The organism is Mesoplasma tabanidae (assembly GCF_002804025.1).
Classification (GTDB): Bacteria; Bacillota_I; Bacilli_A; order Mycoplasmatales; family Mycoplasmataceae; genus Mesoplasma; species Mesoplasma tabanidae.
Genome location: NZ_CP024969.1, coordinates 288,358 through 346,028, shown reverse-complemented (window position 1 = coordinate 346,028; position 57,671 = coordinate 288,358). Strand labels below are relative to the sequence as shown.

The window sequence follows — 57,671 nt, the reverse complement described above, 5'->3', positions numbered from 1 at the left end:
TTTGTAAAAGAATGGTGCTAATTTCTCACGCATTTCTCCTCGATTAATTACTAGTAATCTTTGTCCTAAAATACCATATGAAGATGGTGACATTCTCATTGCTTGAATAATATCATTAAAATCAGCTTCAGGTATTTCATAATTAACATCAAAATCACGAGCACTTCTTCTTTGTGTCATTAATTCTGCTAAATTTTTCATATTGTTCTCTCAGTCTATCTTTTAATTAAAAAAGTCAAATTCTAATTGTTCATCTTGTGCTAATGTATCTAAAACATTTAATTGCTCAAATATTTTCATTTGTGTTTGAGTAATAGTTGTTCTTGATGTTAGATCTTTAACACTAGTTAAAGGTCTTTCACTTCTAGCTTTAATAATTGAATCAGCCACAGCATCTCCAAGTGAATCAATTACTAAGAATGGAGGATATAATGTAGCTTCACCAGTTGTTTCATCTTTTTCAATAATATATTTATCTGCTAAAGATTTTTCAAAGTTTAAATTAGCCATTTTAATTCCACGACTAAACATTTCTAATCCAATTTCTAGAACTGGCATTAATGCTAATTCCTTTGTAGTCATTTTATCTTTTTTATTTTTTCTTGATTCTAATTCTATTAGTTTTTCTCTAACACCATTATAACCACCTAAGAATGTTTTTAAATCAAAAGCATCAGCTCTATTAGTTAAGAATGTTGCATAGTATTCTGCTGGATAATAGATTTTGTATCAAGCAATTCGATAAGCCATTAATACATACGCTGTAGCATGGGCTTTAGGGAACATATATTTAATTTTTAAACAAGATTCAATATATCATTCAGGAACATTATGCGCTAGCATAATTTCTTTTCATTCTTTTCTTAAACCTTGTCCTTTACGTACTGATTCCATTATTTTAAATGAAGTAGTAGCATCAATACCTTGTCCCATTAAATAAACCATAATATCATCACGACAACCAATAACAGTTGAAATGTTTGCTGTATTATTTTTAATTAAGTCTCTAGCATTTCCTAATCAAACATCAGTTCCATGTGATAGTCCTGAAATTTGTACTAGATCAGCAAATGATTTAGGTTTTGTTTCTCTTAACATTGATCTAACAAAACTTGTTCCAAATTCAGGTAAACCAATAGCTCCAGTTGTTTCTCCATTAATCTGTTCTGCTTTAATGTTTAAAGCAGAAAGATTGCTAAATAATGAATATACTTTTGGATCATTTGTTGGAATATTAATTGGATTAACCCCAGTTAAATCACCAAGCATTCTTAATGCAGTTGGATCAACGTGTCCTAAAATATCCATTTTTAATAAATTATCGTGAATTGAGTGGAAATCAAAGTGAGTTGTTTTTCATGAACTAGATGCATCATCAGCTGGAAAGTTAACTGGGGAGAAATCTTCTATTTCAAACTCTTTAGGTAAAATAATAATTCCACCAGGGTGTTGACCTGTTGTTCTTTTTACCCCTTCAACTAATTTTGCTTGTCTTTCAATTTCAATTTTTCTTGGCATGTCTTCTTCTAATACACCAGTTTCTTCATAAAATGCTTTTACATATCCAAAGGCAGTTTTTTCAGCAACTGTTGAGATTGTTCCGGCTCTAAATACATTGTTTTCACCAAACATCTCTTTAGTAAAGTTATGCGCAATTGGTTGATATTCTCCAGAAAAGTTTAAATCAATATCTGGAACTTTATCACCATCAAATCCTAAGAAAGTTTCAAATGGAATATCGTGTCCATCACCAATTAATTTTTCATTACATTTTGGACAATTTTGTTCTGGCAAATCATATCCACATTTAATTTCGATTGGAGTATTAAAATCAGAGTATTTACAATTTAAACATCTATAGTGTGCTTTTAATGGGTTAACCTCAGTAATCTTTGAAGCTGTTGCTACAAATGAAGAACCAACACTTCCTCTTGAACCAACAAGATAACCATCATTATTAGATCTTTCAACTAGTAAATGTGAAATTCAATAAACAACAGCAAATCCATGTTTAATAATTGATGTTAATTCTTTTTCTAAACGTGCTTCAACAATTTCAGGTAAAACTTCTCCATACATTGCATGTGCAGTTTCATAACATTTATCTTTTAATAATGTATCTACGTTTTCAATGTTTGGTGTAAATAAACCATCTTTAATAACTACAATATTTGGATCAATCATATCAGCTATTTTATTTGTATTTGTAACTACCATTTCTTGAATTAATGCTGCATCATTTAATCATGCAAATTCTTTTAACATTTCATTTGTTGTTCTTAAATATTGATCAGGATAATCAATTAATTTATTTTTATTTCTAAAACTAAATAATGGATGTCTACTTCCTCCAAGTCCTTTAGCATTAATATAAACGTCACGAATTTTTTTTAATTCAGGTCTTGTATAGTGAGCATCACTTGTTGCAACTAACATAACATTATGTTTTTTAGCTAATCTAATAATTTTATTAATTACGTTTATTAATTCATCTTGTTGTAATTGGTTATCATTAATTAAATTCTTATAAACGCTTAGAGGTTGTATTTCAATATAGTCATAAAAAGAAATAATTTCTTCTAGTTTTTCATCAGTTCCAATTCTAGCAATTTCCATTACTTCTGAGTTAACACACCCTGCACCAATTAAAATATTACTTTTTTCTTTAAATTCTTTTAATTTTTCCTTAAATACTTTAGGAGAGTTAAAAAAGTTATCAGTATGAGAAATTGAAACTAGTTTAAAGATATCTTTTAGCCCTTGTTGATTTTTAGCTAATACATTAACATGAACTCCGCGAGATCTTAATAAGTTAACGTTGTCTTTATCATTTTTTGGTTCTAATTTCATTAAGTCATTATCATAAATAATTGGAGTTGTCAGTTTTAATTCAGCAATTATTTTAAAGAATAAATCATTTAAAACATCAGCATCATAATCTCCACGGTGAGCTACATGCTCATCATATAAAATTCCAAATTTCTTACATACAGCACCAAGTCTGTGAGATTTTAAAGCTGGTCTAACTAATCTAGAAAGAGTAAGTGTATCAATAACAGTATTATCTAATTCACCATAACCTAAACGCTTAGATAAACTATTTAAAAAATTAAAGTCAAAGTTTGCATTATGGGCAATTAAAATACTATCTTTAATTAAGTCATAAATTTTAGCAAAATCATCATCAATATTTTTCTTATCTTCTAACATTTCTGGTGTTATGTTTGTTAAATCAATGGTAAATTGTTTTAAAGGTTCTTTTGGTTTGAATAAATAATCATGTTTAACTGTCTTTCCAGTAGTTGGATCAAATACAACAGCACCAAATTCAATAATTTCATTAAATTCAGGCGATAAACCTGTTGTTTCTAAGTCAAATACAACCATTTTTCTTTCTCTTATTTTTAGACCTTTGGGATTTTTAACAATTCAATAATCTCCTTTTTCAATCATATTCATTTCAAGACCATAAATTAGTTTTAATTTATCTTCATCTGCTTTATTTTTATTAATTTTTCTTAACTCATTATACGCATCAGGAAATGTTTGAACATTGATATGATCAGTTACAGCAATAGCTTTTCAATTTCATTTATCAACCATTTGTAAATAGTCTTGAATTGATGAAACTCCGTCCATTGCACTCATTTTTGTATGTACGTGAAGTTCAACACGTTTTTGATTAGCTTCATCTTTAACTGATGATTCTGAACGTGAAATTTTACCTATTTTATCAATAATAAAGTTTTGTTCCCTATCAAATTGAGAATATGATGTTTTACCTTTAACTGCAATTCAATCACCCTTTGCAATTCTTTTTAATCGAATTTCATCAATTCTATCTGATGCCAATTCCTCTTCAGTTAAGGGGTCCATTATTGTTCTTTCTTCTTCTTTGCCAAAATATATGCACTTAATTGATGAATTATTGTCAGTTAAACCTATTGAATAGATCTTACGATTATTAGCTTTTGAATCTCTAATTTCAATGCTCATAACTTTACCATGTAAAACTATATTTTGAGCATCTTCTTCAATGTCTTCAAATGTTTCATAACTTGGCTTATCTAATGACTGATTTCATTTTTGTGAATTTTGTCTAGAAATAATAATATTTTGTGATTTTTCAGTTTGTTCTGGTGCAAACTGCTTATATTGTTCTTTTGTTTCTTGCTCAATTTTTAATGATTGTTTTATGTACTCTTCTGTTTTATCTTCAACTTGAATATCATAACTTAAATTTTTAAATCCAAATTGAGATAGTTTAGCTAAACAATATTCCATTTCAATTGTTAACTGATTTTTTAATTCATTAGAATCAACAACAAATTTAATTTGATTTTCTTCATCATCATACTCAAATCCTTCTGATTCAATAAAATTTCAAATAATTGTTTTGTTTTGAGATTTTACGTTTTTAATAAATTCAATATATTCACAAATTATTTCTTTGTCTATTCTTTGATGCTGAACATTTAAAATTAATTTAATTTTAATATCTTCTGCTCCTATACATTTTTCGTGAATTTCACTTAATACTCTTATTGGTAAAAAGTTTTTTATCTTCAATGACAACTTAAGTTTTGATTTAACTGAACTTATAGCAGTTTTTTCAATTTCAGAATGTTCAAAATATGAAAGCTCACCTTCATTTAAGTTAATTTTCAATTTTTGAAATAATTCTAATACTTTATTGTCTGACATATATTCTCCTTTTTAAAAAATAAAATCTTTAATTGTTATTACAACAATAAAACTTAATAATAAAATAGCTCCAGCTGCATAAATTATTGTTTTTGTTTTTTGACTAACCTCTTTTTTAGTAACTCATTCAACAAGTGTTTCTCAAAATTTATATCCATCTAATGGTGGAAAAGGAAGCATGTTTAACATAAATAAGTTAGCAGATATTGATGAAACATAAAAAATTCGACTAGCTGTTATTGATGTTGTTACTGCACTAGTTGTTCCTATTGATGATTTTGCAATACCTACAGGACCTGAAATTGCACTAAAGTCACCAGTAAAGAATTTACCAATTCCTATTACAAGGGAAAATGCTTGATTTCAAGTTTCAACAAATGTATAACCAAATTTTTGTCCGCCATTTTTAAAATGTCTATCTGGTGGAGCAATTGCAATACCTGTAATTTGACCTGTTCTCTTTCATTCAGAAATTGTTTTATCATTACTTATAGTTATAAATTTTGTTTCTTTTGTTTCTTGTATATCACCAGAGTAATCATTAGCTAATTTTACATACTTAAATTGATATTCAACAGAACCAGAATTAATTTCACTTTTATGTAATTCATTTAAAATATTATTTTTTCCGTCATTAAACATTTTTGAAATTTGTAAATATGTAGGTGCTAAATTTGATTTATTTTGTGTTTTAAAACTAAATATCTCTGGAACAGATTCAATTTTTACATTTCATTCAGTTATAGCAATTTGTAAATCATTGTAAATATATTTGTTTTCTGTTTCAGGTGGTAATGTGCCTTTATTTTCATTTGCATATATAATTTTATAAGCTATAGAACTTGTTGCAAAGTTTTGACCATAAAAATTTGGATCACTTGGTTTATAACCAACACCAAACATCACTGAGAATATTAGGATATAAGCTATAAACAAGTTAACTAACGGTCCAAATAAAATAAACAGTGTTTTTTTTCATTTAATAGCATAATCAATTTTGCGAGCATCAGGAATTTTTTCAAACTCTTCTTCTCGACCTTTTGGTGGTTCTGCAAAATCACTTGCAATAGATACATATCCTCCTAAGGGTATCAATCTAACAGAATATCAAGTTTCTTTTCTTTTTATTACAAATAATTTAGGACCAAACCCAATAGCAAATTCAAAGACATATGCCTTTGATAATTTTGCAACAATAAAATGTCCAAGTTCATGAAGTGTAATCAACACTAATACAACAATAATTGAAATTAATATAGATAAAATTACTATAAGTACACTTCCCATATGAACTCCTTTAATTAGTTAATTAATGTAAATAAATACATAAATAAGAATACAAGCATGAATGAATCAAGTCTGTCTAAAACTCCACCATGTCCTGGTATTAAATTTGAAAAATCTTTTATATTATTTTTTCGCTTAATCAGTGAAAAGAATAAGTCCCCTAATTGTCCTATAAATGATATTAAAGCTGCAAGTAATATGTATAAGAATATAACTATTCCTTTCCCTAAGTTTTCTTCTATGTTACTCATATAGTCTTTAAAAACTGCATGAGAATTCATAAAGAAGAAAAATAATATTGCCATTATAACTGCAACAACAAATGCAGTCACAAAACCACCTATTGCTCCTTCTCAACTTTTTTTAGGACTTATTACTGGAGCCATTTTGTGCTTACCAAATGCTACTCCAAATATATAAGCAAACGTATCTGTTAAAATAACAATTAATCAAATTCAGATCGCAGTAATATATCCAAACTTTATACTTGAATATTCTTGAGAAATATAATCATTAGATAATGAAATATATGTAAAACCTTTTAAACCAAAAATTATTATTAATGAAGTTCCAACTATCATCATAAGTTTTCTCATTTCAATGCCTGATAAATAACCAGATGTAAATGAAATAACTAAAAATAATATTAAATATATAATCTGCATATATCATGCTGAAAAAATTGATTTTAAAGCTCATCCTTGATATATAAACAGCTGTTCTAAATTCATTTTAGAAGTTATCGGAGCTAAAAATATTGCTAAAGCTAATATTTCCATTATTGTTATAAATCACTTATTTTTTATTTTTAAAGATGTTGCTAATTCGTAAATACAAAAAATTAATATTGATATTGAAATACATAGCATTACAACTCCAAGGGACTGACTTACAATTTTTGCTGTATGAACATTTTTCAAATTAACTCATAATTCTTCACTTAATATTGCTGTTGAAATAAACAAAATTATCAATGCTACAATAATAATACTTGATGCAAACCTTATAAAAAAACTATTGTTTTTTAAATTTAGAAATCTACTTTGATTTGTTTCAATTTTACTACTCATAAGATTCCTTTCTCTGAAAATATAATTACATTAATTTTAACAAATTTTATTATGCTTTTTAATACATAAACTTAGTTATTTTTTATTAGATTTTTTATTACGTTTTTTATTTTCTCTTTGATCCAATTTTTCAATCTTTTTATTTTTTAATTCAATTGCAATTTTTTCATCAAGTTCCTTTTTAAATCTATTAAGTTCTTGTAAATCTTGTTCTTTTCTAATTCTGTATTTTTCAGCTCTTTGTAATCTTATTTTTTTAATACTTGGGATTTCTTCACCATTTTTATGTGCTTCCAACAATATTTGATCTTCTTCTTCAATTTTAAATCTAAAATTTCTTATTAGCATTGTTATAAGGGTTCCTATAAAAATACCAATTAAAGCGAATACAACTAAGAATATTAATTTCAAAAATATTGCAAATCCACCAATTGATAAATTATCAATTCAAATGCTATTAATTATTAAACCCGCTAAGCATAATGCAATAGATATTGTAAAAGTAAAACTATCCTCTCTTTGTCACTTTAAAAAATAGGTTATTAAGTTAAATGTTAAGGCTATTAATACATATCCAATACATATTAAAGAAAGTAAAAATTCTTTTAATGGTAAAAAATTGTAATAATTATGATATTTCGTTGTGTTTCATGAACTACCTATTAATATTCAAATTACAACGTATGGTAAAACAACAACCAAAATTTCAAAAGCAAAACTTATTCAAATATTTGTTCTTTCAAGATTAAATTCTCTTGTCTTATTTCAGTCTAAGCCTTTAATATCACTCATCTGATTCACCTTTTTTCTATTCTTAATTATATCAAAAAATAAAAAAACAACCTTACGGTTGTTTTACTTTTTAAATGGAGCAGGTGAAGGGAATCGAACCCTCACAGTCAGCTTGGAAGGCTGAAGTTCTACCATTAAACTACACCTGCGTCTTAGACACATAAATATAATATAAAAATTAAATCTACGTGTCAATAATTTTTAATGTTTTTTTGAAATTATTTTCTTAAACCTAATTTAGCAATAATTTCTTTATATCTGTTAACATCTTTTTTAATTAAGAAGTCTAATAAGTGTCTTCTTTGAGCAACTTTTTTTAATAAAGTTCTTCTTGTAGGAACATCTTTTTTATGTTCTTTTAAATGTTCAGTCATGTTAGCGATATCTTCTGTTAATAAAGCAATTTGAACTTCAGCTAATCCAGTATTAGCATCACTTCCACCAAATTCTTTAATAATTTCAGCTTTTCTTGTTTTTGAAATCATGATCTGTCTCCCTTTCATTTTGATTTTTAGTGTTTCATCAAAGGTGTATTCATGGGAGCGAATAGCATCTCTGGTGAACAATCACTTTTTATATTATAGACTTTTAAAATTATTATTTCAATAAATTAGTATCAACTTCTAGTTGATCTTCTATTTGATCAATTTTATTCTCTCTTACCAGTTCTTTAATTTTTGAAGTTGATATGTTTTCATCTCTTTCAAAAATGAAAACATTTTCAGTACCAAAGTTTTCTTTTAAGAATTGCACATCTCCAGCTTTTTCAAAACCAAATCTAAAATCACTGCCTTCAACTAATTTAATTACATTAAGCTTAGTTTTTAAAATTTCAACAAATTTTTCCTTTGATGTTTTGATTAAATTATCATCAACGTTCAAAATAATTAACTTGTCTATTTTAAAATTCTCTTCTATAAAATTAATTTTTTTTTCTTCATTTAGCAAAGTATATTTTTCTTTATTTGGTTTATGACTAAAAGTTATGATAATAGATTCTAAATTATTTTCTTTAGCTATTACTTGAGCTTTATTTATAATGATTTTGTGATATTTATGCATAGCATCAAACATTCCTATAGTAACACAGGATTTTTTTTGACTTTGAATTATGTTATTTATATCAGTTCTGAAAACCTTCATTAAATATTCAAACCTCCACGTTTACATTTAAATAAATTATCTTTTTCTCTTTCATAGCAAGCAATTAATTGATTTAAATTATTAGAAATAAAAACAATATCTTTTTCAATTTGTAACTCAATTTTTTTGCCATGTTCAATATTCAATGTATCTTCTAATTTAATAATTTCATAATCTGCCATTTTAACTGCATCAGCCATTTCAATTAAGTTTGATTCTTGGCATTCGTCTAAAGAAACTGAATCACCAATTTTAAAGTTTCCAGACTCAATTCTATTTAAGCGTGTAACATGTGCTATTGTTTTAAGTTCTTTTGCTATATCAACAATAAGACTTCTTATATATGTTCCCTTTGAACAATAAACAGTTAATGATATTTCATCATTTTCAAAATTATCAAAAATTAAAGAATTAATTTTTACAGTTCTTTTATTAACTTTTACAACTTGATTTTCACGAGCATACTCATAAAGTTTTTTACCTTCTATCTTTATTGCTGAATACATTGGTGGTTCTTGTTCGTAAGTAAGTCCATTAAACCTTGAGATAACCTTTTCTATTTCCTGCTTTCCAATTTCAAAGCGTTCTTGTTCTTCAACTGTTGCTCCATCACTATCATAAGTATCTGTTGCCTTAAATAATTTCATTGTTACTTCATAGGCCTTATTTTCATTTAAAAAATAATCACTCAATTTTGTACCACTGTTAATTAAACAAATGACTAAACCCGTAGCTAAAGGATCTAATGTTCCGGCATGTCCTATTTTCTTAACATTTAATTTTCTTTTAAGTCTTTGAATTAAATGATTTGTTGTTAAACCTTGAGGTTTATTTAAAATTATTATTCCTGATTTATTCATACTATTTATTTTATCTTAATTAAATGAAATTATTGGATATAAAAAAATAAGATCATCATATCTTATTTAAAAATTTTCTTATGCAGTTGCTTATATGTTATATTTTTTGTTCATATATCATTACTTATTATTACTTCATCATTTATTTTATATTTATTAATTCTTTGTTTTTGTTGCTTATAAATTCTATATGTTTCTTTAAAAGATTTTTTATCTCTTTTTTTAACTCTTAAAAGTGTTGTAATTAAATTTGATTTAACTCTAATATATTTATCAATTTCAAGATCTAATTCTGGCAATAATGCTGCGTCTATAACAATATTTCCAGGATTTGTTTTAATGATTAATGAAATTTGATTTTTGATTTCAGGTCAAACTATAGAGTTTAATTTATTTAAGCTTTTTTCATCTTCTGAAATAATTTTTCTCAATTTACTTCTATCTAATTCATCAACAACAAAAGCATTAGGGAATAAATTTTTTATTTGTTTTTGAATATCCCTAGAATTTAAAATATCTCTTGCAATTTTATCAGCATTAACAACCTTAAATTTAAGTTTTTTAATTTTGTTTGAAATAGTTGTTTTACCAGCACCAATAGTACCATATACTCCAATTATCATGTTATCAACCACCCATCAATCTTAATTGCTTTTCAGCTGATACAAGTGTTACAGTTACAAGTGTATTACTACTTTCATTGATAACAAAAAATATGTTTGTGTTTGATGCTGATAAATATAACATTCCATTAATTTTAAAGGTTTTAGTAGAATTAAAAATATGATTTTTAATTGCTTCTTTTACTTCTCAATCTTGCTTATTTTGCAATTTAAGTCTTTCTTTAGCTCTTTGTAGAGCGTGAACTGAATAACCCATACTTGGTTTGTAGTAATAACTCATTCAATCACGCCCCTTTACAATATATTTTAATCTAAAAATACTTGATTGGAAACTACTTCTAATTATTTTAGTTAAGACTTCATAAAAAGAGTATTTCTATTTATAGTAACTCATGCTTTAAATTCATCAGCAAGTTTAATTAAGAACATGGGATAAAATAGAGTTTAAAAATTCTTTTTTAATAATATAACAGTTTCCTTATTAAATATTGTTTAATATGATTGGATTCTCATCGAAATAATAAATTTTATAAAATACAATGAAATTTAAAAGTTAAGCTTCATTTTTATAATATTTACTTCTTAAAAATATTTTTCACAAATTATGAACCAAAAACATTTTATGATACATAAAATATAAATTAAAATTGGAAGTGCAACACTTCTAACCGAATGTCTCATAAAATTCCTGAGCTGATTTATAGTTCAGAATTTTACGAGGCATTTTATTTATTTCATTTAATATTTCTATTATATTATCATCTTTTAAATTTGTAAAATTAGTTTTCTTAGGTAAATATCTTCTAATCAAACCATTAAAATTTTCATTAGTTCCTTTTTCACAAGAAGCGTAGGTATTACATGTATAAAGTGGTACGTTTAATTCTTGTGTGACTTCATGTAAAAGATTAAATTCCATACCATTATCTTTAGTAATAGATTTAATATTTAAATTTTCTTTTCCAATTAATTCTTTTAATTTTTCATTTGTATGTTTCATAGTTTTATTTTCTAATTTAATTGCAAAACCTTTTCTGGTAACTCTTTCAACTAGTGTCATTATGGCTTTTGAACTATTGCCAGAACTAACAATTAAATCAATTTCAAAATGACCAATGTCTTTTCTTTGATTAATATTTTTAGGTCTATAAGTAATTGGAATGGAATTCATTTTTGATATTTCTCATAGATAATGCTTATATTTACTAGACTTTTTTCATCAAAACCTAGGTCTCAATAAATCTTTTGATTTAATTTTTATTTGCTTATTCTTAATTCAATTGTAAACAGTTTGGGTTGTTGGTGTTTTAATCCCAAGTTCTTTGGCTTTAAAAACACAAACATCAATGCTAAAACTTTTTGGATTAAAATTAACATAAAGAAATCTCAAGAATTCATTATATTTACTTATTTTATTTTGATGAGATAAGGTATTATTAATATCTCTAGTAAATTGTGAATCCTTGGTTTTATAAATTATAGCTGCTTTATTTCTTTTAATTTCTCTGTAAATAGTTGATCTATTTCTATTTAATTCTTTAGCTATAAAAGAAACAGATTTATTTTGAATATTTAATAGATATTCAATTAATGTTCTTTCTTTTAAAGATATTTGTTTATAATTATTCATGGTAACTCCTTTGGGCTTTGATCGGTCAGGAGTTGCTTTTTTGTATCAAAAAAAACTGCAATTCCTATGAGATTATTTTCTCATAAGTGTTGCAGTTCCAATTTTAATTCGTATTTTATGATACATAAAATGTTTTTATTATTCATTATGCCCTTTTACTCTAAAAAGATTGATTCGATATTAAAATTACCATCATTATTTCTTAACTCATACTTGTTATTGCCTTTTTTATATACCATACCAAAAATAATATTGTAATTTTCATTTATTATAAAATCTTTGTAAATGCTGAATGCTTGTTTTTTTTCTTCTATTTCATCATCGTAAAATTCATCTTTTGTATCACATATTATATATTTATTATTCTGTTTTATTATAAAGTCTGGATAAAATTTTCTTATCTTTCCTGAAGAGGATACATAATTAAAAAAATACGAATTTTGATCAGTAGAATTTCTAAAAATTAAATTCAATTTATATTTATCTTTTATTTCGGTTAAAAAGTTATAAAAATTTTGTTCTAAATCAGAATCAAAGTCTTTTTTCCTCTCTTCTATTGAATATAGCGCTAAATCTTTATATGGTGTTAAATTGTAATCTTCTCGTTGTCCCAAAGAAAATGCATCATACTGCATAATTTTTGGAAGCAAAAATTTTTCTTTTTCAATAATTAAACTATTCTTTATTATTGAAAAAATTATTTCTTCTATTTCTTTTCTAAATGTAGGAACCTTTATCATTGTATAAAATAAATCTTTTATTTTTATATTAAATTTAACTGACAATTCTTTGGATAAAATATTAATAATTTCAAAATATGAATTATTTTTATATTTAAATAAAGCTAAATTTTTAATTTCTAATAGTGTTAAATTGTTTGAGTTTAATTGTAATTGTCTACCTTTTAATCACTCATTTTTCATTTTTTTATTTTCCGCTAAGTTTTCAATGCTTTCATTATAAGAAACAACGTAACTGAAATTATTTTTAGAGTTATCATCTATTGTTTTTTTTATATTCGCAATAATTTGTTCGCTACTCACAAATTTTTGCACAACTTCTGAAGTATTAATTCTATCAAATTTTAAATTATATTTTAATCTAACAATATTTATAGGATTTTCAAATTGCTCTTTAAAATTCTCTTTGACAAAAAAATCTCTTTTATTTATTTGTTCACTAAAATTAATTACCATTTCTTGTATCAATTCATCGGAGTCTGTATAAACGAAGCAATTATCAATTAATTCATTATTATAATATTTTAATAAAGGGTTCCTCAATACTCTACCGATAGATTGAATTTTAAAATTTTCTTCTTTTATTGACCTTAATCTAACATACATATTAGCTCTAGGTATATCTCAACCAGTAGCTATTGCTTGTTTGAAAATAAGAATGTCTATTTCTGAATTATAAGTATTGATTTCTTCCTTTGTATGAGTTTTTACCTTATCTAAATAAATAGCAATTTTATGATTTGGTATTTTTAAATAATTTACAAGGTAATCAAAAATAATGTTCTCATCAATTATTGTGTTAGATTTCATATCAGGTATTTGAATTAATATTAAAGGGTTCTGAAAAATTTTGTTAATTCTATATGCATTTTTAATTTCCTTTTGTTTGCTAATAGCAGAGCTTATATATTCTCTTCATGATGGATTTGAAATTTTTAAATCAGAATTAATGCTAAAATTTTTTTTAACTATTTTTTCTTCTATTGCCATGGAATAAGAAACTTTATAATCAATTTTTTCATTTTTTGATATTGTGGCAGACATTTTTATTACTTTGTCAGGTTCAATTTTAGAAATAAAGTCTTTACCTATTTTTGTATTATTTAAATGTGCTTCATCGATTATTAAAACAACTTTTCTCTTTTGATTCTTTGTTCTGTCTAAAGTTTTTCAAAATGTATTGTTTTCAGAAATTTCAGTTGTTATCTTATTATCTTTTTTTGCTAAAGAAGATCAACCAAAAAAATAAACGCTATCTTTTTCAAAGATTCTATAAGGCATTATTAATGAATTAGTTGAAGTAGACTTATTATTAATAATATTAAAACTTTTTATATTTTTTTTATCCATTCATAGTGCCATTTTTTCATAGCTTTGTGAATATAATTCTCCGGCAGAAGGAGCTATAAAAATAAAAGTGAACTCTTCATTTGGATATAAAACATTATAGTTTAATATCATTTCAGATATTAAATTAGCTATAACAAAAGTTTTTCCTGTACCTGTTGGTGCCTGAAATGTAAATGAATTTTCAAGTTGTAATGTTTTGATTGCTTTACTTATTATATTTTTTTGAAAATTTAATAATTCCATATTATTTATTTCCCTTAGATACTAAATCTATATTCAATTCTGAATTTAACTCTTCCATGTACATTTCTTCTGATTCAAATAATTCTTCAAATTGTCCGTCCAATTTATTTAAGCTTGCTAATTCTAAAAATTTAAAATTTTCAGAATATTTTTTATGAAATTTAGGATCTATTTGCTCTATACCTAAATTTTTAATTATTTGATCATCAGCGTTACTTATTAGACTATATATTCTTGGCAAAGTAACTTCTTTGCAAATGTTATTGTCATTGTTAGTGACTAGAATAAATCTTCTTTCCCCACCGTCTTTTTTATTTAAGTTCATAACAGCTTCAGCAGTTGTTCCTGAACCACCAAAAAAATCTAAAACTGTAATTTGATCATCTTGAACTAAGTTTATTAAATACTCCATAAAACCAAGTGATTTTGGATAACCAAATTTTGGATTATTTTCCTCGTTTTTTCCTATTATATCATTTAACAATCTGGCTCCATTAGAAAAAGCAAAGTCCTTTTCATCCATAATTGTTGTAGGATTTTTAATTTCTAAAGGCTTAGAACATATTTTGTTGGTTTTTAAATCAAATATGATTTTACCTTCTTTAATTTCTTTTGAAACTCTTTCAAATGTTCGCTGTCAAACTCTTCTGACATTTTTAGAATCTTTTGGTCAAATTACTTCAAAGCCAAGATTTTTATATTTTTCATCTAAACTATTTATTAAATTTTCATTAAATAATGAATTTTCAATTCTTTCTTCATCCTTATTGTTTCTCATTTGAAGGTACTCTTCATTTGTTATCATTGAAAGTTTTCCATTAGAAACTAATATAGGATAAAACCTATTTGGTCTTTCAGTTGACAAAGAATTGTTTCCTCCCCTTTGCAAAGGAGTTAATGTTTCATTGTTACTATTAACAATACCTATTTTAATATCTTCATACGCATTGTTCGTATAATTTTTTGTATAACATAAAACATACTCATGTTGTCTTGCAAATCCTTTTTTAATAACTCTGCCATTGGGAAGTGATTTAACAACTATTGTTGCCAAAAAGTTTTCTTCACCATAAATCTCATCCATCAAAACTTTTAAGTATGCGTATTCCTTGTCGTCTATGCTTATAAAGATTAGTCCATTATCTGAAATTAGTTCTCTAGACAGTGACAATCTTTTCTTCATAAACGATAATCACTTTGAATGTTTCAAATTATCATTTGAAACAATGTATTCATTGTTATAGCGAATAGAAGAATCCTTATTCCCTGTGTTATAAGGCGGATCTATATAAATTAAATCTATTTTTGTATTGGCATCTTTTAAACATTCTAATGCCAAAAAATTATCAGCATTTATAAGAATATTTGAATTTGAATTTTTGTTATTCTTTAAATTATATTTTTTATTTTCTTTTAAGTATAAATAATTATCATTTCTAAAATTAATTATATTTTTTCCTTCATAATTTTCGACTACATCTGTGTAATATAATTTAAGCCCTAAAGTTGTTTCTAACATATTTTCTTCAACTAAATTAAGCTCTTCTTCACTAAGTTTTTTTTGATTTTTTATTCTTAAAATTAAGTCATTCAATTCTTGCTTGTTCATTTTTTTACTCCATTCATTTAATAATATTATAAATTAAAAAAGTTTATTCAGTTTAAACTACTCGTTAATTTCCAATGAATCATAATGATTATATCTAAACGTCAAAATTAATTTATTTTTTGCTCTTTTTGTGTTTTATTTTCTTCTAATATAAAAAACAAAAAATTGAACTAACAGTTCTCGTTTAAAAATATTATTTATTATTATATGCTTGATTTAACAAAAAAAGTATTTTAATTAATGCTTACTTATGCTCTTAGGAAAACCTATTTAATACTTTTAACTGATCTTTCACAATCAATGATATTTGCGATTGATTTAATTGTTAAAATAATCTGATTTAATTGAGCAGAACTTTTAACTTTAATTGTTAATTCTCCATTAACAAGTAATGATTTATCATCAACACCAAGTTTGACATTAATTGTTGTTGCTTTTAAGTTAGATAAGGCTCTTGATATGTCATATAAAAGATTTGGTCTATCAGTTGCAAAATATTTTAGCTTAGTTGTATATAAACTATTTTCAGCTACTGCAGAGTTTCATTGTACTTGAACTAAACGTTTTGTTTCTTCACTAGCATATAAGTTATAGCACTCTTTTAAGTGAACTTTAATACCATTACCTGATTTAGTAACATAACCTATTACATCTTCATAAGGTATTGGTAAACAACAACTTGCAATTGATGTTTTAATGTTTGTAATCCCATCAATTACAATATCATTTTTTAAACTTCTATCATTTATTGTTTTTGATTGAATGCTTCTTAATGCTTCTTCATCTTTTGAGAAGTTATGGTTAATAAAGAATTTGTCAGTTGCTTCAACAATTGACAATTCACCTTTACCAACACTTATTAAAAATTCTTCTAAATTAGTATAACCAGCTTTTTTAACAGCTTCTAGAATCTCACTTGATGATTTTCTTTTTCATTTAATTTCTTTTTGATTAATATAAGAGTTAATTAAGTTTTCTGTTTTTCTAGCTAGTTCTTTTCTATCTTCATCAAATGAATTATCTTCTTTAAGTTTATTACCTAAATATTTTCTAATTCTATTTTTAGCATTTGAAGTTGTAGCTATTTTTAATCACTCATGTGTTGGTTGTTGTTTTGATGAAGTTTTAATTTCAACTACTTGACCAGACTCTAAAACAGTGTTGATAGGTGAAAATATTCCATCAATTTTAGCTCCAGTTGTTTTCTCACCAATTTCAGTGTGAATTCTATACGCAAAGTCTAATACAGTTGCTCCATATGGTAAAGTGATAACATTCTGAGATGGAGTTAGTACATAAATCATAGAACCAAAAACATCTTTTTGTAATTGATTTTCTAGTTCTCTTTCTTTTGAATTTTCTTCTTCGTTAATTTGATCTGTTAAATCTAAAATTCTACTAAATATATCAATTTGTTCGTCAATTTGTTTTTGACGTTTAGCAATATCAACTACTTCACCTTCTTTATATCTTCAGTGAGCAGCAGCACCAGCTTCAGCAACATCATCCATTTGTTGAGTTCTAATCTGAACCTCAAAAAACATTCCCTTGCTATTACTTAAAGTTGTATGCAATGATTGATAAACGTTATTTTTGGGTGTTGCAATATAATCTTTAAATCTACCTGATAAAGGTAAATATTTTTGGTGTAAATAACCTAAAATTTTATAACAGTCATCAGTTGACTTGGCAATGATTCTAATTGCAACTAAATCATGTAATTCTTCAAACTGTTTTCCATTCACATTCATTTTTCGATAAATTGAGTAAATTGTTTTTTCTCTTCCAAAAATATCAATAATTTTTATATGTTTTTCTTTTCTTAAGAAAAACGATATATCTTCAATTGTTTTTGCTATATTTACTTCCCTTGATTCACGACCTTTTTCAATTAGATTCTCAATATCATCAAAATCTTTTAGGTTTAAAACTTTAAATGCCATATCTTCTAATTTAGATTTAGCATTTTTCATCCCTATACGATGAGCAATTGCTGCATAAATTGTTAATGTCTCTTTAGCAACTACTCTTTGTTTTGTTTCTGGTAAGTTTTCAATAGTTAACATATTATGCAATCTATCAGCAATCTTAATAATGATAACTCTGATATCTTTTGCCATTGAAATGTAAAGTTTTCTCAAATACTCAGATTTAATTTGTTCACGATTTTCTTCAGCAAAATAACTTACTTTTGTAACTGATTCAACAAGTGACGCAATTTCTTTTCCGAACTTTTCTTCAATTTCTTCAATTTTAACTGGTGTATCTTCAACAACATCATGCAATAATCCAGCTTTAATTGTTTTAGGTCCCATTTGTAATTGGGCTAAATAATAAGCAGTTGAAAGTGGGTGGTAAATATATGGATCTCCATTTTTACGTTTTTGCTCACTGTGCATTTTTTCAGCAAACAAATAAGCTTCTCTAATTTTGTTTAATGCTTTTCTATCCTTAATATATTTTTTTAATTCATTTTCTAAAGTTGCATAATCTTTTATTTCAACAATATTTAAGTTTGTTGAAGCTCTTTTACTAGTTTTTCTAGGTAAAGCAATACCAGCCATAAAATCACCCATTCTATTTTTAAGATTATAACAAAAAAATAGACTAAAATAAGTCTATAAAACTCTTATACATTGAATTTTTATTTTTTACAAAAACATCTATTCAAATGATCATTAATAATTCCTATTGCTTGTAAAAATGAATAAACAATAACTGGGCCTACAAATTTGAAACCTCTTTTTTTCAGATTCTTTGATACAGCATTTGAAAGTTCTGTTTGTGCTGGCAATTCTGCTATTGAATTTCAATCATTAATTATTTGTTTATTGTTTGTAAAACTCCAAATATATTTGTCAAATGAACCAAACTCACTTTGAATTTTAACAAAAGCTTCCGCGTTTGAAATGGCAGCATTAATTTTTAATTTATTTCTTATAATTTGTGAGTTACTCATTAATTCTTCTATTTTATTTTCTTGATATATAGCAATAATTTTATAATCAAAATTATTAAAAGCTGACTTAAATTCATCTCTTTTTTGCAAAATAGTTAATCAGTTTAAACCAGCCTGCATGTTTTCAAGTAAAAGCATTTCAAAAATATAATTATCATCATGATTTGGTATGCCTCATTCATTGTCATGGTAATTATTTAAAATTTCATTTATTGATCAATCGCATCTTTGCTTAGCCTTCATTATTTTGTCCTTCTTTTCTTAATAAAAAAACACCTATATTAATTATAGGTGTTAATCTTAATATTTTACAAGTTTTTGCACTTTGTACTCATGTAATAAATTTTCATCATGTAAGACAGGTAAATCAATTAAGAATGATACTCCTTCAACTTTTCCTTCTTGCATTTCAACTAATTTAACTATTGCTTCGATTGTTCCACCAGTAGCTAAAACATCATCAATGATAACTATTTTATCTCCAGGTTTAATATCGCCTTTATGCATTTGTTGATGATTAGTCCCATATTCTAATGTATATTCGATGTCAATTACTTCACGTGGTAATTTACCAGGTTTTCTAACTAATACAAATCGTGTATGAGATTTATAAGCTACAGCACTTGCAAATAAGAAACCCCTAGCTTCTGGCGCAACTACAACATTTGCACCGCACTCAACAACAAATTTTGCCATTTCATCAATTACATAAGCAAAAGCATCAGCATCATTTAGTAAAGGTGTTACATCTTTAAAATCTATACCTTTAATTGGGAAATCTTTAACATTTAAAATGTATTTTTTCAAATCCATATTATTATTTACTCCTTTTATAAATTAATCATTAATGTCTTTAACTATTTGTTCTTCTTGAGAAACATTAGTTTGAGAAATGAATTCTTTTCTACCATAGTTTGCAACTATTCTTCGTTTTTCTAATCATATTAATAATGGTAATGACATTGTTAGAATAACAATATTTGCCACAAACACACCAATTAATAATGTAATTCCAACTCCAGCAATTGATGGAATTGTAATAGCTAAGATGATTGCAAATATTAAATAGAAACCAGAAATATAAATTAATCTGTTAACTCCAAATTTTAAAGAATCAACAAATAATGATTTAACAAACTTATTATCTTTTAAAATCATTGTTATTTCTTTTCTTCCTGCTTTTTTAACAACTTTTATTTGTTTTCTTAAAGGTTTTAGATCAGTTTTATTTTCTTTTCTAATTACTTTAATTTGTTTTCTTAAATCAGCAATTTCAGGAGTCTTATTTGTTTTAAAGAATGCTTTAAATGCATCTCAAACATAGAATTTTGATTTTTTAATTAATTTAATATTAACAATTTCTCTTCTAATATCTTTGATACGTTTTTTATTAGCCTTATTGAAAGCTTTTTTATTATAAATAGCTTCTAAAACTTTATGTTTAATAATTGCTTGAGCATTTGCTTCATTTTCAAACTCGTATCTTAATTCATTTTTATTTTTAATTGAAATTAAAGTTTTTGTTTTACCAAGAATGAATATTACAGACATTATTGTAAATGCTACTATTGAAACCATTGTTACTAATATTTCTGTACTTAATGGAACTCTAAACATTATTACAAGAGATGCTGTTATTAAAACAACAACTACAAGTGCTAGTGCTAAAGCTACATAATAAGTTCATTTGTATCTAATTAAAATATAAGCAATTAATATCAATATTAATAATGCAAAGGCAACAATTATTTGATTAATTTGTCCATAAGCTGTAAACGGAATTTGATACATTCCTAAAATTCCTTTTGAAGCATTTGTGTAATTACTTCCTAAACGAGTTTTACCTGTAAAAATACCATTTAATAATCTTTTTGTTTTTGTAATATTTGTTTGATTTGATAATTCAATTTGAATGTATGGCATTAAATCATCATCAGAAATATTTTCATCTTTATGTCCATAATCAGTTCCAGCTACTACTGAATTTAATTTAGTGGTTCCTTTATATCCTGAATAAAAAGTTTTAACTAAATCATTGCTAAATATATATTCAATTGTATATTTGCTTAGATCTGCTACGAATTTTTTATCATCTGCTCCAGATTCAATATCATTATGATTAGCAGCTTTTGCCATTGCTTCAGCTTCTGCTCTAAATTGATCAGCTTTTTCTTTTGATTGACCTTCTTCAATTTTTAAAACTACATTGTCAAAATTATTTCCTGGAAGATTATATAAATACTCACCATAAACAATATAAGTATTGTCTTTACCAAATAAGTTTGAATAATTAGGACCTACTGTAGCAGCTACAACTGCACCAATCACTGAGAATACTAATAATAAAACTATAATAATTCTATTTATATTAAAAATTCAGTTTTGATTACGTTTTGTTTTAGCTTCTTCAACCACAACTACTTCTTCATTGGTTGAAATTACTTTAGCAACATCACGATTAACTTTTAAGAACGCAATTCAGTCTTTTTTATATCATCGAATTTTTTTATCTGATTTTTCTAACTTCTCTATTTTTTGATTTAACTTAATAGTTTTTTCTTTATTTTTCTTAACTAGTTTTAATTGATAATTTTTTTCTTTATTTTCAATTTTAGTTTTTAAATTTTCAATTAAATCATTAATTTTTTTGATCTTTAATAACTCTTTTGAGCTAATTTTATCTTTATTAGTTAAAATATTTAATTGATATTCATATTTTGATAAGTTAATTTTTTCACGAATTGCAACACCTGATTTAATATCTTTTGTATCAATAGGTAATCATAATGGATGGTGTTTAAATATTTCAAGTTTAACTGTTAAATATAGCATTAATCTAAAGACTACAATTACTAAAACTAAAATTATTGCTGTAGATACTGTTGCAACAGTAGCAAAGTTTTTTAATGAACCTGTTCCAACTCAGAAAATAATTAAGTTAGGAATTAATATTAAGATAAATGAATCAAGTATAATTCCTAAATTTTCTCTGTATGATAATTTAAATGATTCAGTAATAGATCTTTTTTCTTTATTTAGATGTTTCTTAAATGCTTCTATTGTCAGAATACATGATTCTAAAACAAGCCCAACCATCACAAAGATTAAAGTATAAATTTCTATACCTATTGCTATACCAAATATTGTTGGAGTAAATAGTGTTACAGCCACTGAAGTTACCGCAATTATTAATGTATAAATACCTAATAATCTATATGCAATAACTAAAAATACCATTGTTATAATAGCTAAAATTAATAAGAATATAATTGACGCTAATAACATGTAAAGAGTTATTTCTGGGTTAAATTCAGTTAGCTTAATTACCTTAAAACTAAATCCTGAAGTTGTTTGAGAAATTGAAGCTTCAATTGTTTTTGCAATAGTTGCTGATCTTGTTTTTACTTTTAATTGACTTGTTGCTCCATTATAAACTACACTTGGTGTAAATGAAGCTCTTGATAGTGATTCTGATGCTGCTGAAACACCTGTTTGAGTTATAGAATCATTAATCATAATAAAGTTTTTTTCAAAAATTGATTCATCAAGATATTGTGAAAATGTTGAAGAAGATGATTTTTGGGCAAATAAAACTTTTGACAACATAATATCATTTATTATTTTTGCAACATCATCAATTCTCATTGATTGGCTACCAGAATTACCAGCATATAATGTTAAATTTTCTGAATACTTACCTGCTTCTTTACCGTTTTCGGCTTTTTTAAAGTCATCTGTTGTTGAATTAGGGTCAATAACATATTTATTAACATTATTTGTAAAGCTATAACTGTAATTTTTTGGGCTTGTTTTGTTTCCATAAACTCCACCATAAAATAAAGCTTTTAGTTCTTTAACGATAAGTTCTGTATTATTTGATGTATTAAATAACATTTTTTCATCTGTTGCACTGTCTGTTCATCATTTATTAAAAGTTCCTGAAATTAATGAAGTAGATGGCATTTGTCCATCTGAAGTCATATATGAAACTGTGAAAAAATCATCAATAACAGCTTTTTGTTTTGCATCAGCATTAGGATAGAAACTTAGTACTGGTTGAATAACACCTGTATAATAATTTTCTAAATATTTATCTAAATCTTTTTCATTTGGTGTTTGTAAAAAATATTCTCTTAAGTTATTTAAAATAGTTTCAAATGAAGAAATTAATGTTAAACTTGCAGGAGTTGAAGCTCCACCTTCAGATGCTGTTGTAGCTGCTGTTAGATTTTTTAAATAACTTCCATTTGAACCTTCTTCAAAAGTTAAGAATGGAGAATTTTGTTGACCAGAATTATTTTGAGATTTGTCAGGAGTATATTTAACTGAACCAAAAATTTGAGAAATTGCTAATTTATTTGTTATGTTATTGTTACTGTCATAAATTCCATTTTCAGAACCTGTTATTTTTTTAACAGAAGCATTATCAAATAAAACATCAGTATATGAATTATTTAATTGAGTAAATGCCATTAAACCACCATCTTGCTCAATTGCATTTATAAATAATTTTGGATTATTTTGATATTGTTCCTTAGTTGCTCTAATAGAAACTCTATGTTGTCCAACTATTTTAACATCAATTGTATTATCAGAAAATGGTGACAGTTTCTTTTGTAAAGAATCAGCTGCTAATTTAGCATCACCGTTTGGTGTAGTTGCTGATCCTGGTGAAGTTGAATTTTGTTTTTCATCATACACTTCAATAAGAGCATCATATCCACCAGAATACCTAGTATTTAAGTTAGTTTTATTAGCTATACTTAATGAAGAGAAAACAATTGAAATTATTAATGAAAAAATAATCAAAAGCAGACAAAAGGTTTGCGCTATTTTTTTAAATGAAGTTTTTTTATTATTCATTTATTTACTCCTCCTTGTCTGAAAAGTTAATACTTAAAATAAAAAGTATAATCTATAAAAGATTATACCTCATTTTGTATATTATCACCATTTTTTTTCAATTTCTTATGTGTTTTAATGATAGTGTTACTTTCAATCTTTTTCATTAATTTACCATTATTCAAGAATTCTTCTGTCAATGCTTTATCACGTAATTCATTATCAAAAGTATAACTAAAGTTCTTACCTTTAACAGAATTGCTGCCAATAATGTTAATAATCATATCTTCATCAATTTTTAATAAGTAATCTTCAATTTTTTTAAAGTATAACAATGGCATTGAAATCATAATTAAATCTTGTTCTTGATCATTTCATGCATTTTTCTTAGAAGTTACTGTTCTTCAAATAAAAATGTTGTTAGTATATCCAACACTAAATAAGTATTGTTGGATGTCATTAATTTTAGTTGTTGAAATAAACAAGTTTAAAACTTTGTTTTTTGGATAAAGTTTATTAACTGTTAATCCTTGAATAATAATTAATATTAAAGAAGCAAATAAACTTGGACCTATGATTCATTTAAATTTCATTTTTAAAATAAGCGATGTTGTATAAGTTGAATCAAATTCATTTGTAGCTGACACATATTTTGAAATATTGAATCAATCTTCATTATTTCAGTTTCCATTTTTTAACATATCTCAACTTTTAAATAAATCTGAACTATTTTTGTCAGTCGCACTAAATATATTATCTAACTTCATACCCAAATCAGAACTTATTAATGAATTTCAATTATCATATTCATTATAAACAGCACTTAATTTAATTGTTTGATCAATATCTTCAGTTTTTAAAATAATTGTATTTAAACAAATAACTATAAATAAAATAAAAATATTAATTTTAATATTTAAAGAACCAATATCTTTATTTAATTTTTTTGAATAATAATAAGTTATTCAATCACTTCCACCAGTTGATGCATTTCCTTTATATGTTATTGAATAACTAAATCCATTAATCATTCCACCAAAAATTGCGAATGCAAAAATTCAAATAATTGCTCCTCATGCTCCAGGAAGTGTACTTATTAAATTGTAATCAATTAGTAAACTTAACTCATTAGGATTAATATAAGGAATGTTTTGTAATATAAGGTCAAAAAAAATTGAAACAATAGAGTAAATTAATGTTAAAGTTGAAAATTTTCAACCAATCTTTATGAACCCAAAAATTACTAAAGGAATATTCATAATAAAATAAATTATAAAATAAAGAGTACTTGCAGATACTGTAATATTATTTGCTCCAATAATAGAGAAGAAACGAGCAATAGCTCCCAATCCTCCTGGGAAAAGACCAGCATTACCTGTTATGGAAATGAAATAATCAATTGCTATTGTTGAAAGAAAAGCACCAATTAGAACATATAAAAGATCATTTCAAAAACCTATTGCGTAATAGTTACGTACTTCAAAGGCTTGCTTCCCTTTATTAAACTCAGCTTCATAGTTTTTTTCATAACTGGGATCATTTTTTATTATTAAGATTTCCTCGGGAGAAAGTAGTAATGCTTTTTTACCATTTGACGAATAAATTTTTATTCTTTTTTTTCTTGCCATACCTACTTTTCCTTATATGTAATTAATTCTATTTTTAATAATACTAAAAATTAAAAAAATAAAAAGCGGATTTATCCACTTTTTTAAATATTAATCAAATAATTCTTCACGACGTTTTCTATATTTTTCTTTTTTTATTTTATCAATGCTTTTCTTAATATGTTCACGGCGTTTTTTTCTTGTTATTTCATCAAGTTCTCTTTTTCTTTTTTTCTTATATCCAGGTTTAACTTTTTGATTACTATATTTAGCAATAACTTTTTTTGAATCAGTATCTAAGTCTTCATAATGCTTTGCCTTTTTCTTATTTTTACTTCTAATCTCAATAAGCTCATTGTTGTCCATTCTTAAGCGAGTAAATTCAATTCCTATTTTTTCAAGTGATTCAATTTTTTCTTGATTTTTAACATTATATAAAACATAACTTTCACCAGTCATTTTACTTCTTCCGGTTCTTCCACTTCTATGAATGTAATATGAAAGATCTGTTGGCAAATCAATTGAAATAACATGGCTAACTCCTATAATGTCAACGCCTCTTGCAGCAACATCGGTTGCTACAACAAATTTAAACTCGTTATTTTTTATTTTCTTTAACATGTTCATTCTAGTTCTTGGTTGTAAATCACCATGCAATTCACCAACATTTTGACCTGTTATTTCTCTAATTAATTTTACATATTTTGGAATGTCATCTTTATGGTTAGAAAAAATTAAACATAAATACGGATTAATTGAATTTAAAATGTTTGTTAAAACAGGTTCAATTTCTTTATTCTTTGTATCAATTAAAACATGTTTAATATTTTTACTTGATACATTTTTTTCAGTTACATCAATAAAATGAGCATTTCTTGCATATTTAGTAACAAAAGGTCTTAATTGTTCAGGGATGGTTGCACTAAACATTGACAAATTGACATTTTGTTTTGCTTTTGAAACAACAAAGTCAACATCTTCAATAAATCCTAAGTCAAAAATCATATCACATTCATCAATTATGATGTAATCTGATGTTGTCGCTTTAAGATGATTTTGTTCATATAATTCCTTAATTCTTGTTGGAGTTCCCACAGTAATTGTTGGTTGTCTTTTACTTAATGACTCAACTTGTTTATTGATATCTTCTCCACCAATAAATAAATCTACTTTAAGCTGAGTTTCATTTTTTGTAAATGGTCTAACATTATCATAGATTTGCTTGGCCAATTCTCTTGTTGGAGCAATTATCAAAGCTTGTACATTTTGTTTATCTTGATCAAATTTTAAGTTATTTAAAATGGGTAGCAAAAACGCATGTGTTTTTCCTGTTCCAGTATGAGAAAGAGCAATAACATTTTGATGTTTTTTTATTAGTGGTATTATTTCTGCTTGTATTCTTGTTGGTATTTCAAAGTTTATTTCTTTTAATGTGTCATTAATGTATTTCTTAAAACCAAAATCACTAAATTTTCTTTCATTATTATTTGACATAGTATTGTTCCTTTATATCTACTTTCTCTATTTTTAAATCCTTAAAATTATTTAATAGTCTTTCTTCAATATCATGAATAAAGTAATTTTCCATATAATGCCCAACAACAATAAGTAGGACATTGTTATCATTGGCATAAATTCAATCACTTCATTTAGCTTCACCTGTTATAAATATAGAATCTTTAATTTGCTGTGAAATTATTGAACTGGCTCCACTTCCTTGATTAATTGAAAATTTAGAAGTCTTAAATTGATTATTCGAATTTATTTGTAGTGTTTTTGTATTAAAAATATTTTTCAGGTTTTCAATTAATTCATTTGATGTTATTTCCTTATTTAAATTTACTTCTAAAAATTCTTTATGCAACAAAGGGAATTTAGCTTTCTTTACATTAAACTTTTTTTCTAATTGATTTACAAAAGCATTATATCCACAAATATCATAATTTGTATGAATTGAAAATACATATATATTTTCTTTTGTTAAAAATTTAATAAGTTCTTTTTTAAAAGGATTTTCTTTTTCCTTATGTATTTCATTAAACATGAAAGGATGTCTGGTAATGATAAAATCTATTTTATGATTTTTAATTTTATCAACAGACATTTTATTTAAATCTAATGTGATTAAAACATTAGAAATTTCTTTGTCAAAGTCTATAACCTTTTTGTTAAATTTTTGAATTCCAACATTATCTCATTCATATGCTTTACTAGAGGGAAACTTTTTATCTAAATATTTAATTAATTTTAATAATTTCATTTAAGTATCCTCTAATTTCTGCAATTCTATTTTTAATATCATTATATGAATCATAATGTTTTACTTCATCTATTTTACTTAGTATTTTTTCATACTTTTTAATTTCATTTTCATAATATGTATTTATTTGTTTATTATTTTGAAAAAAAGTTTTGTTTCCGAATAAAATATCTTTTTTATTAACCAAATTATTATGATTTTTTTCAATAACAACGACTCAATATCCTTTTTGACTATCAACTATATAATCTTCAAAACTTATTGAATAATTTTTATTTAACACTCAATTTCTAATGCTACTAATTTCTGTATTAGAACAAATAATATATTTATCAATCTTTTCATTATCCTTTTTAATAATTTCAAGGATTGTTGTACTGCCCAAACCGCAAATTGAAACAACATCAATTTTTTCAATATTTTCACTAAAAACAAAATCCAAACCATTGCTTAGAATAGTTTGTATTTTCTCATTATAATTATATTGTTTAATGTTTTTCTTAGCTCAACTTAAAGGTTCTTTATTAACATCAACTGCATAAGCGAACTTAGTTCTTTTTTCTTTAACTAAGGTAATTGGTAAATATGCATGATCAGTACCAATATCTGCAACAACATTGCAACAATCAATTAAATCAGCAATTGTTCTTAGTCTTTTTGTTAACATATTAACCTTTATAAAATTCTTTTAAAACTTTACCTGATTTATTAGTATTAGTTGGTTGTTTTAATTTTCTTATTGTTTTTGCTTCAATTTGTCTAATTCGTTCTCTTGTAACATTTAATTCTTTTCCAACTTCTTCTAAAGTTTTTGATGCTTCATATTTTAATAAATGATCTTGAATTATTTTACTATCAACAGTTCTAATTTTTTCAACTGGTGTTTCTAAATGAATGTCTAATTTTTTAATTGCTTTAGCTAATTCACCAGCAGTTTCATCATTACATTCTTCAGCCAATCTAATTAATGTTCTAACTTTTGTTGGAACTATCCCATATCTCATACGAATAACTTTTTCTTCTCTAGCTGGCATATCTTCAAACACTTTATCAATTACTTCTCTTAAGATTTCTTTTTCAGTAAAATCAGTTGGAGAAATCATATCTTTATCTTCTACAAAGTCCCCAAAGTGAGTGTCATCTTCATCACCAAATGGTTTTTCTAAACTAACAGGTTCAACAGCAATTTTTTTAATTTCAACTACTTTTTCAGGTGTCATGTCTCCACCCATTCTTTCAGCTACTTCTTTTGATGAAGGTTCTCTACCTAATTCTTGTGTTAGTTGTCTTTCAATTCTTGAAAGTTTGTTAATTGTTTCAACCATATGCACAGGTATTCTAATTGTTCTTGCTTGATCAGCAATAGCTCTTGTAATTGCTTGACGAATTCATCAAGTAGCGTAAGTTGAGAATTTAAAACCCTTTTCATAGTCAAATTTATCAACAGCTTTAATTAAACCAATATTTCCTTCTTCAATTAAATCAGCAAAGTCTAACCCTCTATTTAAATGTTTTCTAGCTACTGAAATAACTAATTTTAAGTTAGAAGTGATTAACATATCTCTTCCTTCTTTTCTTTCTTCAAGATCTTCTGAATTTGCTAATTTTGCATAAACTATTTCTTGATCCTTAGTTAAGATTTTTGTTTGTCCAATTGTTGAAAAATAAGTTTTAATTAAATCTTGAATTTTAGTCTCATTTGAAATTGAACCTACTCTATATTTAGTTGTTCCTGAGTCTTTTGGTCTTCTTCCTGGACCTTTTCTTTCACCAATTAATTCATTAGCATATGCATCATCATCTGTAACTTCTATATCTTCTTCGGCATCTTCATCTAAATCAATTTCTTCATCTAAATCAATATCTTCTAGGTCTGTAAATTGTATTCCTTTTGCTTGTAAATCTTCTAATAATTTCTCATATTCATTATCAGTTGCATTTGCAAAAATTTTGCTAAAACTCATTTGAACTTCTTCTGATGTTATTTCATTATTATTATGCTTTGCATATTCAACAGTTGATTCATAAAAATCTTCAATTGTTTTAATTTTTGCTATCTCTTTTTTATCCATATATTTTTTCATGTTGTACCTCTTTCATTAGTTACTTTTATCGTTAAAATTTTTTAATCATTCTTCTCTTTTTTTAATTCTTTCAGATAAGATGTCCATTAAATTATCACGATCACTTTTACTTAAATTTTCTGCTTTAAGCATTTCTTTAATTTCAATTATTTTTTTCTCATTAGAATACATTTTCAGTTTTTCAAATGAATTTTCAATTAACTTATAAGTATTTATATTTTGTTTTATTCTTAACATTAATGGATCTGTTTCATATTGTTTTATTTCTTCTATAATTTCTGCAGAACAGGTATTAGTTAAAATTTCTTTAATTTCAGATTCATTGTAATTAATATTTTCTTCGTAAGAATTAATAATTTTAGATATAATTCTACCAAACTCCTTGTGTGGAAATTTAACTTCTCTAATTTTTTCTTTCACTAAATCTAAATTCTTGTTAGATTTTATCAAATCATATAATATGGTTTTTTCGGCTAACTCATATGCTTTTAATGAAGCTAATACATTAAAACTTGTACTAGCTTCAGTTTTTACTATTGCTTTATCTTCAAAGTTTTGTTGTATAACTTCTCTTCTGTTATTAAAACTATTTGATATTTGATGTTTTAATATTTTTTTATAAAAATTAATAATTGCTTCTTTAGATAAACCTGTAATTTTTTCAAGTTCATCAATTGAAGTTTCATATAATATATTATTATTACATTTCAAAACAAATGAACATATTTCTTTCATAAATTCTTCTACAGAATTAAAATCATTTGAGTTAACTTTGGGTCATCTTTTTGAAATTATGTATTGAAGAGGATTTAAAGCTTCATTAATCATTTTTTCTATTTCAGCTTTTCTTCCTTGTTTAATTAGTTCATCTGGATCGTTATTAGTTGGATTATTAACAACCATAACTTTCTGATTATTTGAAATTAATGTTTGCGATGCTTCAATATTGCCTTTTATTCCAGGCTCATCTCCATCTAAAAACATTTTTACAGTTCCCTTAATGCTTTTAAATAAATTTACATGATATTGAGAAAGTGCAGTTCCCATTAAAGCTATTGTATTATCAATTCCATTTTTATGTAAACTTATAACATCCATATATCCTTCTAAAACAATTAACTCTTTTTTAATCCGCGCAGTTTTAATTGCTTCGCTAAAGTTATATGCTATTTTTCTCTTTGAAAAAATTTTTGTTTCTTTGGTATTCAAATATTTAGGTCTATCTGAATCAGATTCCATGATTCTTCCGCTAAAACCAATTAACTCTTTATTCTCATTTCTTATTGGAAATAATATTCTATCAGCAAAAATGTCATACATTTTTTGACGTTCTTCATTATAAGTTCCTAAACCTGCGTCAACAATATCAGATATATTATAGCCTTTGCTTATTAAATGGTCGACTAAACTATTTGTTTTTGGTAAATAACCAATTTCAAAGAACTGTATATCATCATTTGTAATATCTCTTGAGTGTAAATACTTAACAGCAGTTTTAGCCTCATTTGACCTTAAGTTTAATTTGAAAAATGCTATTGCTTCTTCATTAAGTTTAAAAATAATCGCTTCATGATTTTGTTTTAAAGGCACGCTACTTTCAAACTTAGATAAGTCATAGTTTAATAAACTTGCTAATTTTTTAACTGCTTCTTGAAAACTTATATTGTCAAAATCTTTAATAAAATCTAAAACAGTTCCTGAAACTTGACATGAAAAACATTTAAAGAACTTCTTCTCAGGAGAAACTGACATAGAAGCATTTTGATCTTGATGAAAAGGACACAAACCTCAAAAATTTCTTCCTTTTTTTGAAAGTAATACCCTTTCACTAACAATAGAAACTATATCAGATTTCTGAATAATATCATCAATTACTTCTTTTGGTATTAACATGGTATCACTTCCCTTCAAAATTAAAATTTAGATTTTAAATATCTTTCAAGTTCGTTTAAGTTAATACGTACTTGCTCCATTGAATCTCTTTCTCTTACTGTAACTGAATTTGTTTCTGGAGTATCAAAGTCAACAGTTATTACAAAAGGTGTACCAATTGCATCCTGTCTTCTATATCTTTTTCCAACATTACCAGTTTCATCATATGTAACATCAAAATTATTTAATAGCTCTGAATATAAAACCTGAGCTTGTTCATTTTGCTGTTTTTGTAATGGCATAACAGCTATTTGATATGGAGCTAAGTTATATGGCAATTTCATCACTATACGTGAATTCCCTTCACCTAAATCTTCTTCATGGTAAGCTTGTCATAAAATAGCTAACATCATTCTTTCAACACCAACACTTGGTTCGATTACGTGCGGCAATATCTTTTGATTAGTTGTTGGGTCTAAATAAGTTAAATCTTGTTTGGAAGTTTCTTGATGAGCATTTAAATCAAAATCCCCTCTATGAGCTACACCTCAAAGTTCACCTCAACCAAACGGAAACTTAAATTCTATATCACTTGTTGCTGTTGAATAATGAGCTAATTCATCTTGTTCATGATTTCTAACTCTGTAATTATCTTTACTAATTTTTACTTTTTGTTGTAAAAATACCTCAACTTCATTTAGTCAATATGCAAATCAGTCTTTTTCATCAGAAGGATTAAAGAAAAACTCTAATTCCATTTGTTCAAATTCACGAGTTCTAAAAATAAAGTTACCAGGTGTTATTTCATTTCTAAACGATTTACCAATTTGACCAATTCCAAATGGCAATTTTTTTCGTAAAGATCTTTGAGCATTTTTAAAGTTAATAAAAATACCTTGTGCTGTTTCAGGTCTTAAATAAACAGTTGATGATTCATCTTCAAGTACGCCTTGATTAGTTTTAAACATTAACGCAAACTTTCTTATTTGTGTAAAATCACATGCTTGACATTTAGGACATTTGATATTTTGCTCTTTTATGAATTCTTCCATTTGTTTTTCAGTCATTACTCCAGCGTTAATTTCTGAATTAAATTCTTCAATTAATTTATCTGCTCTTCATCTACTGTTACATTTTTTACAATCTATTAATGGGTCATTAAAACCATCAATATGACCGCTAGCTTTTCAAACATTTGAATTTAAAATAATTGAGCTATCTAAACCTATATTTAATGAATTTTTTCTAACAAAATGGTTTCATCATGCTTGTTTTAATTTATTTTTAACTTCTACTCCTAAGGGACCATAATCTCATGAGTTAGCTAGTCCTCCATAAATTTCTGATCCCTGAAAAATAAATCCTTGAGATTTTAAATGGGCAATTAATTTTTCCATATATTTTCTCCCTTATTGTCTATATATAAAAATAACAAAAGTCAGCAATTGGCTGACATTAAACTATTTCAATTATAAATTATTTTACATTTAAATACTATTGTTTGTCAACACTTTATAAGTGTACTCTCAAAACGTATCTTCTCTATATACTTCTTTCTTTAAAATCTCTTTTATTGGGTAAGAATAAACTCCTAATTCGTTTATATAATATCCTAAAATTAACTTCGACAAGATTATTTCATATGAAACATTTATTGAAAATTTTTGAATAGTAAAAAATGTATTATTATCCATTCTTTGCAAATACTTAATAAATTCAAAATCTTGTTCTTCTTCATTTTCATTAATGCAATTGGGACAAACAAAACCAAAATCCTTAAGATCAAATTTTCTGTAAATTTTGCTTGGTTTGTTACATCTATAACATTTTTTTAATTCTCAATTACCTCCAAAATTTTTTAAAGAATAAAACAAAAATCAAACCATAGATGAAAAAGGATTAATTTCATCATTAATATTTTTTATAGATTCTCTTAGCATATCAAATCACTTTGAATCTTTATTATAAAAAAGTTCTTCTTGAAGAATAACTGAAGATATAATACTTGCAAATAAATAGTTATTATAAGATTTTGCAATTTTAAAGTTATCTCTTACTAAAGTTCCAGTTTTTAATTTTGATATAGATTGAATTTTTCTTGATTTAAATATCTCAAAATCAGCTTCTGAAAATAAATTAAGTGAATAATTATTTTTACTTGAAGGTTTGTTTGCTCCAAGCGCAATAAAGCTAAGTTTACCAAATTCATTAGAATAAACTGTAATTATTTTATCATTCTCTTCATAATTAAAAGAATCTAAAACAATAGCTCTTATTTTAACTTCACTCATTAGTATTTATCCTTGTCATATCCCATCTTTTTAATTAAACTTGCAGAATTTCTTCAGTTTTCTTGAACTTTCACAAATAGTTCAAGATTTACTTCTTTTTCAAAAAGTTCTCTTATTTGTTTTCTTGATTTGTATTTAATATCACTAATTTTTTTACCTTGATGACCTATAATAATTCCTTTTTGTGATTTTCTTTCAACAATAATTGAAGCTACAATATTAATTTCATCTTCTGTTTCTTCAAGCTCATCAACTAATATAGCAACTGAATGTGGGACTTCTTGCCCTGCCTTTAAAAGCACACTTTCTCTAATAATTTCTCTGATTGCAAAACGATTGGGTTGATCAGTTATTGAATCTTCATCATAAAAATAATGTCCAGTTTCAGGTAAAAAATTAACAATAGTTTCAATTAATTTGTCAATATTAATGTTTTCAGTAGATGAAGTAATTATGATTTCATCAAAAATTTGTTCATACGTGTTTCATTCAGTAGCTTTTAAAAATAATTTTTCTTTACTTACTACATCCGCTTTTGAAATTACAAGAATTTTTTTGATATCAGACTTTTTAGATAACTCATTTAAAATAAATAAATCATTTTTACCAATTGTTTCATCAGCTGGTGCCATAAAAACAACTACGTCAACTTCCTTCATGCTTCTCATTGCACTTGAATTCATAAACCTGTCAATTTGGTTTTTTGAAGTATGAATACCAGGAGTATCAACAAAAATTAATTGATATTTTTCTTCTGTCAAAATACCTCTAATATTATTTCTTGTGGTTTGGGCTTTATTTGTGACTATTGAAATCTTATGACCAATAATTTTATTTAATAAAGTTGATTTCCCCACATTTGGTCTTCCCACTATTGATATAAATCCTGATTTAATTTTACTCATGTTTGTCCTCTATCTCTTTATAATCTTCTTCTGTAAATTTTATTGTGTAATTTATTTTGTTCAATTTTAGTATCTCATCTTGAATAAAAAACATCTCTTCTTCCTCATTTTCATTTGTTTCATGGTCATAACCTAATAAATGCAAAAAACCATGAGTAAATAAAAATCCCATTTCCTCTTTAAGCGTATGTTGATATTTTATGCTTTTTCTTTCAGCTTCTTCTATACAAATGAATATATCACCAATTTCTTGATAGCCAAGAGCTTTTATTTCTTGTGGCGACATTTCTACAGGAAATGATGTTACGTCAGGAATATATGAGTGATTTCGATATTCTTGATTTATTTTTTGAGCGGGTTCACTGTCTAAAAAAGTTATAGATAAATTTATTTTATTTTCTATGTTTAAATATTTAATGCCTGAACTTATTATTTCCTCAGCTAATTTTTCTCATTTTTTTACTTTTAATTTAGTCTCATTTATAAAATCAATATTTACCATTCTTATTCCTTTTAACTTTAATATATTAATTTTAAGATAAAATTACAAATTTATCATCATTTAATTTGGTAAAGATAGATAAAACTAAAATTATTTCATCAAAAGTTAATATTTGAAAATCATTTTTTATTAATATAACTTTTTTATCAATATAAAAAATACTCAATAACTTTATAATTTCTTTTTCAATTTGAGTATAAGTTTCAGGTTTAACAAGTTTTGTTATCTTAATGAAATGTCTATCTAAAATGTCTTTTATTTCTTTGATGTTAAATACATTTATTTTACTTGCTTTTTTAATTGCAATATTTTGATAGATAGTTCCAAAGTTTATCTTTTGGTCTTTTGCATAATACATTTGCTTGCGTATGTCTGATCCTCTTAAATTATTTATATTTTTATTGTTTATATATACCTCAATGTTTATATCACTTTTTGTTTTATTTATATTTGCTAGATCAATATTTGTTTTTTCAATATTTAATTTATTTTTAAATTCAATTGTTCTTTTTTCGTTATTTAATAAAATTTTAATATTAGTTATTTTTTCATCAAATTTTATTAGTTTAGTATCAATGAATATTTTTTCGAACTTAATAATAGATATTCTATATTTGTTAAAACCTAAAATAGTTTGACCAACATTATAAATATTTGCTTTGCTAAAACTTTTTAATAATAAAATTATAAAGAACAATGAAAAATTCAAATTTCCTTGCCTTAATAGCATTCAGCTAATAATATAAACAAATATTAAACTTAATTTATCTCAAAATTCAATAAAATTATTATTCACTGTGTTACTTTCTTCTTTTTGATTAAGTTTTAAGACTTCATCAAATGCTTGACATTCATTACCAGTATTTTTAATATAATCAATGTTATTTAAAAACATAAATCATTCTCTATCTGAATTAGATATTTCCTTAGTTGCAATTTGATTTATCCATGTATTAATTACAATATATAAAATATCAGCTATAAGAATTAATAAAAATATTTCTTTAGCAATAAAATATATAAATAATAAACTGATCGCCTCTGAAATAATTGATGCAAAACTACTTTTAAGACTGTAATTTTCATACTTAGAAACTCAATTTATTTCTTGATAAAGATAAAAAAGATCAGACATATGTTTTGTTTCAATTAGTTTGAGCATTTTTGCTAATAATTTTTGCTTTCTTTTTTTAAACTCGTTATTTAATATTCGCATTGAAATATTTTTAAACAAAATATTTAAAACTAACAAAATTACAGGAAATAAATAGATTAAAAAATCTTGTTCATTTTTATTAAGAGAATTTGAATACATTTGCAAAAACTGAGTATCTATAATAAATAAAAAAGTCGAAATTAGACTTATTAATAGATAAAGTATAAAATCAAATCCAAATATATTAATTGCTCTTTTGAAATTAAATTTAAAATCTGTATTAAACTTTTTTATATTTGGTTTAAATGTAATTACATTATTGTTAAAAGTAATTAAAAAATCTGTTAAAGATTGCTTTTGTTTTTTCTCTTTACTAGGGTCATAAATTACTAAATCATCTTGCAATATTTCTTTTATAATTACAAAATGTAATAAACCATCAGAATTAACAACTTGTGCTAAAAAAGGTGTTTTATTTCTAAGTTCTAAAAAATCTTGTTCAATCCTGAAAGCATCGCCTTTTAAATAAAAATTACTAGCTAAATCAATAATGTCATAAAAACTAATTTCATCATCATTAATTGATAAGTAAAATTTAATTTGTTGAAGATCAATTTCGTATTTGTAAAAGTGATTTATCATCATTGCTATGCAAGCTGCACCACAATCTTGATATGATGTTTGTTTAACTAACTTCAAAAAAAATCACCTCACTATATAAGTAAGGTAATTTTGTTAAATTATTACAAGTTGTTGTTTAATTTTTTCTTTTTGTTCTTTGCCTTGAAGGTATTCAATAATATTTAAAGCAAACGGAACAACTGTACCAATGCTAGTCCCAGTTATTATATTCCCATCAATTAAACTGCTTTCTTCTCTAATAATAGCTTTTTCTAAGTATTTATTTGATGAAGGAAATTTTACAATTTTTACATCATTAATAATACCAGCTTGTCCTAAGATTTGTGGAGCAGCACAAATTGCGCTTACCATTTTTTGTTCTTTATTAAATTCTTTTATTAAATTTAATAATTCTTGGTCGTCAAATAAATCATTAACTCCTGGTCCACCTGGAATAATTATTCCATCATACTCATTAACTTTTAAATTTTTCATTTTAAAATCTGTTTTAACAATTATATTATGAGAACCTTCCTGAAAATCAGAGTTATCAATATTATAAATATCAACTTCAATATTTGATCTTCTCAAAATATCAATTGTTACTATAGCCTCTGATTCTTCAAAATTCTTATGCAAAATTATTGCTACTTTTTTCATAAATACTCCTTATTCGTGTGTTTCATTTAATAACCCTGCAGGGTCACCTTTTCTTACTTTTCTTGTTATTACTGATAAACTTCCAAAAAATGATAAACCAATTATAATTGCTGATACAATAAAAGGTCATCAAGTTATAGCCATTGGAATTGCTAAACCATATCAAGCTAATATTAATGAAACTGAAGACATCGCTCCTGCTGCTAATAATGTTGAAAATAGTCAAGCCAGAATAGATAACACACTAACAACTCCGAATGAATATTTCTGGGTTTTTCAGTTTGAATATCCAAATGACTTCATTAATATCATAAACCTTTGCAATGATGCTATATAAATATCTCCAATAAGCATTATTAATAATGATGCAGTAATAATCACAATTATAATAAAGAATGCTCCTAAAATAATTGCTAAACCAGTAATTTGTTTTATCAATTCTTTTTCAGTTGAAAGTAGTTTAGAACTAATAATGCCTGTTTTAACATAACTATCAGATATATTACCAATTGGTGATTGGCCTATCATTAGTAGTCCATTATTTTCTGAAGTTCCTTGTCAAATACCTGTTGTCAAGTCAATTGATTCTTCAACATTTGAATATTTCATATTACTTCACATATACTGACTATAATTTATTGATTTTTCACCATTAGATAACATTTTTGTTCAATCGTTTAAATAGATATCATCATTATCGTTATGTAATTCGTATCTGTCAAATTCACTTACTATTTTATTTCCATTATTATCAGTTATTGTATGACCAGCTTTAACTTTTGGATCATCTTCAAAAACATTGTTTTTAACATCTTGTTTTTTAACTAATGAATAATTAGAAATTATGTTAGCAATTTTTTGATCCATTAAAATCATACTTGCATTATATGAATTTAAAATATCAACAACTTTATAATCTATTTTTAAATTTGAATTTAGATATTTAATAGTATCTTTTTCTTGCTTTAATAAGTTATCTCTCATCGCACTTGCATATCATACATAATTAGACTCTTTTTCAATTATATTTCCTAATCCTTTATTTTTATAATCAGTTCTTTTGTAACTTAGTGAATATGGTTTTATTTTAATATACTTTGAACCTTGAGCATCTGAATACATACTTTCTCATGCATTTTTAACGCTTTCTGGTATCTCAGTTGCTTCAATATTTTCTTTAAAATATTTAGACTTATCTGGTGTCTTTGTTGATTCATTTGCTCAGTTAGTGTCTTTTGATATTAAATTTTCAGGAATAAACAATTCAATATTTTCATATTGATAATATGGTCTAACATAACTAATTCCCTTTTGCTTATCATCAATTGCAAAATCATTAAACATGTATGCACTATTATCTAATATCACATTTGAGTTTTCTTCAGAATATTGAATTTTGTATGTAAATTTATTATTGTCAAGATTTGCAGGGTCTAAATAAGTTGTATCCTTCAAAGCACCTGTTCTAAAATTGTGAATATCCAAGTCTAAATCTTTAATACTTAGATTTTTATTATAGTAATCTGAGTTTAAAAAGTCTGAGTCATTATATACTCACGCTTGTTTTGGTAAAGTTAAAAATTCATTGTCATTTTTACTTTTGAATTTAAGTTGGTTAGCAACAACTTTTTGATTTTCTAAACCTTTATTAAGTGATAAGTCATATTTATTTTTTGCTTGACTATTAGGCATTATAGGAATTGTTAGTGTTTTTGTATTTGCATTATAGTAAACAAAATTATTTTCAAAAATTGATTTTGACATATCTCATTGGTTATTTACAAGCAATTCAATTTCACTAGCAGTTTTTTCACTTAAAAATATTTTGCTATTATTCAAATCAAAGGCTTTTTGATTAGCATTTATTCCTGTTAAAGAAATATTATCAAATTCATTCGTTTTAACACTAATATTTGTTGCTAAAGAATCTTCATTTTTTGTAACTTTTTTAACATTATATCCAAAACCATATTGTTCCTTACGTGAAGGACTTTGCAAATATCTTTCAACATATGGAGGAACATTTTTTAAAATAATTGATAAAATGTCTTCTTTTCAATTACCAGATGATTCACCAGCTCCACCACCTAAAATAGCTCCAAGGATCATTGGAATTGCATCAGTTAAGTTTTTTGTTATGATATTAAACTTATTATAGTTTTCAATGTCACTATTTATTCTTGAATAAGCATTTGTTCCATATGCAGTAGCATCATAATATGAATTCATAATAACATTTAGTGCCTGATCAATCATACCAACACTAAATTGTGAACCTATACCATTGGCAAAGTTATTACCAAATTGTTCTGTAACTAATTGAAACAATCCTGTACTATTAGGATTTAGTTGATCATTGTTTAAACTTGTTGCAGCGTTGCTTGAATCATTAACTATATATTTAAAAGTATTTGTTATGCTACTTGTACCATTTTGATTTTTAGAATAAATGTATTTTGATAATGGTGAAACATCAAATGATGAATCATAACTATATGTTGGATTTGCATAATATTGCATTAGTGGTGAAGATTTAAAATTTAAATCAATTTTTGATAAATCTTCTGTATAACTAATTGTTGATTTTGATAATGGAGCATTATATACATTATCTTCAAATCTATGTTGGTTACTATAGTTTAAATGGTTATAGTAACCATTTTTAGTTGTTTCAACTAAAGCCGGAATTGATAAACCAAAGAAAACTAAAAATGATGACATAAAAATAACAAAAACTGTTGTTGTAGTGTTTTTAATTGCAGATGCACTTACAATTAAACTAAATCTTAAAGTAAATTTAGAGTTTGCAAAAACTCTATTTATTCAATTTATTAATAATGCTTCTTGCTTAATTTTTCCAACCTTGTTTAACATTAGTGTTACATCTTCTCTTGTTTCAATATATGCAAAAATAACTGAAAGTATAATTATTGCAAAGCCAAATAGAAATACTCCTATTAATAGTGATGATAATGATATTGAAATTTGTGATAATTGAATACTGAAATAGGGTACAAACATTTTTATGAAAACTAATTGTATAAATGTTCCAGTAATTCATGCAGCAGGTATTATCAATAATGTAATTATTAAACCAATAACAGCATATGAGCAAGCAATTGGTAATGAATTAACACCCAGCGCTTTTAAAATAGCAATTTGTTTTATATTTGATTTAACCATTTTTTTAATATAAATAATAACACCTAATAATGAGGTAATCCCAACAATAATAGAAATTGATATCATTATGATCAGTAAACCAGAAACTATTGATGGTTGAAGAGTTCAATTCATTTTATAAGCTGATTCATTAAAAGTTTTAATGTTTTTTGAAAATGGAGTGAAAGAAGTGAAATTTTCAATATTTTTCTCTACTTGTTTATCCTTAGACCATAAAAAATAATTAATTGTTGTATTTACTATTTGTTCTCTTGACGATGATTGTGAATTTTCAACTATTGGAAAAAAAGTTGCTTCGCTGGCATATATAATAGCTGAGTTTTTATATTGAGGAACTGGAACGTTTTCATCAACTATAGGATAGTAAGAGAATGTATCAGTTGCTATACCAACAACAGTTAAAACTTGTGGACCTAACTTTATTTCTGAATTATTTTTAATATTATGCGCTTTTGCATATTGTTCTGATATTAAAATTTCACCCTTATTTAAAGGCAACCTTCCACCTTGATTTTCATTAAGAATTTTCAGATTAGTTTTATTATATTCATCTAAAACTACAGCTTTATATTGTATTTGGTTTAAATTATCAAAGATACTGAATTCTTTTCTAAATTCTATTTCAAAATTCGAATACGCTGCTGCAATTTTTAAAAATGTTCTATAATTATTTATCATATTATTTGTTCATGGGCTGTCAACTTCAAAAGCTGAATAATTATTTTGCTTTCAAGTTACTCATTCAATGTTTCTTTCTGAAAATAAACTTGCAAAAAATTGATCAGACATATTGGAATTATTTATTGCACTAAATTTACCACTCCAATCATCATTCAAGCTATTTGAATTCATACTTAATGGATTTAAATTAATATTTTCAATAGATGCTTTTGTTATTCTATTATTTTCGTCTATAAAAGCAACAATAGGTGTAGATTTACCTTTCAAACCATTTTTTTTGATTTCTTGATAAACATCATTTTTCGAAGTAGAAGAGTTAACATATATATAATTTTTATCTTTAATTTTACCAATTTCAATAACATCATCAAGTTTGTTTTTTTCATTGACTATTCAATTTGAATTTTCAGTTTTCTGACTCCATTTTGTTAAATCCTGACCTGTAATAAATTGAAATAAAGTTTTTCCTCTAAAAGCTCTATCAAATTTTCAATTAGAATCATTCAAAAATTCTCTTATAAAAGCAAATAAACTTGAAAAAGCATTTGAAGCGTATAAATAGATATCTTTATTTTGAATATTAATAACATCGTTAATTTGATTTCTACTATTATTTAAATCATTTAATTCAAATTTTTCATTATTTTCATTAATTTTTTCATCAAATTTTATTTTAGAAAGATTACTTTTAATGTTATTAAGATCATTTTCAATAAAAGATTTATCATCAATTTCATCAATATAGCTAATGATTGGGACATTTTTTAAATAATTAACATTTGAATCATCATGATTATAGTAAAGATCTAAGTCAGTATAAAAACTTTCTAACATTAACATTCTTGTAGTTCAGAAAAATGCTGTAGAAGTAAAAGCATTTCAGTTACTAGAATCATCCTCATTAAAAGTATTTGAAATAAACGTATTTAACATTCTGTTATCTTTTTCAAAGGCTTCTGTAATAAACGTTCTCCCATAAATGGAATTAAAATTTATATTGATAGTTTCATTCGAATCAATTACAGTTCTTGAATCTTTTGGCAAAAAACTTAACATTAACTCTTTTGAAACTTTATTTGTTGATGGTTGTCCTTTCATAAAAGAAAGCTGATCTGAAAGCTGATAGTCAAATTTTTCAACATTTCCAACTACTGAATTATATGTATCATTAAGTCTGTCTCTAATTGTTAAAGAACTAGTTAAAACTAACACTGACATAAACGACAATAATAAAATACTTAAGAACTGAATCTTAAACTTGAAGATTGATTTTAAGCTTTGCTTAAAAAATAAAAAATTATTTCTAAATTTATTCATTTCTTTGCCTTAAACCCTTTAATAAAATTATACTATACATGCAAAAAAACTTATTACACCCTTTTGAATAATTCAAAAAGTTATAATAAGTTAAAAGTTGTAATTATTCGTTAGTTTCCATTAATAGTCGAGCAGGATCACCATTTCTAACTTTTTTAGAAATTAAGATTAAACTTCCAAAATATGAAATAGATACAACAGCTAAACTAGCTACAAATGGTCATCAAGAAATAATAAACGGTACTGCAAATCCAGCCAATTTCAGCATTAATATACCAATGGCTATTACTCCACAAGCTAGTAATGTTGCTAAAATTCAACCAATTACAGAAAGTATGGTTACTGTACCAAATGAATATTTTTGAACTTTTCAATTTGAATAACCAAATGATTTCATCAAAATCATAAATCTTTGATAATGTGTTATATATATATCACCTATTAATATAATTAATAAAGACGAAGTTATAATAACACTTACAATGATTAACATTGCTACAGAGATTGCTAATTGCGAAATTTGAGCAATCAGATCTTTTTCAGTACTTAATAATTTTTGATTTTGAACTTGTAGTTGTAAGTCTGATTGAGAAATATTACCTATTGGTTTTTGTGAAAGAAGTAAAATACCATTATTTTCAATTGTTGTTTGTAAGAATCCAGTTGTTAAATCTACTGGTTCTGCTATATTAGAGTATTTTGCATTGTTTCACATCATTTGAGTGTATGCTAATGAGCTATAACCACCATTTAACATTTTTTCATAGTTTGAAACAAATAAATCTTCTAAGTCATTATGAACATAATATTTATCATACACAGAAATAATTGTGCCTGATGAACTAGGTATTTTTTCTCCAGCTTTAAATGCTACTTCTGGTTCAAAGAAATTATAATTAACATCATATTTTCTAGAAATTGAATAATTTGCAATTAAGTTAGCCAATCCTTGATCAACAAGCGTAACACTTCCATTATATGAATCTAAACTTCCAACTGATTCTAAGTTAATTTTTAAATCATTATTAACATAATTTACTTTTGTATTTTCTTGTTTAAGAAGTCCTGATCTAACTGAATTTAAATATCATGAACTATCACCAGTAGTATCAATAATATTTTCCAATCCTCTATTTAATGATTCTTCTTTTGTTAAACTGTATTCCATTGAATATGGATTTATTTTCACATAACCACTATTTTTAACTTCATCACCATACATAGATTCTCAAGCATTTTTAGTTTCCAAAGGAACTTCAGAATTCTTAATTTCATTATTATAGTATCCTTCAAGTTTCTTATTCGCTGAACCATCTATTCAGTTTGCTCACTTGTCAAAACCATTTACTTGTTCTTGATTTAATAAGTTTTTTGGTAAGTATAGTTCAATATTTTGATATTGATAATATGGTCTAACATAAGATGAACCTTGTTCATTTTCAACAGCAAAATCATTAAATAAGTAAGCATCATTAACTAATGTATTATCGTCTTTGTAAAGATATTTGTAAGTGAATTTATTATTATCCAAGTCATAAAGACTTAAGTAATTTGTGTCTTTAATGTTAACACCTGTTCTTTTATTTTTAATTTCATTTTGTTGTTCAGGAATTCAAGATTTTTTATAATAATCTGACTCAATAAAATCTTTGTCATTATATATTCAAGCTTGTTTTGGTAAAACTTGATAAGATGTTTTACCATTCTTATTAAGTTCAAATAACAGTTGATTTTGTTTTGTTGTAATATCAGATATTACATTGTCAGATTTTAAATTATATTTATTTAATGCTTGTTTATTTGGTGCTATTGGAACAGTTAGTGTGTTTGTGTTTTTGTCATAATATTTAAAATTATTAAATACAATATCTTGTTCAGTTTTCTCACCATTAATTACTTTATTAATTTTCCCCAAAGTTTTGTCATCAACAAATAATTTATTCGATAATTTTTCATTAATTGAGAATGCTTTCTGGTTTTTCTCTAAACCTGTTAGTTTCACGTTATATTTGTCGTTTGAAACATTTATATTTGTTGCAAAAGTTTCACTATCTTTAAATATTTTCTTAACTCCATATCCAAATGAATACTGTTGAATTCTTGAAGGGTCTTGAATATAATTTTGAACAAATGCAGGAGCAGATGCTGATATAACTGATAAAATTTCTTCTTTTCAGTCATTAGTTTCAGATGAACCACCATTTCCTAAAATACTTGATAATATCATTGGAATTGCTTGAGTTAAGTTTTTAGTAATAATTTCATATTTTTGCTTTGACTGAGCATCTGTTAATGATATTTCTTTTATTTGGCCATTTGATGGATTTAAACTTGTTACATCATACAATGAATTAGAAATTAGTCCTAAAACTTGTTCGATAGTACCAATTGAAAATTGTGATCCAATTCCATTAGCAAAGTTATTACCAAACTGTTCAGTAATTAATTGGAATAAACCTGTTTTTGCTTCTTCATCAGTTAAAGTTGAAACTTGCTGATTCGCAGAATCAGAGACTATATATTTAAATGTATTTGTATATATTGGTTTATCTTCTTTCATTCCTTTATATAAATATTTAGAAATTGGTGATGTATCGTAAGTTGACTCAAAATAGTTTGATGCATTTGAATATCCTGTAAAACTTCCTTTTGTTTTATAGTCACTATCAATTATGCTTGGGTCTTTTGAATAAGATATAGCTCCTTTTGATAAAGGTGCATTTGAAACTGGTTCAATATAACTATAACTGTTAGAATAATCAACATTTCTATAATATGCAGCTTCACCGCTTCTAACCATTGCTGGAATTGAAAAACCAATTGAAACTAAGAAGGAAGTTATAAAAATAACAACAGTCATTAAATAAATGTTTCTTCTATTTGTTGATGCTAAAGTTATACTAAATTTTAAAGTGAATTTAGATTTATTAAAGACTGTATTTTTTAATTTATTTAATAATCATGAACTATGTTTTTTCTCTTCTTCAACTCTTAATATTTCCATTACAGGCTTATTGGTTAATCTTCAAGCAGTTAAGAAAGAAATCATAATTGAAAGAACACCAAAGAATGCAAACCCTAAAATTAAAGGTAAAATAGAAACTTGAATTTGATATAACTGAATACTAAAATAAGGAATAAATAAATGAACAAAACCAGATTGAACTAAAAGCCCTATTCCTCAACTGATTGGTATAATAAATAAAGCTATAAAAACTGCTTGAGCTATATATGAAATAGCAATGTTTTTAGGTTCAACACCTAAAGCTTTTAATATACCAATTTGTTTTGTATTCGCTTTTATTGATTTTTTTAATGAAATTATCAAACCTGCTAATGCTACTATTCCAATTATTAGTGAAAGAATTATAGTGAAAAGACTATAGGCTAATACAACTTGTGGCTGTAAAATTCATGAGAATCTATATGGTGATTGTTCAAAAGCTACACGTTTTTGTGAAGGTTTAAATAATTTTTCAAATCTATTTAAATCTGATTCTTTATTTAATCATATAAAATGTTTAGCTTGTGTTTTAGAAATAGTTTCTCCATGCCCTGATGGTGAGTCTGTTTCGATCATTTTAAGAGTTTCTCTTGTTCCATAAACTATTGCACCATTTTTTGGTTGAGGGATTGGTAAATCATCATTTACAACCGGGTAATATGAAAATGTATCTGTAGCAAAACCAGTAATAACTAAGTTTTGAGTACCAATTTTAATTTCTGAAAATAATTTTATTTTTCTTGCTCTAGCAAATTGTTCTGAAATTAAAATCTCTCCTTTATTTAAAGGCAATCTTCCACCTTTATCAGGATTTAAAATCTTTAAGTTAGAATGATTCATTTCATCTAACATAACAGCTTTATACTCAATTTGTGAAACATTATCAAAAACTGAAAATTCTTTTCTTAATTCATAATCGATATTAGAAGCAATAGCAGCAATTTTCATTTGTGTTTCATATGCAAATTGTAATGTTTGAGCAATTCTTATATTTTCTCCACCATCGCCTAAATAGTTAGCACCATTTAAAATTCAATCTAAAGAACTTTTATTAAATATTGTATCAAAATCTCATGAAGGCATATTAGGTGTAAAAAACATTGTCATTCTAGAACTTCAATTATCATTACTTGCATTAGATTGAAGACTAAAATTGCTTATATTAACATTTGAATTTGATAGTTCTTGACTATCACCCATTACAAATATCGGTGATGTTATACCTTTTAAACCATATTTTTTAATAGCTGATATTATTGATTCTTGATCCCTTGCTTCTGAATTAATAACATTATTTAATTGTCCACTTTTAAAATTCAAAGTGTATTTATTTTTTTCATCTACAATGTATTCATTACTTATTGGTTCATTACCATGTTGATTACCAGTAATTATTTCATAAATTTCAGGATTAACTTTATTACTTTTTAAATCACTTTGCGAATTAAATTTTTCACCTAAAAAGATGTTTAAATCAGCAATGTATGCTGCTAGACCTGTAAAAGCAGTGTATGTAAAAGTAAAAAGTTCTTTACTCTCTATTTTGTTAATATCAAAACCTTGATTATTTATTATTTTTCCTTCATCATAGTTTCATTTTTGAGCTTCTTCACTGATATATTTATAATCATTAATAATTAGTTCTTTATTTAATGTTTTTGCATACTCATATATTGGTGTTTTCATTAAACTTTGAACTGACTCAGAATTTGTATCTTGATTGTTTAACGCCTTTACTAATTCTGTATAAAAACTATCTAAAACGATGTTTCTAAGATTTTTTGAGAACTCAGCTGAAATAGGATCAATATTAATAGTTGAATCAAACAATGCTTTCATTCTTTGGTCTTCAAAAGCTTTAGTAATAAAAGTTTCACCATTATAAATTTTATTAAATGTTAAATTGAATCTTTCACTAGAACCATTGATTGTTGTATATGAATCATTTGGAGTAAACATTAACATTAAGTTCTGAGATGTTTTATTTGAACTAGTAGTTCCTGTTTTACCAAAAAATTCATCTGTATATTCATAATCAAATTTATCAACACTTTTAACAACTTCATTGTATGTATTATTTAATCTATCTCTTAATGAAATAGAAGTAGTCAAAATAAAAATAGATAAGAAAGAAAGAATCAATATAATAATAAATTGAATTTTAAACTTAAATATACCTTTTAAACCTTGCTTGAAAAGCAATCAATTACTTGTTTTTTTCATAGATTCTTCCTTTCTCTTCATATTTAATATTTATTTTCTAATTATTTGTGAAACATAGAAATAATTATTTCCTAATCATTCACTAGCTGGTGTTTTATCTCTTTTAAGAGTTACTTGATAAGTTTCTTTTATTTTGTATTTATTATTTTTATAAATTAAATTGTATTTAATTTCAGCATCTTCATGAATTTTGTCAAAATTAGTGTAACTGATTATTTGCGATGTTCAATTATTTTGATTTATAAAATGACCAAAATTATCATCATAATATGCTTTTTCTGATACTTTAGACATTCATGAAACACCTTCAAGTAAAGTTGAAATTAACTTAACTGTATTTTCACGTTTTTCAGGCATTTCTACTGGATTATCGCCATCATTTTCTACAACACCATGCCCATAAGCCTGAGCAATTGAGTCAAAAATAGATCCTTTTTTGAACTGATTTGAGTTTTCGGGATTTAATCCTAAAACATTAATAATAGCTTTAGAATCTTTAACTTCTTTTCCATCAAACTTAACTGTTTTATTTTTTAGTGCCGCAGATACAACTTTTAAAGTTGCAAATAAATTATTAGGACTTGAAAGCACATTCTCATCTTGTATTTCTATTGATGAATATGATTTGTTGAATAAAGACAAAATTATTTTTCTTATAGCTCCTAAATCTAAGAAATATTCATTACCAGCAATAGGATCAATGAATTGTTTGGAAATTGCTTCAACAATAGAAGCAATTGTTGAATTTTTCATTCCATACAAGAACTGCAAGTTATTGTCATAGTTAACATTTAACATTTGAGTAAATATTATATCCATTTTAGTATTAAAAATTGAGCTTAAATCTTTAAAGTTCTTAATTACAACATCGCTAAAAATTGCTTTGCCATTTTCACTTTTAGTTGTGAAATAATTGATTGTTTGAAAAATACTTTTTAGTAAACCTCCATCATATAAAGCACCAAATGGATTTTGATTACCTGAAAGAGCAGAAATCTTTTTAAACGGAGCAGAGTCAATTACGACCTTGCCATTTTTTTGATTGATTGAGTCAGCAAGATAATATAAAATGTCACCTACAAATAATATTGACTTATCTTTTTCTGTTAATGGTCTAAACACTGCTTCATTAATAACTGTCTGAATAATTGCAAAAGTACTTTTATCATCACTTGCCAAGATTTCTTGTAATATACTTATTAATCTTAATAATTCATTAATTATTCCAGCTGGTAAAGAATTGTTGGATTTAATTATGTCTCTTAAAAGTTTAATAATTTGTTCAATATTTAACCCAAACATTCTTGAATTATCAGATCTTTTACTTACAGCTTTTTGTTTTGTTTGTGGTGAAGTTGAACTATTACCTGCTAAAACTTTAAATAATGGTTCAAAAATAATATTTGATTTAGGTTTAAAATTATTTGTCTGAGTTGGAATACCTAATAACACAACAACAAGATTTTTTGCTTTTTGAGTATCTCTACCTGGATTTAAGAAATTATTTAAAATTTTAAAAGTTTTATTAAGATTTATTTGGTCATAATTTTTTACGTCTTTTTTATCAACTGTTTCAGTTAAAATTCTTGTCAAATCATCACTTGAAACAGTTTGATCGATTATGTCAGCAAATTCTTGTATATATCAAAATACAGTGAATATATATTGAAGTACAGAAGCAACAGTTTTAATAGTTCCACCTATTTCACCTTCATTTACTTCATTAGTCTCAGCATTGTCTTTTTTCAAAATTGATGATCAAAAATTTGATGAAATTTCATTAATAGCTTCATATTTAGTTTTTCCTATTTGTTTTTTTAAAGGGTTAACCAGTGTATTGCTAATATCAGGCAATTTTTCAACTTTTCCAGATATTTCATCTAATGTTTTTGCTAAACTCTCTTTTGTTGAACCTGGTAATTGATTTAACAATGTTGCTATGTTGTCATTTAAAAAACCAGCTTCAGCAGTGCTAAAATCACTACCAAAAATTATACCAAGTAATGAAGAAGCTAAACTTGCTGTATTAGTTATTGAACTTGAACCAGTTTTAGTTCCTTTATAACTTTCATTATTTTTAATACTTGTTGATGTAATTAAATCAACTCAATCACTACCATAATTTTTAAATAAATATCTATCCATCTTAACATTATCATCATGGTTATTACCATTCATTGATGGAACTAGATCTTCTTTGGGCAAAAACTGACTAGCTTTCATAGTACTAAAATTATTAATTAAATATGAATATTGAAAATTTGCATTAGTTGTTGAATATTCAATACCATTTATTTTTTTACTATTATTTTTATAACCTTCAACAACTAGATTAGAATTAGGTGCATTAGTTGAAGTTAATATTTGAGCTTCTGCTGATACATTAGCAACATTAATTATTTTCTGAATACTTTTAACAAACTTGTCTCTAGCTTTAATCGTATAAGTACAGCTTACGGTTGCAGTTGATGAAGCCAACATGCTAAAAGCTGTTAAGCTTAAAAGAACTTTTTTCATATTAACTCCCTTTCCTTTGTTGATTAATATAAATTAAAAAATATTTATATTATTATACCATTTTTAGATATTTGAAATAAAAAAAGGCAAATTTATAAAGCAAAAAATAAAAAATAAGGGTATAAAAACCCTTATAGTTTGCTATTTTTTAATTATTATTCCTCTGTATCTTGTTGTTGATAAAATAGTTTCTTTTATTCCTTGAACACCAAACCCTGAATCTTTAACACCTAAGAAAGGTAAAACATCTGGGCCTCTTTGCGTTCTTCGATTAATATTTACAGTACCCACCTCTAATTTTTCAGCAACTTGATAAGCTAAATCTATATTTTTTGAATAAATTGATGTTTGCAATCCAAAATTTGATTTATTAGCAACTTCAATTATTTCATCAATTTCGTTTATTCTAATAATTGGTAGCACTGGTCCAAACGGTTCTTCTCAAGCAACATTCATATCAACACTAACATGGTCTAATAACGTTGGTTGTAATAGATTTTTGTTTCTATTCCCGCCATAAACTAAAGATGCCCCTTTAGTAATTGCATCATTGATTAAATCAGTTACAAAATCAGCACTTTTTGTATCAATCATTGGTGTAATTATTGGATTTTCAGAAGGTAAACCAATAGTTAATTTAGCAATTTCTTCTTTAATTAATGGCGCTATTTTATTAGCAATAGCATCTGTTGTAATAACTCTTTTAATTGCAGTGCATCTTTGTCCTGAATAACTAAATGCTCCAGCAACTATATCTTTTGCTATATTTTCTAAATTGTGATCATCAAGTAAAATTGCTGCATCTTTTCCACCAAGTTCTAAAACTAAATCTTTTGAACTTGAAATTTGCATTAATCTTCTACCAACTGGTACACTACCTGTAAAAGAAATAAAATCAATTAAAGGATTAGTTACAATAACATCACCAATATCTCTACCACGTCCGGTAACTACATTTAATACACCTGCTGGAATACCAGCTTCAATAGCAAGTTTACCAATTTTAATACCAATAACACTGCCTTGAGTAGCTGGTTTAAATACAAATGTATTTCCTGTTAACAAACCCGGTGCTAATTTTGATACTGCTAAATTAATAGGATAGTTAAATGGTGAAATAGCTACTCCAACGCCTTTTGCTATTCTTTTGTATTCAGCAACTATATCTTCAGTAATACCTTTTGAATTTTTATCAAAAGTTAAGATATCTAAATCATTATATTCTGAAATTGTTAAATCAATATATTCAGCTGTTCTACGAACTTCAGTTAAACAATCTTTGTATGCTTTTGCAATTTCATGCATCATTGTTGTAGCTAAATCTTCTTCATTTTTTAGCATTAAATCTTTTCATCTAATTAAAAATTCAATTCTTTTTTTAACACTAGTAGCTTCTCAATCTTTTTGAGCTGATTTAGCTGCTTTAAAAGCTAAATCAATTTCTTCTGCAGATAAAGCACTAACTTGTGCATATACTTGTTCAGATGTAGGATCCATAATATCTAATCATGAATTAGAATCGATTTCCTTATTGTTAATAATTGCTTTGAATTTTTCCATAATAAATTCTCCTTTATTTAATTGCAATTTAATTTTAAAACATTCAACCTACTATAAGGCAACACAAAAATTAAATTTATTTATTTTTTAATGTTATACATGATAATTGAACCAGCAATTGCAGCATTTAGTGATTCAACTTCATTACTCATTTCAATGTTTAAATTAATATCTATTAAGTCATGTAATTCTAAACTTATGCCTTTAGCTTCATTGCCAATTATTATTCCATACTTTTGTTTTTCAATAAATTTAACTTGTTTTAAAGACTTTGATTCTTCATTTAAAACTGTTCCTATAATTAAATAACCTTTTTCTTTTAATTCACTAATGACTTTTAATAAATCATTATTAACCAAACTAATAGAAAATAAGTTCCCTTGCGTTGATCTTAAAACTTTAGGATTATAAAAACTAACTGAATTATTTGATGCAATGACTGTTTGGAAGTCAAATGAAGCAGCACTTCTAATTAATGTTCCCATATTACCTGGGTCTTGAATTTGATCAAGTAATAAAATATTTTTATCACAATTAATTTCTTGTTCTTCTAATTTACAAGTTGCAAAAATTCCTTGACTTGTTTTTGTTGATGAAATTTTATTTGAAACATTATCTGAAATTAAAATGCATTCAAATTTAGCTATGTTTTCAACTTTATTCAGCATTCTTTCTTCTAAAAATATTGTTATAATAATGTTTCTTTTAATTGCCTCTTTAACCATGTGCAATCCTTCAATAAAAAATAATTGCTCTTCAGCTTGAAATTTCTTTTCTTCTCTTAATCTAACTATATATTTAATTTTATTATTTGATGTTGATGTTATTTTTTCCATTTTAGTAATTTTCTACTTGTCTTTGTTGATTTTTTTCATGCTTTGCTTTGTAAGTTTTAATTAATTCTTCTTCAGAATAATTTTGAATCTTTGCAATTTGTAAGAATGAATTAAACATTTTAGCAAATGTTTCATCATTTGGTTTATTTACTAAGTTTGTTAAATCTTGAATTAATTCAAAATAGCAATCAATGTTATTGTCATAACCTGAATCAATAAAATTAAAAACTTCAAAATTATATTTAATTTGATTTCCTAAACTAATAATAAAATGTAATCCGTCAATATATTCTTCTAGTTGAACTTCTCTACCACCAGGTGCGCCTTGTTTTCAATATTTAAAACTCTTTTCTTCATTAGCATATTCACCTAATTCAACTCAAAAAGCTATTATTTTTTTTCTAAACATATCATGATCTAATGTTAAATTATGTTTCTCTATTATTTTATTATCTAAAAAGTTTTGTTGTTCACTCAATCATTTAAGAGTTTCATTTCTAATCATATATTTCTCCTTATGGTTTTAATAATATATTAATGATTTTATCTTATAAAATATTTATTTATTAAAATATGAGCATTGAAATAAAAAAAATCAGCTTTACTGATTTTAATTTATTATTTAACTCCTGGTTTTCCAAGTAACTTAAACATATTATATTTATAAACTTCAACTCCCGGTTGGTCAAATGGGTTAACTTCTAATAAGTATCCACTCATTGCAACAGCGATTTCAAAAAAGTAAACTAAGTATCCAAATTGAATATCGTCCATTTTGTCAAACTCTAATACAATATTTGGCATTTTACCTGTGTTAACATGAGCATCAATTACACCTTCAATAGCTGTTGAATTAATTTCATGGAATGATTTACCAGCCAAGTAATTTAATCCATCATAGTTATCAGCATCAGTTTCAACTAACATGTTAGCAACTGGTTCTTTAACTTTAATAACTGTTTCAAATAAAACATTTCTTGCGCCTTCTTGAACTCATTGACCTAATGAGTGTAAATCTGTTGAGAAAATCATTGAAGTTGGATATAAACCTTTATTATCTTTTCCTTCTGATTCTCCAAATAATTGTTTTCATCATTCAGCTGTATATTGCATTTGCAATTCATAAGCAACTAAAGCTTCAGCTTTATAACCTTGGTTATATAAAGCATTACGCGCAGCAGCATATTTATAAGCTTCATTTGATAAATCACCTTTAACTAGTTCATCCATTGCCTTAATTGCTCCAGCAAAAATATTATCAGTGTTAACCCCAGCAACTAATAAAGGAAAAATTCCTACTGGTGTTAAAACTGAGAAACGTCCTCCAATATCATCTGGAATTACAAATGTTGGATAACCTTTGTTATCAGCAAGAGTCTTTAATGCTCCCTTTGCTGAATCAGTTACAGCTACAATTAATTCTTTTGAATTTTCATCTCCAACTTGATCAATTAATTGTTTTTCCAATGCTCTAAAAGCAATACCTGGTTCTGTTGTTGTCCCTGATTTAGAAATAACACAAATTCCAAATTTTTTACCTTTTAAATATTCTGATAATTGAGAAACATAAGTTGAACTCATAGTATGTCCAGCATAAATTACTTGAACTTTATCAGAATGATTAATTCCTCTAATCATTTCATCAGCAGCTCTTATACCTAAGTATGAACCACCAATTCCAACAGTAACTAAAACATCAATTTTATTTCTTAATGAAGATGCAACTTTCTTCATTTTTTCATATTCTTTTTTATCAAATGTTTTTGGTCATTCAATTCAACCTAAAAAATCATTACCTTTTCCAGATTTATTAATGATCATCTCATGAACTTTTTTAACTTTTGCTTCATTTAAATCAGTAATTGAAAGTCCTGAATGTTGTAAATCAACTTTAATCATATATTTTCTCCTTAAATTTTTACTTTACAAAAGTAATTATACTCTTATCAAACAAAAAAATAGCAATTGCTATTCTTTAAAAAATATTTTAATTATTTGTCTATTCTGCTTTCATTTAAATCATTATATCTATTACCCACTAGTTCAATATGATCTAGTATTATCTTAATATTTTTTAATTCCTCTTTTGAGAATGTAACTTGAGCACCAGAATTATTTTCTTTAAGTCTTTCAATTTTTTTAGTTCCAGGAATTGGTACTATTCATGGTTTTTGAGCTAATAATCAACCAATTGCAATAGCAGCTGGTGTTGTATTTTTTATTTTTGCTAGCTCTTCAATATATTTAACTAATTTAAAATTGTTTTCTAAATATTCTGGTGTATTAAATCTGGGAACAGTATTTCTGAAGTCGCCTTCAGGAAAAACATGTCCAGGTTTAATTGTCCCTGTTAAAAATCCTTTACCTAATGGTGAAAAGGGAACAAAACCTATATTTAGTTCTTCTAATGTAGGTATGACTTTTACTTCTGCTTCTCTTCAAAACATTGAATATTCACTTTGCAAAGCTGTAACAGGACAAATTGCATGAGCTCTTCTGATAGTATTAGCTGATGCTTCACTTAACCCTCAATGTTTAATTTTCCCTTGCTCCATTAATTCTTTCATTACTTGTGCTACTTCTTCAATTGGAGTTTTGGGATCAACCCTATGTTGATAATATAAATCAATATAGTTTGTTTTTAATCTTTTCAATGAACCTTCAACAGCTCTTAAAATGTTTTCTCTGCTACTATCAACTCCAGTTATATTTCTTCCTTCATATGAAAAACCAAACTTTGTAGCAATAATAACTTTATCTCTAATATCTTTAAAAGCTTCACCTAATATTTCTTCATTATCAAATGGACCATATATCTCAGCAGTATCAAAAAAAGTAACACCTTCTTCATATGCTTTTCTTAAAAGATTAATAGCTTCTTCTTTTGTTGGAAATGGTGGTTGACTAAAACTTAACCCCATGCATCCTAATCCAATTTCAGAAACAACTAAATCTTTGCCTAATGTTCTTGTTTTCATAAATTATCTCCTTTGAGCTTTTTAACTCAAATCAATCATATTTCATTAAACATACTTTAATGCAATAGTTTTTTAATTATTTTGATATAAATTTTTTTTATAGTTAATGTAGTCTAATTGTTCTTGCAATTCTTGCATTTTTTGTTTAACAACTTTTTCTTGTTCTAGCATCATTTCTAATCTTTTAGGATAAGTATTCTTGCCTTCTAAAGCCAAATTAATATATTCTTTAATCTTAAGCAAAGGCATACCTGATTTTTTTAAACATGAAACAATTCTAACTCATTCAAGTTTTTCTCTTTTAATATATCTGTAATTATTTTCATCTCTTTCAAAAAACGGAAATAATCCCTTTTTGTCATAAAACCTTAAAACGTATTCTGGGATGTCAAGTTCTTTTGATATATCCTTCATATATAATTTTTCCATTTTTACTCCTTTAATAATTTCGTTATTTATTTTATTGTAAAAGATTAAACCTACTTTAATGCAATAGAAAATAAAAAAATAGGCATAGCCTACTTAAATTAACCTACAATTGTTTCGTCATTAAAAACAGAATAAGTAACATCATAATCAAAGTCTTTTTCTTCTTCAACAAATGGAACGTAAACTTCTTTTTCAGTAATTACATTATCTAATCTCACATCGTACTCATCAGAATCAATATTTTCATTTGATAATTGAGATGACGCTGATAAACCAATTTTATATCCTAAATATTTATTTTCGTTTAATCAACGATCATAAAAACCTTTTCCCATACCAACTCTGTTTAATTTTTTATCAAAAGCTACTAATGGAATAAACATTGTATTAATATAATTACTTTGCTCTAGTAAATGACATGATTGTTTAGGCTGCAAAATGTTTAATACTTTGTTTTGCTCTAAATCTTTTTCTAAACTAGTAATTCTTCTAAATTCCATTTTGTTTTCACCAATAATTAATGGAACATAAACTTCAATACCTTTTTTCAAACTTTTTTCAATAATATTTAAAGTGTATGGCTCATTTTCAGTTGAAAGATAAATTGCATATCTTTCTAAGTTATATCTTTCAATATAATGATTAACTTTTCTTTCAATTACTTTATTAACTTCTTCTTTATAAGCTTTTGATAGAAAAGTTCTAGTTTTAAGGAATTTTTCTCTAATCTGGTTTTTGTTATTCATTGTCTTCTCCTATTAAATAATTAATTATTTCATAATTTAATTATACATAAACAAATTAACCTATAATCTCATTTATTGCATCAATTGCTAAATTGGCACATAATATACGATTTTTTTGTTTATTTATATTTTTAAAAACCACCAAATTTTTTAGTAAATTTATTTTATTGACATCTCCTGTGTTTAAGAAATTTTTATATTGATTTATAATTTCTTTTACATCACCTTTTGACTTTTCTTTTATCAAACTAAAGAAAATATCAGCACTTGATGTTGCAACAGCACAAGCTGTTCCCTCAAAATTAATTTCTTTAAAAATATCATTTTGAATTAAAATTTCAATTTGCATTTCATCAGCACAAGTTTGAGATTTTGCATCTTTAATTA

The 57,671-nt window shown here is 25.4% G+C and carries 40 protein-coding genes and 1 tRNA gene (2 of these 41 only partly in view); all 41 read right to left on the bottom strand.

The features are described from left to right. Positions 1-201, bottom strand: partial view of an NAD(P)H-dependent oxidoreductase gene (locus MTABA_RS01575; protein ID WP_100679451.1) — the beginning only. The gene continues 429 nt to the left of window position 1, outside the view; 201 of the gene's 630 nt are visible here — the first part of the coding sequence; its start codon is at positions 199-201; its stop codon lies beyond the left edge, outside the window. 21 nt (positions 202-222) lie between these two features. Beyond that, positions 223-4,704: a PolC-type DNA polymerase III gene (locus tag MTABA_RS01570; protein WP_100679450.1), complete on the bottom strand. Its 4,482-nt coding sequence runs from the start codon at positions 4,702-4,704 to the stop codon at positions 223-225. A gap of 12 nt (positions 4,705-4,716) precedes the next feature. Then, positions 4,717-5,991, bottom strand: coding sequence for an RIP metalloprotease RseP (rseP, locus tag MTABA_RS01565; RefSeq protein WP_100679449.1), 1,275 nt, complete (start codon positions 5,989-5,991; stop codon positions 4,717-4,719). Positions 5,992-6,005: 14 nt separating this feature from the next. Then, entirely contained in the window at positions 6,006-7,061 is a 1,056-nt protein-coding gene (locus MTABA_RS01560) for a phosphatidate cytidylyltransferase (RefSeq protein WP_100679448.1), read from the bottom strand. 75 nt (positions 7,062-7,136) lie between these two features. Continuing rightward, positions 7,137-7,853 (bottom strand): DxFTY motif-containing membrane protein, encoded by a 717-nt coding sequence (locus tag MTABA_RS01555; protein WP_100679447.1) that lies wholly within the window; start codon positions 7,851-7,853, stop codon positions 7,137-7,139. 75 nt (positions 7,854-7,928) lie between these two features. After that, positions 7,929-8,002 (bottom strand) — tRNA-Gly (locus MTABA_RS01550). A gap of 69 nt (positions 8,003-8,071) precedes the next feature. Beyond that, complete coding sequence (gene rpsO, locus MTABA_RS01545) at positions 8,072-8,338, bottom strand: 30S ribosomal protein S15 (protein ID WP_099651123.1); 267 nt, start codon at positions 8,336-8,338, stop codon at positions 8,072-8,074. A 112-nt stretch (positions 8,339-8,450) separates the two neighbouring features. Beyond that, complete coding sequence (locus tag MTABA_RS01540; RefSeq protein WP_100679446.1) at positions 8,451-8,996, bottom strand: nucleotidyl transferase family protein; 546 nt, start codon at positions 8,994-8,996, stop codon at positions 8,451-8,453. Continuing rightward, a complete protein-coding gene (gene truB, locus MTABA_RS01535) occupies positions 8,996-9,856 on the bottom strand; it encodes a tRNA pseudouridine(55) synthase TruB (RefSeq protein ID WP_100679445.1) in 861 nt (286 codons plus the stop codon). The genes MTABA_RS01540 and truB overlap by 1 nt, the downstream gene beginning before the upstream one ends. Before the next feature lie 62 nt (positions 9,857-9,918). Continuing rightward, complete coding sequence (gene coaE / locus MTABA_RS01530; RefSeq protein ID WP_100679444.1) at positions 9,919-10,479, bottom strand: dephospho-CoA kinase; 561 nt, start codon at positions 10,477-10,479, stop codon at positions 9,919-9,921. A gap of 1 nt (position 10,480) precedes the next feature. Next, positions 10,481-10,759 (bottom strand): hypothetical protein, encoded by a 279-nt coding sequence (locus tag MTABA_RS01525; RefSeq protein WP_100679443.1) that lies wholly within the window; start codon positions 10,757-10,759, stop codon positions 10,481-10,483. 384 nt (positions 10,760-11,143) lie between these two features. Further along, positions 11,144-12,109, bottom strand: coding sequence for an IS30 family transposase (locus MTABA_RS01520; RefSeq protein ID WP_100679442.1), 966 nt, complete (start codon positions 12,107-12,109; stop codon positions 11,144-11,146). 155 nt (positions 12,110-12,264) lie between these two features. Further along, entirely contained in the window at positions 12,265-14,442 is a 2,178-nt protein-coding gene (locus MTABA_RS01515) for a DEAD/DEAH box helicase (protein ID WP_100679441.1), read from the bottom strand. A 1-nt stretch (position 14,443) separates the two neighbouring features. Beyond that, positions 14,444-16,051 carry a site-specific DNA-methyltransferase gene (locus MTABA_RS01510; RefSeq protein WP_100679440.1) on the bottom strand — a complete coding sequence of 536 codons (1,608 nt, stop codon included), beginning with the start codon at positions 16,049-16,051 and terminating at the stop codon, positions 14,444-14,446. A 266-nt stretch (positions 16,052-16,317) separates the two neighbouring features. Beyond that, positions 16,318-18,615, bottom strand: a complete 2,298-nt coding sequence (locus MTABA_RS01505) for a RelA/SpoT family protein (protein WP_100679439.1) — start codon at positions 18,613-18,615, stop codon at positions 16,318-16,320. 80 nt (positions 18,616-18,695) lie between these two features. Beyond that, complete coding sequence (locus MTABA_RS01500; protein WP_100679438.1) at positions 18,696-19,253, bottom strand: DNA-3-methyladenine glycosylase I; 558 nt, start codon at positions 19,251-19,253, stop codon at positions 18,696-18,698. Between the two features lie 57 nt (positions 19,254-19,310). Continuing rightward, positions 19,311-19,823: an adenine phosphoribosyltransferase gene (locus MTABA_RS01495; RefSeq protein ID WP_100679437.1), complete on the bottom strand. Its 513-nt coding sequence runs from the start codon at positions 19,821-19,823 to the stop codon at positions 19,311-19,313. Positions 19,824-19,847: 24 nt separating this feature from the next. Further along, positions 19,848-23,873: a protein translocase SecDF, variant type gene (locus MTABA_RS01490; RefSeq protein ID WP_100679436.1), complete on the bottom strand. Its 4,026-nt coding sequence runs from the start codon at positions 23,871-23,873 to the stop codon at positions 19,848-19,850. Positions 23,874-23,935: 62 nt separating this feature from the next. Then, positions 23,936-25,480 carry a YitT family ABC transporter gene (locus MTABA_RS01485; RefSeq protein WP_100679435.1) on the bottom strand — a complete coding sequence of 515 codons (1,545 nt, stop codon included), beginning with the start codon at positions 25,478-25,480 and terminating at the stop codon, positions 23,936-23,938. 90 nt (positions 25,481-25,570) lie between these two features. Continuing rightward, on the bottom strand, positions 25,571-26,953 hold the full coding sequence (locus MTABA_RS01480; RefSeq protein ID WP_100679434.1) for a DEAD/DEAH box helicase: 1,383 nt from the start codon (positions 26,951-26,953) through the stop codon (positions 25,571-25,573). Further along, on the bottom strand, positions 26,943-27,719 hold the full coding sequence (locus MTABA_RS01475) for a Nif3-like dinuclear metal center hexameric protein (protein ID WP_100679433.1): 777 nt from the start codon (positions 27,717-27,719) through the stop codon (positions 26,943-26,945). The genes MTABA_RS01480 and MTABA_RS01475 overlap by 11 nt, the downstream gene beginning before the upstream one ends. Further along, on the bottom strand, positions 27,697-28,386 hold the full coding sequence (locus MTABA_RS01470) for a tRNA (adenine(22)-N(1))-methyltransferase (protein WP_100679432.1): 690 nt from the start codon (positions 28,384-28,386) through the stop codon (positions 27,697-27,699). Before MTABA_RS01470 ends, MTABA_RS01475 begins: the two co-directional genes overlap by 23 nt. A gap of 1 nt (position 28,387) precedes the next feature. Beyond that, positions 28,388-29,803: a sigma-70 family RNA polymerase sigma factor gene (locus MTABA_RS01465; RefSeq protein ID WP_100679431.1), complete on the bottom strand. Its 1,416-nt coding sequence runs from the start codon at positions 29,801-29,803 to the stop codon at positions 28,388-28,390. Positions 29,804-29,818: 15 nt separating this feature from the next. Beyond that, entirely contained in the window at positions 29,819-31,696 is a 1,878-nt protein-coding gene (dnaG, locus tag MTABA_RS01460) for a DNA primase (RefSeq protein ID WP_100679430.1), read from the bottom strand. 20 nt (positions 31,697-31,716) lie between these two features. Then, positions 31,717-33,072: a glycine--tRNA ligase gene (locus MTABA_RS01455; RefSeq protein WP_100679429.1), complete on the bottom strand. Its 1,356-nt coding sequence runs from the start codon at positions 33,070-33,072 to the stop codon at positions 31,717-31,719. A gap of 90 nt (positions 33,073-33,162) precedes the next feature. Next, the gene (gene recO, locus MTABA_RS01450) at positions 33,163-33,966 is read right to left on the bottom strand and encodes a DNA repair protein RecO (protein WP_100679428.1); all 804 of its coding nucleotides are present in this window, start codon (positions 33,964-33,966) and stop codon (positions 33,163-33,165) included. Further along, positions 33,966-34,871 carry a GTPase Era gene (era, locus tag MTABA_RS01445; RefSeq protein WP_100679427.1) on the bottom strand — a complete coding sequence of 302 codons (906 nt, stop codon included), beginning with the start codon at positions 34,869-34,871 and terminating at the stop codon, positions 33,966-33,968. The genes recO and era overlap by 1 nt, the downstream gene beginning before the upstream one ends. Further along, positions 34,864-35,373, bottom strand: coding sequence for an rRNA maturation RNase YbeY (gene ybeY / locus MTABA_RS01440; RefSeq protein WP_100679426.1), 510 nt, complete (start codon positions 35,371-35,373; stop codon positions 34,864-34,866). Before ybeY ends, era begins: the two co-directional genes overlap by 8 nt. Positions 35,374-35,404: 31 nt before the next feature. Next, entirely contained in the window at positions 35,405-37,228 is a 1,824-nt protein-coding gene (locus MTABA_RS01435; protein ID WP_167373320.1) for a cysteine peptidase family C39 domain-containing protein, read from the bottom strand. 36 nt (positions 37,229-37,264) lie between these two features. Continuing rightward, positions 37,265-37,810, bottom strand: a complete 546-nt coding sequence (locus tag MTABA_RS01430) for a DJ-1 family glyoxalase III (RefSeq protein ID WP_100679424.1) — start codon at positions 37,808-37,810, stop codon at positions 37,265-37,267. 9 nt (positions 37,811-37,819) lie between these two features. Then, positions 37,820-42,991 (bottom strand): ABC transporter permease, encoded by a 5,172-nt coding sequence (locus MTABA_RS01425; protein ID WP_100679423.1) that lies wholly within the window; start codon positions 42,989-42,991, stop codon positions 37,820-37,822. Positions 42,992-43,094: 103 nt separating this feature from the next. Then, complete coding sequence (locus tag MTABA_RS01420) at positions 43,095-48,218, bottom strand: ABC transporter permease (RefSeq protein ID WP_100679422.1); 5,124 nt, start codon at positions 48,216-48,218, stop codon at positions 43,095-43,097. A 30-nt stretch (positions 48,219-48,248) separates the two neighbouring features. Then, positions 48,249-50,735: an MOLPALP family lipoprotein gene (locus tag MTABA_RS01415; RefSeq protein ID WP_100679421.1), complete on the bottom strand. Its 2,487-nt coding sequence runs from the start codon at positions 50,733-50,735 to the stop codon at positions 48,249-48,251. A gap of 141 nt (positions 50,736-50,876) precedes the next feature. Next, on the bottom strand, positions 50,877-52,295 hold the full coding sequence (locus tag MTABA_RS01410) for an NADP-dependent glyceraldehyde-3-phosphate dehydrogenase (protein WP_100679420.1): 1,419 nt from the start codon (positions 52,293-52,295) through the stop codon (positions 50,877-50,879). Between the two features lie 80 nt (positions 52,296-52,375). Continuing rightward, positions 52,376-53,131 carry a TrmH family RNA methyltransferase gene (locus MTABA_RS01405; protein ID WP_100679419.1) on the bottom strand — a complete coding sequence of 252 codons (756 nt, stop codon included), beginning with the start codon at positions 53,129-53,131 and terminating at the stop codon, positions 52,376-52,378. A gap of 1 nt (position 53,132) precedes the next feature. Further along, positions 53,133-53,636: a dUTP diphosphatase gene (locus MTABA_RS01400; RefSeq protein ID WP_100679418.1), complete on the bottom strand. Its 504-nt coding sequence runs from the start codon at positions 53,634-53,636 to the stop codon at positions 53,133-53,135. Between the two features lie 113 nt (positions 53,637-53,749). Continuing rightward, positions 53,750-55,030: a glucose-6-phosphate isomerase gene (locus tag MTABA_RS01395; protein ID WP_100679417.1), complete on the bottom strand. Its 1,281-nt coding sequence runs from the start codon at positions 55,028-55,030 to the stop codon at positions 53,750-53,752. A gap of 92 nt (positions 55,031-55,122) precedes the next feature. Continuing rightward, positions 55,123-56,109: an aldo/keto reductase gene (locus tag MTABA_RS01390; RefSeq protein WP_100679416.1), complete on the bottom strand. Its 987-nt coding sequence runs from the start codon at positions 56,107-56,109 to the stop codon at positions 55,123-55,125. A 72-nt stretch (positions 56,110-56,181) separates the two neighbouring features. Next, the gene (locus MTABA_RS01385; RefSeq protein ID WP_100679415.1) at positions 56,182-56,538 is read right to left on the bottom strand and encodes a MerR family transcriptional regulator; all 357 of its coding nucleotides are present in this window, start codon (positions 56,536-56,538) and stop codon (positions 56,182-56,184) included. A 98-nt stretch (positions 56,539-56,636) separates the two neighbouring features. Then, positions 56,637-57,284 carry a 5-formyltetrahydrofolate cyclo-ligase gene (locus tag MTABA_RS01380; protein ID WP_100679414.1) on the bottom strand — a complete coding sequence of 216 codons (648 nt, stop codon included), beginning with the start codon at positions 57,282-57,284 and terminating at the stop codon, positions 56,637-56,639. Between the two features lie 55 nt (positions 57,285-57,339). Further along, a protein-coding gene (locus MTABA_RS01375; protein ID WP_100679413.1) for an iron-sulfur cluster assembly scaffold protein crosses the window boundary here: on the bottom strand, positions 57,340-57,671 show its 3' portion. 97 nt of this gene lie beyond the right edge of the window; only the last 332 of its 429 coding nucleotides appear in the window; its start codon lies beyond the right edge, outside the window; its stop codon occupies positions 57,340-57,342.